Source organism: Nakamurella sp. (genome assembly GCF_048594475.1).
In the GTDB taxonomy this organism is placed as follows: Bacteria; Actinomycetota; Actinomycetes; order Mycobacteriales; family Nakamurellaceae; genus Nakamurella.
In genome coordinates this window covers 1-56,547 of the sequence record NZ_JBMDXT010000162.1, presented here as the reverse complement: position 1 = coordinate 56,547, position 56,547 = coordinate 1, and the positions used below count along the sequence as shown (strand labels likewise).

General features: G+C 72.5%; 53 protein-coding genes (1 of these 53 only partly in view). 28 read left to right on the top strand and 25 right to left on the bottom strand.

Translation table 11 applies throughout. The features are described 5' to 3' along the window. The 4 genes in view from ACOJUF_RS08260 to ACOJUF_RS08245 are tightly spaced (at most 13 nt apart) and all read right to left on the bottom strand, a layout consistent with a single transcriptional unit that may run on beyond the window. Nucleotides 1-579, bottom strand: partial view of a family 1 glycosylhydrolase gene (locus tag ACOJUF_RS08260; RefSeq protein ID WP_420121379.1) — the 5' end (the start) only. The gene continues 759 nt to the left of window position 1, outside the view; 579 of the gene's 1,338 nt are visible here — the first part of the coding sequence; its start codon is at nt 577-579; the stop codon falls past the left edge of the window. Further along, nucleotides 576-1,292, bottom strand: a complete 717-nt coding sequence (locus ACOJUF_RS08255; RefSeq protein WP_420121378.1) for a TetR family transcriptional regulator — start codon at nt 1,290-1,292, stop codon at nt 576-578. Before ACOJUF_RS08255 ends, ACOJUF_RS08260 begins: the two co-directional genes overlap by 4 nt. Nucleotides 1,293-1,305: 13 nt before the next feature. Continuing rightward, nucleotides 1,306-2,040, bottom strand: coding sequence for an ABC transporter permease (locus ACOJUF_RS08250; RefSeq protein ID WP_420121390.1), 735 nt, complete (start codon nt 2,038-2,040; stop codon nt 1,306-1,308). An 8-nt stretch (nt 2,041-2,048) separates the two neighbouring features. Then, a complete protein-coding gene (locus tag ACOJUF_RS08245; RefSeq protein WP_420121377.1) occupies nt 2,049-2,765 on the bottom strand; it encodes an ABC transporter ATP-binding protein in 717 nt (238 codons plus the stop codon). Nucleotides 2,766-2,918: 153 nt separating this feature from the next. Between ACOJUF_RS08245 and pta the strand changes: the two genes are divergently transcribed. The 3 genes from pta to ACOJUF_RS08230 are packed head-to-tail and all read left to right on the top strand — an operon-like array spanning nt 2,919 to nt 7,111. Continuing rightward, entirely contained in the window at nt 2,919-4,985 is a 2,067-nt protein-coding gene (pta, locus tag ACOJUF_RS08240; protein ID WP_420121376.1) for a phosphate acetyltransferase, read from the top strand. Then, nucleotides 4,985-6,184 (top strand): acetate kinase, encoded by a 1,200-nt coding sequence (locus tag ACOJUF_RS08235; protein ID WP_420121375.1) that lies wholly within the window; start codon nt 4,985-4,987, stop codon nt 6,182-6,184. The genes pta and ACOJUF_RS08235 overlap by 1 nt, the downstream gene beginning before the upstream one ends. Before the next feature lie 3 nt (nt 6,185-6,187). Next, nucleotides 6,188-7,111 (top strand): AEC family transporter, encoded by a 924-nt coding sequence (locus tag ACOJUF_RS08230; protein ID WP_420121374.1) that lies wholly within the window; start codon nt 6,188-6,190, stop codon nt 7,109-7,111. A gap of 244 nt (nt 7,112-7,355) precedes the next feature. On the opposite strand, the gene ACOJUF_RS08225 is transcribed toward ACOJUF_RS08230, so the two are convergent. Beyond that, entirely contained in the window at nt 7,356-8,429 is a 1,074-nt protein-coding gene (locus ACOJUF_RS08225) for an alpha/beta hydrolase (protein ID WP_420121373.1), read from the bottom strand. A 72-nt stretch (nt 8,430-8,501) separates the two neighbouring features. Here ACOJUF_RS08225 and ACOJUF_RS08220 point away from each other — a divergent pair, with 72 nt between their 5' ends. Beyond that, a complete protein-coding gene (locus ACOJUF_RS08220; RefSeq protein ID WP_420121372.1) occupies nt 8,502-8,954 on the top strand; it encodes a universal stress protein in 453 nt (150 codons plus the stop codon). Between the two features lie 108 nt (nt 8,955-9,062). On the opposite strand, the gene ligD is transcribed toward ACOJUF_RS08220, so the two are convergent. After that, on the bottom strand, nt 9,063-10,052 hold the full coding sequence (gene ligD, locus ACOJUF_RS08215) for a non-homologous end-joining DNA ligase (RefSeq protein WP_420121371.1): 990 nt from the start codon (nt 10,050-10,052) through the stop codon (nt 9,063-9,065). Between the two features lie 128 nt (nt 10,053-10,180). After that, nucleotides 10,181-10,849, bottom strand: coding sequence for an NAD(P)H-binding protein (locus tag ACOJUF_RS08210; RefSeq protein WP_420121370.1), 669 nt, complete (start codon nt 10,847-10,849; stop codon nt 10,181-10,183). A 39-nt stretch (nt 10,850-10,888) separates the two neighbouring features. Here ACOJUF_RS08210 and ACOJUF_RS08205 point away from each other — a divergent pair, with 39 nt between their 5' ends. Continuing rightward, nucleotides 10,889-11,365: a DUF3592 domain-containing protein gene (locus tag ACOJUF_RS08205; RefSeq protein WP_420121369.1), complete on the top strand. Its 477-nt coding sequence runs from the start codon at nt 10,889-10,891 to the stop codon at nt 11,363-11,365. Between the two features lie 29 nt (nt 11,366-11,394). Here ACOJUF_RS08205 and ACOJUF_RS08200 read toward each other — a convergent pair whose 3' ends face one another. The 3 genes from ACOJUF_RS08200 to ACOJUF_RS08190 are packed head-to-tail and all read right to left on the bottom strand — an operon-like array spanning nt 11,395 to nt 15,976. Next, nucleotides 11,395-12,075, bottom strand: coding sequence for a response regulator (locus ACOJUF_RS08200; RefSeq protein ID WP_420121368.1), 681 nt, complete (start codon nt 12,073-12,075; stop codon nt 11,395-11,397). Between the two features lie 8 nt (nt 12,076-12,083). Beyond that, nucleotides 12,084-13,298, bottom strand: a complete 1,215-nt coding sequence (locus ACOJUF_RS08195) for a sensor histidine kinase (RefSeq protein ID WP_420121367.1) — start codon at nt 13,296-13,298, stop codon at nt 12,084-12,086. Continuing rightward, nucleotides 13,298-15,976, bottom strand: coding sequence for a hypothetical protein (locus ACOJUF_RS08190; RefSeq protein ID WP_420121366.1), 2,679 nt, complete (start codon nt 15,974-15,976; stop codon nt 13,298-13,300). The genes ACOJUF_RS08195 and ACOJUF_RS08190 overlap by 1 nt, the downstream gene beginning before the upstream one ends. A gap of 648 nt (nt 15,977-16,624) precedes the next feature. On the opposite strand from ACOJUF_RS08190, the gene ACOJUF_RS08185 reads away from it, so the two are divergent. The 6 genes from ACOJUF_RS08185 to ACOJUF_RS08160 are packed head-to-tail and all read left to right on the top strand — an operon-like array spanning nt 16,625 to nt 20,742. Continuing rightward, nucleotides 16,625-17,290, top strand: a complete 666-nt coding sequence (locus tag ACOJUF_RS08185; protein ID WP_420121365.1) for a hypothetical protein — start codon at nt 16,625-16,627, stop codon at nt 17,288-17,290. A 36-nt stretch (nt 17,291-17,326) separates the two neighbouring features. Further along, complete coding sequence (locus ACOJUF_RS08180; protein WP_420121364.1) at nt 17,327-18,019, top strand: DJ-1/PfpI family protein; 693 nt, start codon at nt 17,327-17,329, stop codon at nt 18,017-18,019. Nucleotides 18,020-18,060: 41 nt separating this feature from the next. Beyond that, a complete protein-coding gene (locus ACOJUF_RS08175; protein ID WP_420121363.1) occupies nt 18,061-18,858 on the top strand; it encodes a cupin domain-containing protein in 798 nt (265 codons plus the stop codon). Beyond that, nucleotides 18,855-19,412, top strand: a complete 558-nt coding sequence (locus ACOJUF_RS08170; protein ID WP_420121362.1) for a type 1 glutamine amidotransferase domain-containing protein — start codon at nt 18,855-18,857, stop codon at nt 19,410-19,412. The genes ACOJUF_RS08175 and ACOJUF_RS08170 overlap by 4 nt, the downstream gene beginning before the upstream one ends. Further along, on the top strand, nt 19,409-20,170 hold the full coding sequence (locus tag ACOJUF_RS08165; RefSeq protein ID WP_420121361.1) for a hypothetical protein: 762 nt from the start codon (nt 19,409-19,411) through the stop codon (nt 20,168-20,170). Before ACOJUF_RS08170 ends, ACOJUF_RS08165 begins: the two co-directional genes overlap by 4 nt. Further along, complete coding sequence (locus tag ACOJUF_RS08160) at nt 20,167-20,742, top strand: type 1 glutamine amidotransferase domain-containing protein (RefSeq protein WP_420121360.1); 576 nt, start codon at nt 20,167-20,169, stop codon at nt 20,740-20,742. Before ACOJUF_RS08165 ends, ACOJUF_RS08160 begins: the two co-directional genes overlap by 4 nt. 12 nt (nt 20,743-20,754) lie before the next feature. On the opposite strand, the gene ACOJUF_RS08155 is transcribed toward ACOJUF_RS08160, so the two are convergent. Further along, nucleotides 20,755-21,681, bottom strand: coding sequence for a LysR family transcriptional regulator (locus ACOJUF_RS08155; RefSeq protein WP_420121359.1), 927 nt, complete (start codon nt 21,679-21,681; stop codon nt 20,755-20,757). A 219-nt stretch (nt 21,682-21,900) separates the two neighbouring features. On the opposite strand from ACOJUF_RS08155, the gene ACOJUF_RS08150 reads away from it, so the two are divergent. The 3 genes from ACOJUF_RS08150 to ACOJUF_RS08140 all read left to right on the top strand — a co-directional run bounded on the left by ACOJUF_RS08150 (nt 21,901) and on the right by ACOJUF_RS08140 (nt 25,139). Then, entirely contained in the window at nt 21,901-22,974 is a 1,074-nt protein-coding gene (locus ACOJUF_RS08150; protein WP_420121358.1) for a heme-binding protein, read from the top strand. 338 nt (nt 22,975-23,312) lie between these two features. Continuing rightward, nucleotides 23,313-24,287 (top strand): trypsin-like serine peptidase, encoded by a 975-nt coding sequence (locus tag ACOJUF_RS08145; RefSeq protein ID WP_420121357.1) that lies wholly within the window; start codon nt 23,313-23,315, stop codon nt 24,285-24,287. Nucleotides 24,288-24,560: 273 nt separating this feature from the next. Then, nucleotides 24,561-25,139, top strand: a complete 579-nt coding sequence (locus ACOJUF_RS08140) for a carboxypeptidase-like regulatory domain-containing protein (RefSeq protein WP_420121356.1) — start codon at nt 24,561-24,563, stop codon at nt 25,137-25,139. Nucleotides 25,140-25,185: 46 nt separating this feature from the next. Here the strand turns inward: ACOJUF_RS08140 and ACOJUF_RS08135 are convergent, their stop codons facing one another. From ACOJUF_RS08135 to kynA, 3 genes are read right to left on the bottom strand one after another with little or no spacing between them, the layout of a single operon-like run. Then, a complete protein-coding gene (locus ACOJUF_RS08135; protein ID WP_420121355.1) occupies nt 25,186-26,055 on the bottom strand; it encodes a PaaX family transcriptional regulator C-terminal domain-containing protein in 870 nt (289 codons plus the stop codon). Nucleotides 26,056-26,064: 9 nt separating this feature from the next. Further along, on the bottom strand, nt 26,065-27,288 hold the full coding sequence (gene kynU / locus ACOJUF_RS08130) for a kynureninase (protein ID WP_420121354.1): 1,224 nt from the start codon (nt 27,286-27,288) through the stop codon (nt 26,065-26,067). Then, nucleotides 27,285-28,154 (bottom strand): tryptophan 2,3-dioxygenase, encoded by an 870-nt coding sequence (gene kynA / locus ACOJUF_RS08125; RefSeq protein ID WP_420121353.1) that lies wholly within the window; start codon nt 28,152-28,154, stop codon nt 27,285-27,287. The genes kynU and kynA overlap by 4 nt, the downstream gene beginning before the upstream one ends. A 354-nt stretch (nt 28,155-28,508) precedes the next feature. Here kynA and ACOJUF_RS08120 point away from each other — a divergent pair, with 354 nt between their 5' ends. After that, entirely contained in the window at nt 28,509-28,952 is a 444-nt protein-coding gene (locus tag ACOJUF_RS08120) for a DoxX family protein (RefSeq protein WP_420121352.1), read from the top strand. Between the two features lie 45 nt (nt 28,953-28,997). Here ACOJUF_RS08120 and ACOJUF_RS08115 read toward each other — a convergent pair whose 3' ends face one another. Continuing rightward, nucleotides 28,998-29,489 (bottom strand): cupin domain-containing protein, encoded by a 492-nt coding sequence (locus tag ACOJUF_RS08115; protein ID WP_420121351.1) that lies wholly within the window; start codon nt 29,487-29,489, stop codon nt 28,998-29,000. Continuing rightward, a complete protein-coding gene (locus tag ACOJUF_RS08110; protein ID WP_420121350.1) occupies nt 29,486-30,844 on the bottom strand; it encodes a TrpB-like pyridoxal phosphate-dependent enzyme in 1,359 nt (452 codons plus the stop codon). The genes ACOJUF_RS08115 and ACOJUF_RS08110 overlap by 4 nt, the downstream gene beginning before the upstream one ends. Nucleotides 30,845-31,027: 183 nt before the next feature. Between ACOJUF_RS08110 and ACOJUF_RS08105 the strand changes: the two genes are divergently transcribed. Further along, nucleotides 31,028-31,462 carry a MaoC/PaaZ C-terminal domain-containing protein gene (locus tag ACOJUF_RS08105; protein ID WP_420121349.1) on the top strand — a complete coding sequence of 145 codons (435 nt, stop codon included), beginning with the start codon at nt 31,028-31,030 and terminating at the stop codon, nt 31,460-31,462. A 40-nt stretch (nt 31,463-31,502) separates the two neighbouring features. Here the strand turns inward: ACOJUF_RS08105 and ACOJUF_RS08100 are convergent, their stop codons facing one another. The 4 genes from ACOJUF_RS08100 to ACOJUF_RS08085 are packed head-to-tail and all read right to left on the bottom strand — an operon-like array spanning nt 31,503 to nt 35,825. Continuing rightward, complete coding sequence (locus tag ACOJUF_RS08100; protein ID WP_420121348.1) at nt 31,503-33,539, bottom strand: ATP-dependent helicase; 2,037 nt, start codon at nt 33,537-33,539, stop codon at nt 31,503-31,505. Nucleotides 33,540-33,595: 56 nt separating this feature from the next. Beyond that, nucleotides 33,596-34,498: a DNA-3-methyladenine glycosylase family protein gene (locus tag ACOJUF_RS08095; RefSeq protein ID WP_420121347.1), complete on the bottom strand. Its 903-nt coding sequence runs from the start codon at nt 34,496-34,498 to the stop codon at nt 33,596-33,598. 57 nt (nt 34,499-34,555) lie between these two features. Then, the gene (locus tag ACOJUF_RS08090) at nt 34,556-34,843 is read right to left on the bottom strand and encodes a hypothetical protein (RefSeq protein WP_420121346.1); all 288 of its coding nucleotides are present in this window, start codon (nt 34,841-34,843) and stop codon (nt 34,556-34,558) included. Between the two features lie 52 nt (nt 34,844-34,895). Beyond that, entirely contained in the window at nt 34,896-35,825 is a 930-nt protein-coding gene (locus ACOJUF_RS08085) for a neutral zinc metallopeptidase (protein ID WP_420121345.1), read from the bottom strand. 218 nt (nt 35,826-36,043) lie between these two features. Here ACOJUF_RS08085 and ACOJUF_RS08080 point away from each other — a divergent pair, with 218 nt between their 5' ends. After that, nucleotides 36,044-37,063 (top strand): nitronate monooxygenase, encoded by a 1,020-nt coding sequence (locus ACOJUF_RS08080; protein WP_420121344.1) that lies wholly within the window; start codon nt 36,044-36,046, stop codon nt 37,061-37,063. Nucleotides 37,064-37,149: 86 nt separating this feature from the next. Further along, nucleotides 37,150-37,443: a hypothetical protein gene (locus ACOJUF_RS08075; protein WP_420121343.1), complete on the top strand. Its 294-nt coding sequence runs from the start codon at nt 37,150-37,152 to the stop codon at nt 37,441-37,443. A 127-nt stretch (nt 37,444-37,570) separates the two neighbouring features. Here ACOJUF_RS08075 and lon read toward each other — a convergent pair whose 3' ends face one another. Next, a complete protein-coding gene (gene lon / locus ACOJUF_RS08070; protein ID WP_420121342.1) occupies nt 37,571-39,949 on the bottom strand; it encodes an endopeptidase La in 2,379 nt (792 codons plus the stop codon). A gap of 439 nt (nt 39,950-40,388) precedes the next feature. On the opposite strand from lon, the gene ACOJUF_RS08065 reads away from it, so the two are divergent. The 6 genes from ACOJUF_RS08065 (at nt 40,389) to ACOJUF_RS08040 (ending at nt 46,355) form a co-directional block, all read left to right on the top strand. Further along, nucleotides 40,389-41,879 (top strand): DHA2 family efflux MFS transporter permease subunit, encoded by a 1,491-nt coding sequence (locus ACOJUF_RS08065; protein WP_420121341.1) that lies wholly within the window; start codon nt 40,389-40,391, stop codon nt 41,877-41,879. Nucleotides 41,880-41,947: 68 nt separating this feature from the next. Beyond that, nucleotides 41,948-42,553 (top strand): sulfite oxidase-like oxidoreductase, encoded by a 606-nt coding sequence (locus tag ACOJUF_RS08060; RefSeq protein ID WP_420121340.1) that lies wholly within the window; start codon nt 41,948-41,950, stop codon nt 42,551-42,553. Between the two features lie 37 nt (nt 42,554-42,590). After that, nucleotides 42,591-43,316, top strand: coding sequence for an FAD-binding oxidoreductase (locus tag ACOJUF_RS08055; RefSeq protein WP_420121389.1), 726 nt, complete (start codon nt 42,591-42,593; stop codon nt 43,314-43,316). Between the two features lie 560 nt (nt 43,317-43,876). Next, the gene (locus tag ACOJUF_RS08050) at nt 43,877-44,374 is read left to right on the top strand and encodes a hypothetical protein (RefSeq protein ID WP_420121339.1); all 498 of its coding nucleotides are present in this window, start codon (nt 43,877-43,879) and stop codon (nt 44,372-44,374) included. Then, nucleotides 44,362-45,669 carry a sensor histidine kinase gene (locus tag ACOJUF_RS08045; RefSeq protein WP_420121338.1) on the top strand — a complete coding sequence of 436 codons (1,308 nt, stop codon included), beginning with the start codon at nt 44,362-44,364 and terminating at the stop codon, nt 45,667-45,669. The genes ACOJUF_RS08050 and ACOJUF_RS08045 overlap by 13 nt, the downstream gene beginning before the upstream one ends. Next, the gene (locus tag ACOJUF_RS08040) at nt 45,666-46,355 is read left to right on the top strand and encodes a response regulator transcription factor (protein ID WP_420121337.1); all 690 of its coding nucleotides are present in this window, start codon (nt 45,666-45,668) and stop codon (nt 46,353-46,355) included. The genes ACOJUF_RS08045 and ACOJUF_RS08040 overlap by 4 nt, the downstream gene beginning before the upstream one ends. Nucleotides 46,356-46,437: 82 nt before the next feature. Here the strand turns inward: ACOJUF_RS08040 and ACOJUF_RS08035 are convergent, their stop codons facing one another. Next, nucleotides 46,438-47,298, bottom strand: coding sequence for a hypothetical protein (locus ACOJUF_RS08035; protein ID WP_420121336.1), 861 nt, complete (start codon nt 47,296-47,298; stop codon nt 46,438-46,440). A gap of 331 nt (nt 47,299-47,629) precedes the next feature. Here ACOJUF_RS08035 and ACOJUF_RS08030 point away from each other — a divergent pair, with 331 nt between their 5' ends. Next, a complete protein-coding gene (locus ACOJUF_RS08030) occupies nt 47,630-49,234 on the top strand; it encodes a purine-cytosine permease family protein (protein ID WP_420121388.1) in 1,605 nt (534 codons plus the stop codon). A 236-nt stretch (nt 49,235-49,470) separates the two neighbouring features. After that, nucleotides 49,471-50,745 (top strand): saccharopine dehydrogenase family protein, encoded by a 1,275-nt coding sequence (locus tag ACOJUF_RS08025; protein ID WP_420121335.1) that lies wholly within the window; start codon nt 49,471-49,473, stop codon nt 50,743-50,745. Here ACOJUF_RS08025 and ACOJUF_RS08020 read toward each other — a convergent pair. After that, nucleotides 50,704-52,200, bottom strand: coding sequence for an MFS transporter (locus ACOJUF_RS08020; RefSeq protein WP_420121334.1), 1,497 nt, complete (start codon nt 52,198-52,200; stop codon nt 50,704-50,706). The two genes, ACOJUF_RS08025 and ACOJUF_RS08020, sit on opposite strands and share 42 nt — an antisense overlap. A 78-nt stretch (nt 52,201-52,278) precedes the next feature. Here ACOJUF_RS08020 and ACOJUF_RS08015 point away from each other — a divergent pair, with 78 nt between their 5' ends. Continuing rightward, a complete protein-coding gene (locus ACOJUF_RS08015; RefSeq protein WP_420121333.1) occupies nt 52,279-53,070 on the top strand; it encodes a TetR/AcrR family transcriptional regulator in 792 nt (263 codons plus the stop codon). Nucleotides 53,071-53,082: 12 nt separating this feature from the next. On the opposite strand, the gene ACOJUF_RS08010 is transcribed toward ACOJUF_RS08015, so the two are convergent. Beyond that, nucleotides 53,083-54,243: an ROK family protein gene (locus ACOJUF_RS08010; RefSeq protein ID WP_420121332.1), complete on the bottom strand. Its 1,161-nt coding sequence runs from the start codon at nt 54,241-54,243 to the stop codon at nt 53,083-53,085. A gap of 32 nt (nt 54,244-54,275) precedes the next feature. Next, on the bottom strand, nt 54,276-55,706 hold the full coding sequence (locus ACOJUF_RS08005; protein ID WP_420121331.1) for an FAD-dependent oxidoreductase: 1,431 nt from the start codon (nt 55,704-55,706) through the stop codon (nt 54,276-54,278). Nucleotides 55,707-55,827: 121 nt separating this feature from the next. On the opposite strand from ACOJUF_RS08005, the gene ACOJUF_RS08000 reads away from it, so the two are divergent. Next, complete coding sequence (locus tag ACOJUF_RS08000) at nt 55,828-56,523, top strand: hypothetical protein (protein ID WP_420121330.1); 696 nt, start codon at nt 55,828-55,830, stop codon at nt 56,521-56,523. The last annotated feature ends 24 nt before the right edge of the window (nt 56,524-56,547 follow it).

Genomic DNA, 56,547 nt, shown 5'->3' with positions numbered 1-56,547 from the left:
GCCCAGCAGCAGATGGTGGGTGACGGCGAAGGCGCCGCCGAGCAGGGTCAGACCGGGGGCATCGACCCCGACCGCGTGGCCCAGGGCCATGTGCGCGAACGGGTCGTCCAGCGTCGCCCACCCGTCGACCCGATCGGCCAGGCGGCCGGCGACCAGGGCCGCGTAGTCGCCGAACCGCTCCGCGGTGTCCCGCACCAGCCAGCCGCCGTCGAGCATCAGCTCCAGCGGCAGGTCCCAGCGGTAGAGCGCGACCCAGGGCCGGATGCCGCGGGCCAGCAGGCCGTCGACCCGGGCGTCGTAGGCATCCAGGCCGGCCGGAGCGGCCGGCCCGGACCCGCCCGGCTGGACCCGCGGCCAGGACACCGAGATCCGGTAGGCGTCCCCGCCCAGCGCGGCCTGCAGGGCGAGATCGGGGTCGGCGTGCCCGGGTCGGGCGGCCGGGTCGGGGACCGTGCCGTCGGCGATCCGGCCGGGCGCCGCGGCGAACGCGTCCCACACCGACCGGCCGCGGCCCGCCGAGCCCTCGACGTGCGGGGCGCCGGAGGCCACCCCGAGGAGCAGACCGCCGGGTCCGGTCATCCGGCGGCGTCCGCGGGGTCCGGGGCGCTGGCCGGGTCGGGCGCGACGTGCGGGGCGGCCGGCCGGCGGGGGCCGGGGGCCGGGTCCGGCGGGACGGGCAGCGGGCCGGTCAGGTACCGCTGGACGGTGCCGCCCACCGACGCGACCACCTGACCGGGCGGCAGGGCCGCCACGGGCTCCAGGGCGAGCAGGTAGCGGCCGACGATCAGGCCGACGACCTGCGTCATCACGAGCCCGATCCGGCGCTCGCGCTCGGCCTCGGGGATGCCGACGGCGGCGGCGAACGGGGCGGCGACCGAGGCGACGACGAACTGCCGGAGCAGCCGGGCCCGCCCCTCGTCGGCCAGTGCGGTGCGCAGCCAGCCGGCCAGGCCGGCGCCGGCCGGCGACTCCCAGACCGTCAGGATCATGGTGACCAGCCGCTCGCCGAGGCCGTCCGGACCGTCGGCACCGACCCGCTGCAGCAGGGCCGGCAGATCGATCGGCAACTCGATCGTGGCCATGAACAGGTCGTCCTTGGTCCCGAAGTAGTGGTGCACCAGGGCCGGGTCGACGCCGGCCCGGCCGGCGATCCGCCGGATCGACGAGCCGTCCAGACCGGACTCGGCGAAGGTCGCGCGGGCGGCGTCGAGAATCGCCCGCCGGGTGTCCGGGTTGCCGGGCCGGCGTCCGGTGCGGGCCGGGCGCCGGCGGGCGTCGGGTCCGGCGGTCATGCGTCTCCTCGGGTCAGACGGTCCGCCGGCGCAGGGTCGCCGCGGCCAGGACCAGACCCAGGATCACACACCCGCCGACGACGGCGAGGTCGGTCCAGAACGTCGACGTCGGCTCGGCGTTGCCGCCCACCTCCTGCAGCGCCTGCACCGCGTAGCTCAGCGGCATGACGTCGGACAGGGCCGAGAGCCAACCGGCCATCGCGTCCCGCGGCACGAACAGGCCGCACAGCAGGATCTGCGGGATCACGACCACCGGCAGCATCTGCACGGCCTGGAACTCGGTGCGGGCCAGGGCCGAGCAGGCCAGCCCGAGCCCGACCCCGAGCAGGGCGGTGAGCACGGCGATGAGCACCACCAGCCCGGCCGCGCCGGCGGTCGTCATCGCGTACAGCCAGTACGCGCAGGCCGCCGCGACCACGGCCTGCCCGGCGGCCGTCGCGCCGAAGGCGATGCCATAGCCGAACAGCAGGTCGCCCGGTCCGGTACGGGTCGTCATGAGGCGTTCCAGGGTGCCGCTGGTGCGCTCCCGGAGCATGGCGATGCTGGTGATCAGGAACATGATCACGAACGGGAAGATGCCGAGCATGATCAGCAGGATCTGCCCGACCTGGGGCGACCCGTCGTACATCGCGTAGACCAGGCCCATCAGCACGACCGGCACCGCGACCAGCAGCGCCAGGGTGCGCGGGTCGTGCCGGAGCTGGCGCAGGATGCGCACGGTCGTCGCGCCCAGGATGCGGGGATCGATCACGGCGGTCATCGCCCGGCCCCTTCCCGGATCAGCTGCAGGAACGCCCGGTCCATGTCGTCGGTGCCGGCCCGGTGCTTGATCGCGGCGGGGGTGTCGTCGGCCAGCAGCACCCCGTCGCGGATCAGCAGCAGCGCGTCGCAGCGGGTGGCCTCGTCCATCACGTGCGAGGAGACCAGCACGGTCGCCCCGGCCGCCGCCCGCTCGTGGAAGAAGCCCCACAGCTCCTCGCGCAGCACCGGGTCCTGCCCGACGGTCGGCTCGTCGAGGACCAGGACGGGCGGGTCGCCGACGATCGCGCAGGCCAGCGACGCCCGGGACCGTTGACCGCCGGACAGCGTGCCGACCAGCCGGCCGGCCGCCCCGGCCAGTCCGACCTGGTCGACCGCGGCCCGGGCCGCCGCGCCGCCGGCGCCGGCGATGGCGGCGAAGTAGCGCGCGTTCTCGATCACCGACAGGTCCTGGTACACCGACGGCGCCTGGCTGACGTAGCCGATCCGGCGGCGCAGCGAGGCGGACCCGGCCGGTTCGCCGAGCACGGTGACCGTGCCGGACCGCACGATCTGCACCCCGACGATCGCCCGGATCAGCGTGGTCTTGCCGGCCCCGGACGGTCCCAGCAGCCCGGTGATCCGCCCGGCCCCGGCCCGGCAGCTCAGGCCGTCCAGCACGGTCGCCCGACCCCGCCGCACGACCAGATCGGTCACCACGATGCCGTTCGCCACGGCTCCCACCTCCCGATATCTCAACGGAGGATGAATTCTCGTTCCGAGCTGACGGTAGACCCGGTGCGGACGGGATGTCAACGCCTGATGAATTCGGGTGTGACGCGCGTCGTTCGGCACGACCGCGTCCACCGGCCCGGATAGCCTCAGCACATGTCGCGCAGCCTGTACATCACCGCGCCGGAGGCGCATTCCGGGAAGTCGGCGGTGGCCCTGGGGCTGGTCGACCTGCTCAGCCGTCGGGTCGGCCGGGTCGGCGTCTTCCGGCCGATCATCGACTCGGAGGATGATCGCGACACGGTCGTGGACCTGCTGATCGCGCATCCCGGCGTGCGGCAGGACCACGCCGACGCCACCGGCGTCAGCTATGCGCAGTGGCACGCCGACCAGGACGCCGCGCTGTCGCGGATCGTCGACCGGTTCGGCGAGCTGAGCGCCGAGTACGACGCCGTGGTGGTGGTCGGCAGCGACTACACCGACGTCACCACCGGCAACGAGTGGGCCAGCAACGCGCGGATCGCGGCCAATCTCGGGTCGCCGGTGGTCATCGTCGTCAACGGGTCCGGGCGGACCCCCGCGGTGATCGCGGCGACCATCGAACTGGCCAGGTCGGAGCTGGTCACCTGGCACGCGCAACCGGTGGCGGCGATCGCCAACCGGGTCGACCCCGAAGCGATCGAGGCCGTCCGCGACCTGCTCGGCCGCGGCGGCCTGGTCTCCGGCGCGATCGCCGACGTCCCGCTGCTGGGCGCGCCGACCGTCGCCGACCTGCGCGACGCCTGCGGGGCGGTGCTGTGGCGCGGCGACGAGGAGCTGCTGGCCCGGGAGTCGATGGGCTTCCTGGTCGCCGCGATGACGCCGCCCAACGTGCTCAAGCGGCTGCGGCCGTTCACCACCGTCATCGTCCCGGGCGATCGCTCGGACATGCTGCCGGCGTTGATCCTGGCCCACCAGTCGGCGACGTTCCCCGAGCTGGCCTCGATGGTGCTGACCGGCGGGTACACCCCCGACTCGGCCATCACCCGGCTGATCGACGGCATCAAGCCGGACATGCCGATCCTGCTGGCCAACTCGGGCACGTTCGAGACGGCGACCGGGTTGGGCCGGGTCCGCGGCCGGCTGACCGCGGATTCGGCGATCAAGCTGGAGAAGGCGCTGCAGGCGTTCGCCGAGGGGGTCGACGCCGACGCGATCGTCGGCGCGCTGGACGTGGCCGATCCCAGCGTGGTCACCCCGATGATGTTCCAGTACCGGCTGATCGAGCGGGCCCGGGCCGACCGCCGGCACGTGGTGCTGCCCGAGGGCGAGGAGGAGCGCATCCTGCGGGCCGCGGCCATCCTGCTCCGGCTGGACGTGGCCGACCTGACCCTGCTCGGCGACGAGATGGCGATCAAGGCCAAGGCCGACACCCTGGGCCTGGACATCTCGGCCGCCCGGATCCTGTCGCCCACCGATCCGGAGCTGGTCGCTCGGTTCGCCGCCGAGTACGCCCGGCTGCGCGCGCACAAGGGCATCACGCTCGAGCTGGCGACCGACATCGTCAGCGACGTCTCCTATTTCGGCACGATGATGGTGCACCTGGGGATGGCCGACGGCATGGTCAGCGGCGCCGTGCACACCACCGCGCACACGATCCGGCCGTCGTTCGAGATCATCAAGACCGCGCCGGGCACCACCGTGGTCTCCAGCGTGTTCCTGATGTGCCTGGCCGACCGGGTGCTGGTCTACGGCGACTGCGCGGTCAACCCCGACCCGACCGCCCCGCAGCTGGCCGAGATCGCCGTCTCGTCGGCGCAGACGGCCGCCCAGTTCGGGGTCGATCCCCGGGTGGCGATGCTGTCGTACTCGACCGGCAGTTCCGGCTCGGGCGAGGACGTGGAGAAGGTGCGCGCGGCCACCGAGATCGTGCACCGGGAGCGGCCCGACCTGCTGGTGGAGGGACCGATCCAGTACGACGCGGCGGTCGACCCGGACGTCGCCGTCACCAAGCTGCCCGACTCCAAGGTCGCCGGCCGGGCGACCGTGCTGATCTTCCCGGACCTGAACACCGGCAACAACACCTACAAGGCCGTGCAGCGCAGCGCCGGGGCGGTCGCCATCGGCCCGGTCCTGCAGGGCCTGAACAAGCCGGTCAACGACCTGTCCCGCGGGGCGCTGGTCGCCGACATCGTCAACACCGTGGCCATCACGGCCATCCAGGCCCAGGGGGGCGCGTCCTGATGCGGTATCCGATCCTCGTGGTGAACTCCGGTTCCTCGTCGATGAAGTACCAGCTGATCGATCCCGACGAGGGCCAGGCGGTGACGGTCGGCCTGATCGAACGGATCGGCGTCGCCGGCGCCGAGCCGGGCCGGGCGACCCACCGGCAGGACGGCGAGGAGTTCGAGTTCACCGGCGAGATCGCCGACCACGCCGCCGCCATCGAGGTGATGAAGGACCTGTTCGACCGGGCGGGCCGGCCGATCGCGCGGTCCGGGCTGGCCGGCGTCGGCCACCGGGTGGTGCACGGCGGGTCGCGGTTCGGCGACCCGACACTGATCGACGCCGCGGTGCTCGCCGCGATCAAGGACCTGTCGGTGCTGGCGCCGCTGCACAATCCGGCGAACGCCATCGGCATCGAGCAGGCGATGCTGGCGTTCCCGGACGTGCCGCAGGTGGCGGTGTTCGACACCGCGTTCTTCCGGGACCTGCCGGCCGCGGCCGCGACCTACGCGATCGACCGCGCGGTGGCGCAGCGGTACCAGGTGCGGCGCTACGGCTTCCACGGCACGTCCCACCAGTACGTCGCCGGTCAGGTCGCGCAGGCGCTCGGCCGGGACCTGGCCGACCTGCGGCAGATCGTGCTGCACCTGGGCAACGGGGCGTCGGTGTCCGCGGTCGCCGGTGGCCGGGCGGTGGAGACGTCGATGGGCCTGACCCCGCTGGAGGGTCTGGTGATGGGCACCCGCAGCGGCGATCTCGACCCCGGCGTGGTGTTCCACCTGGCCCGGACCGGCGGGCTGTCGATCGACGAGATCGACAATCTGCTCAACCGGCGCTCCGGCATGCTCGGGCTGTCCGGCGTCTCCGACTTCCGTGATCTGGACGCCTTGATCGACGGCGGGGACGCCGACGCCGCCCTGGCCCTGGACGTCTACTGCCACCGGGTGCGCAAGTACATCGGCGCGTACCTGGCGGTGCTCGGCGGCGCCGACGTCGTCACCTTCACCGCCGGGGTCGGCGAGAACGCCGCCACCGTGCGGGCCCGGGTGCTGGCCGGGCTCGAGGGCCTCGGCCTGGTCCTGGATCCCGAGCGGAACGCGGTGCGATCGCCGCAGCCGCGGGTCATCTCGGCCGACGGGTCGCCCGTCACGGTGATGGTCGTCCCGACGAACGAGGAGCTGGCGATCGCCCGCGCGACCCTCGCGCTCGTCCGCTGACCGGTGCTGGCGGTCCTGCAGGGCCTGACGACGATCGGCCTCGTCGTCGGGGTGGGCTACGGGCTGGCCCGGACCACCCTGCTGCCGCCCGGCACCCCGACGGTGCTCTCCCGGCTGGTCTTCTTCGTCGCCACCCCGGCGTTGCTGCTGGAAACCCTGGCCGGGGCGTCGATCTCGGCGGTGCTGTCGGCCGGGCTGGCGGTCACCGCACTGACCACCACCGTGTCGTGGGCGATCTTCCTGCTGATCGCGCGGGTGTGGTGGCGCCGCGACGTCGGGTCGGTGGTCGTCGGGTCCCTGGCGGCGTCGTACGTCAACGCCGGCAATCTCGGCATCCCGCTGGCGGTCTACGTCTTCGGTGACGCCGCCCTGGTCGCGCCGGTCATGCTCTACCAGCTGACGGTGCTCGCGCCGATCGCGTTCGTGGTGCTGGACATGGTCGAGTCGGGACGCCGGCCGTCCTGGCGGCGGGTGCTGATCCAGCCGGTGCGCAACCCGGTGATCATCGCCTCGGTGATCGGCATCTCGCTGGCCGCGACCGGGGCGAGCATCCCGGCGCTGATCGACGCCCCGCTCAAGCTGATCGCCGGGATGGCCGTGCCGGGCGCGCTCATCGCGTTCGGCATCTCGCTGCGCGGGGCGCCCCTGCCGGGCCGGGGCGGCCGGGCCGCCGACCTGTCGGTGGTCGCGGTGCTCAAGCTGATGGTGATGCCGGTCGTCGCCTATGTGCTCGGGCGCTGGGTGTTCGGGATGAGCGGGGTGCCGCTGCTCGCCTCGACCATGTGCGCCGCGCTACCGACCGCGCAGAACGTCTTCGTCTACGCCGTCCGCTACCAGGCCGCGGTGCCGCTGGCCCGGGACGCCGTCGCCACCACGACCCTGTTCTGCATCCCGGTGCTGGTCGCCATCGCCGGCCTGCTGTCCTGACCGCCTGCTGTCCTGACCGCCTGCTGTCCTGGCCGCCCGTCTGTCCTGACCGCCGTCCGGCTCGCGTCCTGACCACCGGCTCGCCGCCCTGACCGCCGCCCGCCGCTCCTCCGGACCCGCCTGCTTCGCTGATCAAACCCGCACCAAAGCCGGACGAATCGGGCAACACGCGCGGAATTGATCAGCCTGGCACCGGGGTCCCCCGGCACGGCCGTGTGCCGGGTCGCCGGCCGGCCGGACGGCGTCAGCGGCCGTAGGCGTCGAGCCAGCGGGCCATCTCGGCGTAGACCGCCGCCCGCACCGGCGGGGTGGAGAGCAGCAGGTCGTGCATGCCGTCAGCGATCCGGACGCAGGTGACGTGCCGGCCGAGCATCGTCGACCAGCGGGCGATCGCGTCGGCGTTGAGCACGGCGTCGCCGCGCAGCAGCTCATCGGTCCACTGCTTGGCGCGGACGGTGCGGCTGCTGCTCATCGCCAGCAGCGGCATCGGCAGGCCCAGGCCGGCGTGGGCCCGGGCGATGGCCCGCTGGGCGGCCGAGAGCCATTGGGCCCGTACTACTCCGCCGGTGACGGGCTTCCACGCCGGGTTGAACTCCCACTCGCCGCGCTCGGTGGCGTGGATGCTGATCTGGTACTGGCTGCGGGTGGGCTGCTGGAGCACCAGCTGCGGCCGGTTGCGGGCCAGCACGGCGAACGGCCGCGGGGCCAGGGCCCGCAGCGCCCAGTTCGCCGGCACGTCCAGGAACGGGCTGTTCAGCACGACCGCCGTCACGGGGGACAGGTCGGTGCCCAGTTTCGGCGCGTCGTGCAGCCACAGCACGCCGATCAGCCCGCCGGTGGAATGGGCGTTGAGCACGACGCTCTCGTGGCCGTCGGCGACGATCGTGGCCAGCGCGGCGGTCAGCTCGGGGTAGTAGTCGGCGACGTCGGCCATGTCCGCGGGAGTCTGGTGGGCCAGCAGCGACCGGCCGTTCTTGCGCAGGTCGACGGCGTAGAAGTCGTCGCCGCGGGCGGCGTGGAAATCGGCCAGCTCCCGCTGGTGGAAGTAGTCGGAGAAACCGTGCAGGTACAGCACCGCGCTCGACGTGGGCCGGGCCGCCCGGCGCCGGACGAGCGTGGAGACGACCGGTCCTTCCCGGTCGTCGGGCAGCACGAGGGTCAGCGCCTCGTACGGCGCGCCGAAGATGTCCGGCTGCGGGTCGGTGAACACCGCCGGTCCGTCGCCCGGCGCCGCCGGGTCGGACTCCGGGCCGTTCACCGCCCGACGCGCCGGCGTCGCGTCGGACGCCCGGGGATCGGACACCGCAGGATCGGACACCGCAGGATCGGACACCGTGGAATCGGACACCGGGTCTGGCACCGGCCCAGGATAGTCAGCAGACTCGTCGACGTGAGCGGGACCGAGCAGTTCGAGCGGGGGACCGACGGACCCCGGGTGATCGTCGTCGCGGTCGACGGATCGACGACGTCCCTGCGGGCCGCCGCGTACGCGGCCGGGCTGGCCCGGCGTCAGGCCGCGGAGCTGGTCGCGGTGGTGGTGATCGCGGGGTCCTCGCTGGTCGGCCTGGCTCCGGCGGCGATGCCGGCGTTCGACCAGGCCGAGCGTCAGGTCGCCGACGAGCTGCGGGCCCAGTTCGTGGAGGCGACCGCCCGGGCCGGTGTGCGGGCCCGGTTCATCGAGACCACGGGTGACCCGTTCACCGAGATCTCGCGGATCTGCGAGAAGGTCCTCGCGGATGCGGTCGTCGTCGGGGCCTCGACCTCCGCCGGGCACCGCATCGTCGGCTCCGTCGGCGTCCGGCTGGTCCGGGCCGGCAAGTGGCCCGTCACCGTCGTGCCCTGACCGCGCGGATCATCTACCCCGGCGCGGCTCAACTCGTCGACTTCCGTCCCACCCGTCCCATCTGGCGTGATTTGATCCGCGCAGGTGTCCACACGCCGGCCGGCCGGGTCAGCGGCCGTCGAGGTCGACGGCGTCCGGTTCGCCCGGATCGGCGGCACCCTGCCGTTCGTCGCGGTCGGCCCACTCCAGCAGCGGGGTGATGTCGAACGGCGCGCCGTCGATGCCGGCGTGCAGGTCGCCGAGCTCGGCGTACCGCGCCGGCACGGTGGCGATGGTGAAGTCGTCGGGCAGCACGTCGTCGATCTCGTCCCAGCGGACCGGGGTCGAGACGGTCCCGCGGGGCGTCCCGCGCACCGAGTACGCGCTGGCGATGGTGTGGTCGCGGGCGTTCTGGTTGTAGTCGACGAAGAGCATCGCCGGGTCCCGATCCTTGCGCCACCAGGCGGTGGTGACGTCGGCCGGGGCGCGGCGCTCGACCTCGCGGGCGAAGGCCAGCGCCGCCCGCCGCACGTCGGCGAAACCCCAGAGTGGCGGGATGCGGACGTAGATGTGCAGGCCCCGGCCGCCGGACGTCTTGGGCCAGCCGACCGCGCCGAGCTCGTCCAGCACCTCGTGGGCGACGCCGGCGACCCGCCGGACCCGGCCGAAGTCGCAGTCGGGCATCGGGTCCAGGTCGATCCGCCACTCGTCGGGCTTCTCCGTGTCGGCCCGCCGCGAGTTCCACGGGTGGAACTCGACGGTGGACATCTGCACCGCCCAGACCACGCTGCCCAGCTCGGTGACGCACAGCTCGTCGGCGGTCCGCCGGTACCGGGGGAAGAAGACCTTCACCGTCTGCACCCAGTCGGGTGCGCCGCGGGGAAGCCGCTTCTGGTGCACCTTCTCGCCGGCCAGACCCTCGGGGAACCGGTGCATCATGCACGGCCGTTCGCGCAGGGCGTTGACGATGCCGTCGCCGACCGACAGGTAGTAGTGCGCCAGGTCGAGCTTGGTCGCGCCGGTCTCGGGGAAGTAGACGCGCAGCGGGTTGGTGACGCGCACGGTGCGCTCGCCGACCGTCAGCTCGATCGGGTCGCCGGTGTCGCTGGAGCGGGCCATCCGGTCACGCTACCCACCGTCGTCCGGCCACGCCGGAACCGCGCTCGCGCGGACGAAGTGACGCCGGTTGGGACGGGTGGGGCGGACGTCGACGAGTTGAGCCGCGCCGGGGACGTTGATCCGCGCGGTCAGCCGGGCAGGACGGCGGCCACGGCCTCGGGAATCGGGGTGTCGCCGCCGATCAGCTCCAGGGTCAGCCCGGCGGTGCGGGGCTCGTCGAGCAACGCCAGCAGCACCGCGGCGACGTCCTCCCGCGGCACCTCGCCCCGGCCGGTCTTCTCGGCCAGCCGCACCTCGCCGGTGCCGGACGCCATGGTCAGGGCGCCGGGGCGCAGGATCGTCCAGTCCAGGTCGCGGGCGCGCAGATCGTCGTCGGCGGCCTTCTTCGCGTCCAGGTAGGCGGCGAAGACCTCGTCCGCCCCCGCCGGCAGGCCGGCGGCACCGGTGTCCGCGCCCATCGACGAGACCATGACGTAGCGCCGCACCCCGGCCAGCTCGCAGGCCTGGGCCAGCAGCACGGCGGCGCCCCGGTCGACGGTGTCCTTGCGGTCGGCCCCGCTGCCCGGACCGGCGCCGGCGGCGAACACCACCGCGTCCGCGCCGGCCAGCACGGTCGCCAGATCCTGCGCCGAGCCGGCCTCCAGATCGAAGATCACCGGATGGGCGCCGAGGGCGACGACGTCGGCCTCCTGCTCCGCGGAGCGGACCAACGCGATCGCGTGTTCCTCCCGCTCGCCGAGCAGCCTGGCCAGCCGCAACCCGATCTTGCCGTGTCCACCCGCGATGACGACCCGCATGCCGCCCACCGTACGCACATTTGCTGACATCATCGTCGGGTGCCCGACTGGCTGAGCCTCCTCCTGGCGGCGGTACCCATCCTGCTCGCCGCGTCGTTCGCCACCCGCCAGGTCCGGTACTCCACACGGTCGCGGTCGATCCCGCAGGTGCCCTCCGGGTGGCTGCCGGCCAGCGGCGTCGTGGTCGACGAGCAGTCCTACGGCCGCCGGGCGAAGGCCAAAGACGGCACGATGCAGCGGATCCGCCGGCCCGTCATCACCTACCGGACGGTCGACGGGCGCGAGGTCACCTTCACCTCGCGGATCCGGGCGGCCGGCACCCCGCGGGTCGGCACCCTGGTCGACGTCTACCACGACCCGCAGAACCCCACCCTGGCGTGCATCGCGCCGCACTCGCTGGCGAACGTCGCCCCGGCGCTCCGCGGGGCCGACCGCACGGTGATCGTGGCGATCTGGGCGGTCGCCGCCTTCGTCATCGTCATCATCGGGGTGGTCGTGCTGCAGGCCCGGGCCTAGCCGATCGGGCGGGGTCGTCGACCGTCGGGTTACCCGCCATAGCGGGGCGGGGGATCACCGGGTCGGACCAGTCCGTGCTGATAGGCGGTTGCGACCGCCTGCGCGCGATCGTGGACGGCCAGTTTCATCAGGATTCGTCCGACATGTGTCTTGACGGTCGTCATCTCGACGGTGAGACGTTCGACGAGATCGTCGTTTGTCAGCCCGTGGGCCATGAGAATGAGCACCTGACGCTCTCTCGCAGTGAGCTGGGCGAGTGCGTCCGACGGCGCCAGGTTCGTGTCCGGGCGGGAACGGAACTCGGAGATCAACCGCCGGGCGACGGACGGATCGAGCCACCCGTCGCCGGCGGCGACCGCACGGACGGCGCGAATGAGCTCGTCCGGCTCGGCGTCCTTGAGCAGAAACCCGGATGCCCCGGCGCGGAGCGCGGCGTAGACGGCGTCGTCGGCGTTGTAGGTCGTCAGGATGATCACCTTGACGAGGTGGTCGACATCGTCGGGCTCCTGGACAAGATGCCTCGTGGCGGTGACCCCGTCGGTCCCGGGCATCCGGACGTCCATGAGGACGACGTCGGGCTGATGCTCGGCGGCCATGGCGATCGCCTCGGCTCCGTCCCGGGCCTCGGCGACGACCTGGATGTCAGGCTGGGCGTTCAACAGCATCGCCAGGCCGGTGCGGATCAGCGCGTGATCGTCGACCACCAGCACGCGCACCGTCACGGCTGGCTGCCTCCCGCCGTCGTCACCGGCGTGGCCGTCGGCGGGATCGGAAGGGTCGCGGTCACGGCGAAGCCCCCGTCCGGGCCCGGCCCGGCGTCGAGCCGACCATTGCTCGCCCGGACTCGTTCCCGCAATCCGTTCAGACCGTTCCCCGTCGACAACGAGGCGTCGGAGTCGGGTTGCCCGCCGGTGTCGGCGATCGTCAGGACGAGAACGCTGTCGCTCCAGAACATCTGCACGGTCACCCGGTTGCCATGCCCGCCGTGCTTGCGGGCGTTGACCAGACCTTCCTTAACGATCCGGAAGACGGTGCGCTCGAAACTGTCGGGCACGGGCGGTTGGCGGCCACTGACCTGCAGGCGTACCCGCAGCCCATCCCGCTCGGCGTCGTCGATCACCGTGGTCAGATCGGCGAGTCCGGCGGCCTCACTCGCGACCGGCGCGAGCGTTCCATCGGTCAGCACACCGAGCAGACGTCGCAACTCGCCGATGGAATCACGACCCACCTTCGCGATCAGCTCGAGGGAATTGGCGACCGCGGCGGGGTCGCCTCCGAGGACCGCGCGGGCGCCGTCGGCCTGCCGCACCATGACGGTGACGGAGTGCGAGATGATGTCGTGGAGTTCCAGGGCGATCTGCCGGCGTTCCTCCACCCGGGCCTGTTCGGCTTCGCGTTGTCGAGCCAGTTCGAGAGCCGCCACCGCGGATCGGCTTGCGTAGACCCATCGGCCGAGCAGCCACGGCGCGAGATTGAGCAGGCCGACGAGCACGCCGACGCTGACGGCGATGGTCCACGCCTGCATCTCGGGGTTCTGATCGAGCTCCGCGCTGACCGCGATCACACCTCCGGTCGGGACGGCGAGCGCGGGTGCCAGCAGTGATGTCCGCAAGTCCGTCCTGCTCGACATGGTGTAGGTGGCGACCAGGAGGGCGAGCACCGGCCTCAGCTCCGGGACGACCAGCGCCGCGGACACCGTGAAGAACCAGACGACGAAGAAGACCCGCACGGGTGCGATCGTCCGCCACGCGAGCGGTGCGAAGACCCCGATGCTCAGCAGAAGCGCCGGGACGCCGCCCTGGCTGACCACGGTGATCGACGAGAACACCAGCGTATCCACCACGAACAGGACGGTCGCCAGCCCGATGTCGCTCCACGGCGGCGGCCGACCGACTGACCGCAGCCGTGACGGGGCGCCCGGGTGCCTGGTCATCATGCGTCCGGGGGGCGGTCCGGGCCGGACTCACCGCTGGCGTACGGGTCGGGCGGCCCCTCGTGACAGATGTTGAGAAACCAGCACCACTTCCAGGCCGCCTTGTGCCAGATGTAGGACTCGCTGCGCACCTCCTGGGCCGGGGCGGACCCGTCGTCATTGCCGTCCCAGGGTGCTGCGTGGCCCGCGGCGGCGACCACGCGCAACGGGCCGGCGTCGAGATCGTCATCCGCAGATGGGATTTCCAGGCCGGCCCGGGTCAGGACGCCTCGCACACCGTCCGCCGTCCGTCCCACATCGGAGCGAAGGACCCCGAGATCGACCTTCGCGGCCGACCCGCCGCCGGTCAGGACCCGGTCCAGATAGGCGACGGCCACCGGGCCGGGTCCCCCGTCACCGGAGGTGGTCCGACCGCTGTCGCCGACGGCGCCGAAGACGTCGATCTGCCGCACAGTGACCGTCTCGGTGCTGCCCTCGTCGGTCGAGACGACGGCCTGGGCGCGGACCACCGGATCGCCGGCGAATGTGGTGGCGTCGACCACCAGAAGGCTCCCCGGGCGACCGCTGGACATCTTGACGTCCTGCGACACGAGAACGCCCGGTACCGGACGCTTGCGCTGGCGGGTCTCCTCGGTGACCTGCACCGTCAGGTCCAGGTAGGCCGTGTCGGTTCTCCGCGCGGCCGTTCGCTTCGCGGCCATCCGTCTCGTGTGCTCGGCGGTGTGCGGGTCGAACGTCGCCAGCGACGTCGGCTCGGTGGCGACTCTCAGCCATCGGGCCGCCTCGCCGCCCCGATCGTGGCGAAGTGCGTTCAGCCCCACCACGCGGGCGGCGGCGGCCCGCAGCCCGTCCGGGCGACCGCCCCGATCGTCACGATCGCGTCGCTCGACGAGCATCTGCAGCGTCTCGGTCGCCGCCAGCAGACAGTCCGCGCCGCCGAGCGCGAAGCTGGCGCCCACGTCATTGCGCAGGACGAGGTCGGCATCGCGTTCGCGGGCCCGGGTGTCCGGGGGGTCGATGGTGATGGCGAGTTCCGGACCCTGAACCACCGTCAGGCTCGGTCGCCCCTCGACGCTCGGATCAACGTCGAACAATGTCAGCAAGGGCGTGATCAGGTATTCCCCCGGCTCCGCCAGCGGGAAGCCGGCCGAGCCGAACGTCAGATTCACGTTGTTGTGCAGGGACTCCCGCGGTTGGAGCACGATCTCCTGGGAGCCGGTGACGCTGAAACAGCGGCGCATGAACGGCACGAAGAGGTCACCGTCCGAAGCGGCACCCCGTCCCGGCGCCGCGCGCCGTCGGATGACGATGTCGAGCAGGCCCGCCTTCGTGTCGAGCGCATACCGGGGCATGCGGCGAGCTGATCCACCCTTGTTCCGCAGTGAGACCTGGAGGAAGACGGGGTCCAGATAGTTGAACCGGGTGCCGGTGACCGGTGGAGTCAGCCACAGGTGAAGACCTGGATCGGGATGGACCGGTAGATCGGCCGACCCCCCATCGGCGGTGATCCAGTAGCGGGCCGATCCGAATGGAGCACCACCCGGGATGACCTCGAAGCGAGGTCCGTGGCGCAGAAACTCGAGCTCGTCGTCGTCGAACGTCCGTCTCCGGGGAGCGTTCGGACCGGGATCCTCCGACAGTGGGTCGCGCCGATCCCGCCAGTACTGGTCGGCGTGCCGCCCACCCCGATAGACCCAGTCGTAGTTCATGAACGACAGGGAGTCCGCCCGCCCCACGTCGCGGGTGAAGCGGTGGGTGAGATTGAGGCAGTGTCCGAGTTCGTGCACCGCCGTGGCCAGGATTCGCGTCGGTGAATCCTTCTTGTCCGGGCAACTGTCGTGGACCGCTTCGACGAATACCGCGGCGCCCTGTCGAGGCAGATCATCGGCGAAATCGAACATCATGCCCAGCAGGCCGTCCCGGCTGCTCTTGGACAGCAGCAGCAGGTGCAGTTCCCACACCGGCGATGTCAGTGGGGATTGGGCCGCGGCTCGCAGCTGATTGTTCAGGGCGGTGAAGACGTCCGACGCCGACCATGCCCCGCCGGGGGGACTGTCGATGACGGTGCGCCGACCGACCTCGTGGATGTCCAGACCCGCTTGATGCAAAACCTTCTCGAGAGCTGACTTGGCGTCGTGCAGTTCATCGGTGAAATACCTCTCCACGCCCGACTCGTACTCGACCTCCAGCCCGACGTCGCGCAGTGCCGTGCTCACCCGGGCGGCTCTGAGGGTCACCGAATACCCGGAGACAAGCCCGGCCAGGCCCCGTCCGAGAGTGAAGGTCACGTCGACAAGCCCGTGGTCGACGATGTCGACGCGGACCTTCCCGGACGACAGCGCGCCCCGTCCGTCGGCGAAGACGGCTTCCCGTTCAGGCTGCGGCCACGCCTCCTCGGGAGCGTCGCTTTCGATGTCCTGGGTGCCGCCCGGCCGAGCAGGGGCCGCGTCCGGCGATCGAGCGAGCATCGACAGCTCGATCAGGCTCGACCCGTCACGGACCTGAAGGTCGGCGCTGACCGTCGGACGTCGGCCGGCGCCGATCCGCAGCTGGACGAACCAGCGTCCGTTGTCGGCCAGGTACCGGCCCGTGACCCATTCACCGCGGTCGTCCGGCTGATTGGCCTTCGGGACGCAGTTCATCGCATTGCTCATCATGAACCCCCAATCGGACACCAAGGATTAATCGTCGCACAAGGCTCATTGGATTCGCAGGGCGATCCACGCTCGTCGATCGGACCAATACTCGCGAGGTCGGGCCGCGAGCGCGTCGTCCGCAGGAAGGACCTGTCCGTCGTGCTCCGGTAGGACGGCGGGCGCACGGCGCGCCGTTGGAGCTGGGAATCGATGCGGAACGAACTGTGTGATCGGTGAGGACCACCGATCGCGCGGCGAGGGTGATGCGCTCCGTCCTCCCGGGGTCGGACGGAAGGGATCATCCGGACAAATGATGACCTCGACCGGATGGTTCGACACGATCGAGTGAGCCGACCGGCTGCGTCGGGTTCTTACTGGAGGCACGCGATGGACAGCTGAGCCACCACCGGTGATGACCGCCCGGGCCGGCCCCGGAAACATTCGGGCTGCTCTCTGAGCGCACCCGGCCGGGCCGTTTCCCGTCCGAGCGGAAATCGGCCCGCTCGAGCATCTGCTTTTCGGTACGACCAGCACCTCCGGGCTACGCCGGCCCGGAACTCGGTACCGCCCCCGGAATGGGCGGAATCCAATTTCCCGCTGACCCCGGGGCCCCGACGGACACGCCGTCCGGCCGGGCTCCCCGTCCCGCACCCATGCACCAGCCACCTCGACGGCCCCTGGAGGAATCACATGGTCGCCACCGTTTCCGTCATCAACCGGACCACCGACCCGTACGACAAGAGCATCGTCGCGGCCCCGTTCAGCGAAAGCTCGACCGAGCCAACGAGTCCGACATGGGCCGTCGTGCTCATCGCGGGCGCTTTCGTCGCTGCCTGCGTGTTCGTCGCGTCGGAGTTCCTGCCGCACACCACCTTTCCACCCGCCACCACTCCGGCCCTCGTCGAGGGACTGACCATTTTCGCTGTCTTCTTCGTCGGCGCTCAGGCCCTGGAGCGGCTCCTCGAGCCGGTCGCCCTGTTCCTCGGGATCGGGGACGAGGAAAGGAGCGCGGCACTCACGACGATGCAGGCTGCCCGCATGGCCGCCGCCGACCCGTCGATCGGCGAGGCGGAGGTCGCCGAGGCGGTCAAGTCCGCTGCCGGGGCCAAGGCCAAGGACGCCCGTCGAACCGCCGAGAAGACCATCCTCTTCTGGGGTCTGGCCACCGGCCTGGCCGCGCTGGCGAGCGGTTCGTTCGGCTTCTACCTGCTGTCCACCGTCGGGATCCCGGTTCCGTACTTCTGGATGGAGGTCCTGGGGACGGCCTTGATCATCGGTGCGGGCACCAAGCCGCTTCACGACCTGATCACTCTCATCGAGAAGCGGAAGGAAGCGGCGGACCAGGCCGCTGCCTGACCCTCGGACGAGGTCCGGGCGTTCATCCGAACCAGAATGCGATCAGGAAGGCAACTGCTGATGATGACAACGCTTGTCGTCGCGACGTCGTGCTCGATCGTCGGCGACGACCACGACCTCGACGGGTCCACCGGCGTCTCTGCGACCCAACTCGGCATGGTGCACCGATCACTCGTCGAAGCCGGGCTGGAGATGACGCTGGCGTCGCCGTCGGGCGGCCCCGTCCCGGTGCATTCCGGGAGCTTGTCGGAGGAATGGTCGGGTGCCCGCGACATCGCTGCCACCGGCGTCGGGCTCCCCGACCTCGATCGCGACTTCGAGGCGTACGTCCTCCTGGGCGGTGCCGGGGTTCTGGTCGACCTTCGTACCGACGAGCGGCTCGTGCGAATGCTCGACCGGGCCCTGTCCGCCGGCCGAACGGTCGTCGCCATCGACCAAGGCGCCGCCGCATTGGCACAGGTCGTCGGACCCGACGGCATTCCGCGGATCGCCGGTCTGCGAATGACCGGGCGCAGCTCCGCGGAGGATCGAGCCCTCGGCCACCACTGCATCGGGATCGATTCCACGGAGCATCGTCTCAGGGCAGCGGGCGCTCACTACAGTGCCGGGCCGAACTGGCTCTCGCACGTGATGTCCGACGCCGGGGTCATCACGGCGCAGAACACGGCTTCCGTGCCACACGCCATGTCCCTGCTCATCGACACCCGAGAGCGGTTGGCGGCCGCCTGAACCGGAGCTCGTTGCAAACCCGACGCTCACGAAGGAACGACATGGGATCGACCCGGTATTCGCGCTCACCGCGCGACCTCGATACTCTGCAAACGTCTCTGCGGACCGCATCGACGGCCCTGCGGGCCGAGCAGGTGGACCTACCGGACCACCGCTACCTCAACGACTTGATCCCGAAGCCGTGGGGCCACGAGTTCCGGGTGTATTCTGACGACCTCTACGACGTCTGGAAGCTGCGCCTTGATCCGGGCGAGGCAACCTCGACCCATTGCCATCCGCGCAAACTGACCGCATTGCTCTGCCTGGCCGGCTCGGCCCACCTCGGGACGCTGCAGGGTGCGCAGACGGTGTCGGCCGGAGACCTCGTGATTCTCGAGCCGGGTGTCTTCCACGGCACGCGGAACGCCGGGGACGGGGCCCTGGACCTGATCGAGGTGGAAGTGCCCAGGAACAAACTCGATCTCGTCCGATCGCACGACCGCTACGGTCGCACCGGAACTCAGTACGAGACCGAACGCCTCGCCTCCATTCCGGAGCTGCAGGCGTCCGCGCTCATTCCGGGCGGGCGTCTGCGCAAGAACGCATCGCTGGACGGTTTCGAGTTCACCATCAGAGCCGGCCTCGACCTGGTCAGCCGTCCCTGCCTCGAGCTGGCGTTCGCCGTGTCGCTCGACATCGCCACCGCACTGAACCACACGGTCGTGGTCCTGCCGGGGTGGCTCGTGCCCACCGCGGCCGAGCACGACGGCCTGTATCTCACCATCACCCGCTCCCGTGCCGACCAGGCGCCGGGACACCGGGACCTGTCCACCTCATCTGCCATCGGAGGCAACCCATGACTCGATCGGTCATCATCACCGGCCCGGGTTTCCAGGACCACGACGTGGTCTACACCTACTACCGTCTGCGCGAGGCGCACCATCACGTGGACGTGGCCACCAAAGCCGCGGGCGCCGTGGCCGGCAAGTACGGGGTCCCGCTGCCCATGGACAAGACGGCGGCGCCACTGATCTCGTTCGACGACCTCGATCCGGCGACGTACGACCTGGTCGTCCTCACCGGGGGACACGAGGCCCCGGACCGCGTTCGCCAGGACCGAACCGTCCTGGCCTTCGTGCGGGCGATGGCTGAGCAGGGCAAGATCGTCGCCGGCCTGTGCCACGGTCCGTGGATCATGATCTCGGCCGGGGTGATGAAGGGCCGCCGGGCGTGCGCCTACCCGGGCTTGCGCGACGACATGGTGAATTCCGGAGCGCTGGTCGAGGACGCCGAGGTGGTGGTGGACGGGAACATCATCACGTGCTCCTACTACGGTCACGTCGGCACGTTCATGCGGGCAGTCCTGCACGAAACGGAACGCGTCGCGACGGCCCCCCGCAGAATCGCATCGTGATGGCGCCGGTGACCAGGGATGCCGTTCTGGCCCTCGACTTCGACGGCGTGATCTGCGACAGCCGGCGGGAGTGCGCGACCGTGAGCTGGGCGGGCCAGCACGGGTGGTCCCCGCTCGATTTCGACGCGTCGACCTTCCGGTCGATCCCCGAGCCGTTCCGCCGCCGATTCCGGGAGCTTCGAGGCTACGCCCGCAGCCTCGGGCACTTTCTCGTCGCCGTCCGATCCTCCGGGACCATCACCAGCCGGCGGGATTTCGACGCGGTCTACCGGACGATCCCGGAACGCGAGATCGCCGGCTTCATCGGCCGCGTCACCGACTATCGAGGACAGATCAGGCGGAATCGACCGGAGTCGTGGCTCGCCCTGCACCAGGTGTACCGCGGTGTTCGACCTCTTGTCGAAACCGTCGCCCGGAGCGGCTACATCGTGACCGCCCGCGATGTCAGGTCGGTGGTGGACCTGATCGGATCATTCGACGTCGAGATTGACCCCGACCGCGTCTTCGGCGACCGGACCGAAAAGCTGGGCGCTTTGGCCGCCATCGCCACCCGTGAAGAGGTCGAACGCGATCGCGTCCACCTCGTGGACGACAGCCTGGACAACGTGTTCGACGCGCGGGGGGCCGGCTACGGATCCTCCTGGGCGGGCTGGGGATATTCAACGACGGAGCATCGGATCCAGGCCCGGACGATGGGCGTGACACCGCTGTCGATCGAGCAGGCCGCCCGCCGGCTGGACCTCGGGAGCCGGACATGACCGGACGCAGGGCCAGGCGCGTGGCATTCCTCATGACCGACGGATTCGACGAGACGGAGTTCGGCGTCCCCTACGACCGTCTCCGGCGCGCCGGGCACGAGCCGGTGATCGTCGGCCCGGTCGCGGACTCGTCGATCGTCGGCAAGCATGGAGCCGACGTCGTACCGGTGGCGCTCGGCGCCGCCCAGGCCACGGTGGCGGATTTCGACGCGGTGGTGATCCCGGGCGGTCACTCGCCGGACCGCCTCCGCATCGATCGCGGGGTCATGGCATTCCTTCGCGCGATGATCGCCGCGGATCGTCCGGTGGCGGCGATCTGCCACGGTCCGTGGCTGCTCGTCGAAGCCGACGCCGTTCGCGGCCGCCGCCTCACCGGATGGGCGTCAGTTCGGACCGATGTCCGCAACGCGGGCGGGGTGTGGGTCGATGCGCCGGTGGTCAGGGACGGACCCATCGTGACGAGCCGTCGGCCGGATGACTCGGACGTGTTCGCCGACGCGATCCTCGCCGTTCTCGACGACCGGGCGGACGATCCGGACGCCCGTTCCCGAGGCAGTCTGCCGCTGAGCTGAGCGCGGCGAGGCTCAGTCGGTCGCCGTTCCCCACGTGCGCCCTGCCTGGGTCAGGAACGAATGAACAACCGCGGTGTGCGCCTGAACCATCGCCCGGCCGGACGCCGCCAACGACAGCGTGTTGATCGGAGCCAACGCCGGCGACATCAGCCGCGCGACCTCCCCGCGCTCGACCGCCGGCCGACCGAGATAGGCTGGCACAACTGCGATTCCGGCGTCGGCTGACACGGCGGTCAGGACGCCCCGCAAGTCCGGCACGACCATCGCCGGGCGTCCGGTGGGACGCGATCCGAACACCAGGTTCCAATAGCGTCGGATCAACGGCATGTGCTCGCCGTAGGCGATCAGCGGCTCCGCGGTGAGTTCCTCGTCCGAGGGATTGCTCGCCAGCCGGGGCGCCAATCTCGCCGCCCTCGGCGGTGCCCCGATCAAGATCAACTCCTCGTCGCACAGCGGCGTCAGCGTGACCCCCCGCCGTCGCACCGGTACCGTCAGGATCGCCAGGTCGATATGCCCGGCGATCAGCGACTCCACCAGATCCTCTGGCAGGCCGAGGGTGAAGCGCACACTCAGACCCCGCGCCACCAATGGCGCAAGGGCAGGCACGACATACGCCGTCGAGAACTCTGCGGGCCCGCCTATCGCGATCGCATGCCCGGCCACCGGGTCCCGGTCAGGCGGCGGCGCCGAGATCAGACGGTCGAGCGCGTCGACGTGCGGCGTGGCCTCACCAGCGATCATCTCCGCAAAGGGAGTGGCCGTCACACCGCGCGGTTGGCGGACGAAAAGCACTCGACCGAGTTGTTTCTCGAGCGCTCTCACATGTGCGGTCACCGCCGGCTGGGACATCCCCAGCCGGACCGCCGCGGCCGTCATGCTCCCCGTCCGGTGGACCTCGACCAGGGTCCTGACGAGGTCCAGATCGATCGAGTGGTCCATCAGAATCCTGATCGCAAGGCTGGTCGGACTTTATTGGACATTATAGCGAAAAGCCGACATCTTTGGAGAGTCCCGACTAGCCAAAGGACGAATCTCGATGAGGCAACCGGGAGCGTCGCCGGCATTCATCACCTCGACCAACCATGATCGAGCCGCTTGGACGAGCCGCCGAGCGATTCCCGGTCGGGACGAGATCCCTTATCCGTCAAGGAGTCGATCATGCTGACCGCCAGCCTCGCACGTCAACTCGAGCTCCGCGGCCGGACCATCGGTCCCGCCGTCACCGGGGACAGGGACCTTGGCCCGTTCAAGGAGCTTCCGGGCGTCTGGGCGAACCTTCCCGGGCTGCCGGGCCGCGGATGGAACATGATCGCCTTGCCGGTCGCCTTGCCGGTCGCCGTGCCCGAGGCCGGTCCGGGCGCCGACCCATCGACAGGTTCACGGCCGGGGTTCCGGCTGCTGCTGAACCAGTTCAACGAGGAGCTGAAGTTCAATCTCGTCGACAAGGCCGTGCCCAACCGCGGCGTCCGTGGAACCTCGCCGAGCACCGTCAACAGCGATCAGGTCGTCGTCACTCTCGACTACGAGCAGTCGATCTCGCAGATCGCCGCTGAAGACTTCCCGGACAGCGGCCTGGCCGGCGGCCCGGGACTGGCGATCCACCATGAACCCGGCCTGTTCCTCAACATGTCCGATCCCAATGGCGAGGGTGGTCCCGACATCGCGCGACTGGCCACGATTCCGCACGGGGACGCCGCTCTGGGCCTGGGGACGGCGTCCACCGTTGACGGCGCGGCCACCATCCCGTTCATCAATGCACTGCCCATGGGCGTGGACCAGAGTCCCACCAACCCGTACCTCGCCCCTTACCGGCACTTCCACGACAATCCGTTCAAAGGTCTGTTCGACCCCACGGACCCGACCGCACTCCTGAAGGACGCCATCCAAGGGCGCACCATCATTCGAACGACCGTCCTGGAGTTCGACACCACGCTGCCGGCCGCCGGCATCCAGAACATTCCGTTCATCGTGAAGCAGGCCAACGCATCCGAGATGAAGGCGACCTTCTTCATCCATGAGCTTGCCGAGCGGGACGAGCACGGAGGCCCGACGTTCCTGTTGCAGTACGCCCAGGTCGTCCAACTCGACTTCTTCCCGCGGTTCGACGGTGGACCGGGTCGCATCAAGTGGCCGCACGTCAGCATCAACACCATGGCGAAGGTCGCCGACGTTCCGGACATGCAGTACGCCACCTTGCCGAGCGACGACTCGGCCGGGACGAGCCAGGCATAGGGAATTCCGGTCCCGGGCCTGCGCCCTTCGGCCCGGCGCATCGGTGAGACGACCTGCCCCGAACCGGCCTGCGCCCAGGGCGCGACGGACGACCGGCGCAGGCCGACGAGTGAGGGGTGGCCGGTCGATGACCGGCACTGAACTGATGGATCGGACACCAGATGACGAAGTCTCACCGCCCCGTGGTGGCGTCCCGTGGGCCGCCGCGCCCCTTCGCGGGACAGGCGCAGCCCGGTGAACGTCACCGCCGGGCCGGGCTCGGTGCCCCGGACCGGCGCACCGCCAGGTCCGATGATCTCCCAATCTGTGCAGAAACCTACTATCGGAGTTGACGAGCGATGAAGCGATTGCGCACGATCACCGCGGCGGCCACCGCCGCGATCACCGTCTGTGCCGCCTTGGTCATGACGGTGAGCCCGGCATCGGCCGGCTCGAAGCCGAAGCCGAGCAACGACCCGAACACGGCCGTCGCGAGTGACGGCTCCACCTCGACCGCACCCGAATTCAGCACCAATCTCCGTGGCGTCAACTCCTTCGCCGGTACGGGAGTGACCGTGAAGGGCACGGAGAGTGCTCCGCCGGCCGAAAGCGGCACCACCGTCGAGCATGCCGAGAATGGCCAGGAATCCGTCATCGGGGCGGACAACCGGGTGCAGATCACGGCCACGACGAGCTTTCCGTACCGGGCGATCGTCCATATCACCCGGGACGGAAACGGTTGGTGCACGGGCTGGATGATCAATTCCAACACCGTCGCCACCGCCGGTCACTGCGTGGCGCCGGGCGGCACCGGTGCCTTCTACGGCGGGACATTCCGGGTGTACCCCGGACGGAACGGCGCATCGATTCCTTACGGTTCCTGCACCGCGAGGCGTCTGCACAGCGTCAGCGGGTGGGTCAGCAGTGGTGACGAGCGCTACGATTACGGTGCTCTCAAGCTGAACTGCACCGTCGGCAACTCGACCGGCTGGTTCGGCTTCTGGTGGCAGTCGGCCTCGCTGACCGGCCTGCCGACGACGATTTCCGGCTACCCCGGTGACAAGGCATTCGGCACCCTGTGGCGTTCGACCGATCAGGTCCGGGTCACGCAGGATCGGCAGATCTTCTACCAGAACGACACCATCGGTGGGATGAGTGGATCGCCGGTGTACCAGAACCGGGCGGCCGGATCGTCGTTCTGCGTCGGCCAATGCTCGATGGCCATCCACGCCTATGGCGTCCACGGGAGCTCGCCGCACAGTACCAACAATCACGGCACGCGCATCACCGAGCCGGTGTTCAACAACCTCATCAGCTGGCGCAACGCCGCCTGAACGGATGGGGGAGTCAGGACGGACGGAGGCCGGCCCCGGGGGGCGCAGGCCTCCGTCCGCTGTGCTGTGGTCGCCCACGGAGCGCGATGTCGGTTCAGGGAGGCGTCGACCTCCCGCGGGATTCGGACCGTGCGGACCCTTGATGCCCACCCGGGTGACCGGCGATCCAAGCGGAGTCCGTCCCCGGTTCGTGCAACCGTCAATCGGTCGTCAACCGTCCTGAGGTCAAAAGGTCCGGGTTCTGCAGAAAGGATGATGATGCGAAGAAATCGAATGGTTCTGTGGATCGGGCTGGGCGTCATGACCGGTGTCCTGGCGAGCGGATGCGCGCAGACCGTGAGCCCCGGGGCCGGTGGGGACACCCGGCAGTCGACCGCACGTGGCGCCGCGTCGAGCGGGGCGACCGGGTCGAGCGACGGGGAGGGACGCGATCCGGTGGGACAGCCGCCCGGCTCGGCGTCCGGCATCGGCTCCTCCGGTGATCGCGCGGCATCGAGTGCCGCCGCGGGAAGCGTGCGGCCGACGGGCGGTGAGGACGCTCCGGTGTCGACTGATGGCGCGGTCGGTGCGTTGGGAACGGCGCAGGCTCGGAGTGTGGACGGCGCAGTCACCGACCAGGACGGGCGCCCGGTGACGGGAGCGTTGGTCACTCCCACGTCGCTCGATACCCCATCGACGGCGATACCCGAAGTCGCCGTGTTCACCGACGACCAGGGGCGCTACAGCTGGGTCCTGCCGATGGGGCGATACCGCCTGACCGTCACCGCCAACGGGTATCAGCAGAGATCGGTCGAGATCTCAGTGCCGGAGACCGGTTCGGCGACGGCCGACCTCCAGCTCCCGAGGGAATGACCGACGGCGATCTCGCCCTACCCCGGTGGCGTGACCGGGCCCGCTGTCACCGAGAACGACCGGGCCGCAGTGCGGCCGTGTGCGACCGGCCGGGGGCACCGATGACGGACCGGACGAACACCAGACCGCGGTCGGCCCACCGGTCGTGCAGGCCCGAGAACGTCGTCCAGGCGTCGGCCGCGGGCCAGCCGGCGGGCAGCAGCGCGGCCGGCAGCCCGGGGTCGATCCGCGGGAAGACCCGCCAGGCGTCGATGACCCGCAGGTACGTCGCGAACGCGGCCTCGTCGGTCAGGTCGGTCTGTGCGAGGTCGTCCCGGTGCGCGGCCAGGAACCCGTCGTAGGCGGCGCGCAGGGCCGGCAGGTCCCACCACTGCCCGACGTCGACCGGGCTCAGGTGGCGGGCCTCGAACCAGGTGACGTAGCGGTCCAGACCGGCGGCGGTCAGGGTGGCCCGGGTCGGGTCGGCCAGCGGCCGTGGTGCCGCCCAGACCCCGGCGGCGACCGTGCCGAACCCCAGCCAGCTCAGTTCGCTGCGCAGCCGGTGCCGCTGGGCCCGTTCGGATTCGGGTACCGAGAAGACGGCCAGCACCCAGCCGTCGTCCTCCCGGGCCACGGGCCGGTGGAAGATCCGCCGGTCGCCGCTGCGCAGGTCGGCCAGCCCGGCCTCGGTCAGCCGGTACCCGGCCCGCCCGCCGACCCGGGCCGGCGTCAGGAAGCCGCGGGCCTTGAGCCGGCTGAGCGCCTGCCGGGTGGCCGCATCACCGAGGCCGACCCCGGCCAGGCACCGGATCAGGTCGGCGACGGCGATCTCGCCGCCGATCTGCCGCAGGTACGACCCGGCGAACGACACGATCAGCGACCCCGGGCTGCCCTGCCGGTCGGGCGGCAGGACGGCCGAGCCGGTCGGTCCGGTCACGCCGGCGGCTCAGGCCAGCCGGCGGATGACGTCGAGCGCGTCCCACACCTCGGTGAACGAGGTGGGCAGCGGCGACAGGCCGATCCGGATGCCCTGCGGCGCGCGGAAGTCGATGAGCACGCCGGCGTCGATCAGCCGGGCCGACAGCTCCCGGGCGTCGGCCCGGGCGATGGTGACGTGCCCGCCCCGACGCTCCGGGTCGGCCGGGCTGGCGATCGAGAAGCCTAGCGGGACAAGGTGTTCGTGGGCGTAGGCCAGGGTGAACTCGGTCAGCGCGACGGCCTTGGCCCGGATCGCGCCGATGCCGGCCTCGGCGATGACCGCCGCACCCTCGCGGACGGCCAGCAGGCCGAGCAGCGGGGGCGTGCCGGACAGCATCGCCCGGATGCCGACCGCCGGCTCGTACCCCTGCTCCATCTCGAACGAGTCGCGCCGGCCCAGCCAGCCCCAGATCGGCTGGTCGAGCTCGTGGTGATGGGTGCGGTTGGCGTACAGCAGCGCCGGGGCGCCCGGACCGGCCCCGACGAACTTGTAGGTGCAGCCCACCGCGAAGTCGACATCCCAGGCGTCGAGCTCGATCTCGGTCGATCCGACGGAGTGGCACAGGTCCCAGACGACCAGCGCGCCGGCCTGGTGAGCGATCCGGGTGATCGCCGGGACGTCGGCGAGATAGGCCGATTGGTAAGCGATCTGGCTCAACGTGACCACCGCGGTCTGGTCGTCGACCACCGCGGCGACGTCGTCGGCGGTGACGCCGCCCTCGATCGGCGGGTCGAGCCAGACCAGGTCGAGGTCCAGATCCCGGGCCAGCGATTCGGCGACGTAGCGGTTCGTCGGGAAGTTGTGCCGGTCCAGGACGACCTTCCGGCGGCCGGGGCGCAGGTTCAGCGCGGCCCGCATCGCCTTGTAGAAGTTGACCGTAGTCGAGTCGGCGATGACCGTCGTGCCCGGGGCCGCGCCGAGGGCGGCCGCGGCGAGCTCGTCGCCGACCTTCTCCGGCAGGTCCATCCAGCCCTCGGACCAGCCGCGGATCAGCCGGCCGGCCCACTGCTGCTCGGTGAACGATTGCCAGCTGTGGGCGATCGCCGCCAGCGGCCGGCCGAGGGAGTTGCCGTCGAGATAGGCGACCACGTCGTCGGTCATCGGCAGGTACCGGTCGCGGAAGGCGGCCAGCGGGTCGGCGGCGTCCAGGGCCTGGGCGGCGGCGCGGGTGGAGGCGGCGATCTGGGTCACGGCAGGTCCTTGACGTCGTCGGTGCCGATCTCGGTACGAACGGCGAACAGCTCGGGGAAGAAGGTGAGGGACAGGGCCCGGTTCAGGAAGGCGACCCCGGACGAGCCGCCGGTGCCGCGCTTGTAGCCGATGATGCGCTCGACGGTCTTGAGGTGCCGGAACCGCCAGGTCTGGAAGGTGTCCTCGATGTCGACGAGCTCCTCGCAGGTCTCGTAGACGTCCCACTGCGGCTCGGGGTCGGCGTAGACGGCGGTGAAGATCCGCACCAGCTCGTCGTCGCGGGTGTGCGGCGCGGTCACGTCCCGCTCCAGCAGGCGGGCCGGGATCGGGTAGCCCCGGCGGGCCAGGTAGGCCAGGAACTCGTCGTAGAGGCTGGGCGCGTGCAGGTCGCGGTCGAGCTGCGCGGCCGTCTCCGGATCGTGCCGGAACACCGCGACCATGGCCGGGTTCTTGTTGCCCAGCAGGAACTCCAGCGTGCGGTACTGCGCCGACTGGAAGCCGGAGGACTTGCCCAGGACGCCGCGGAACTGGGCGTACTCGGACGGGGTGAGCGTGGCCAGCACGGCCCACTGCTCGATCATCTGCCGCTGCACGTGCTTGACCCGGGCCAGCCGCTTGAGCGCGGGGCCGAGCTCGTCCTGCCGCAGCAGGACGATCGCGGACCGGATCTCGTGGATGACCAGCTTGATCCACAGTTCGGTGACGTGGTGCACGACGATGAACAGCATCTCGTCGTGATGGTCGGACACCGGCTGCTGGGCGTGCAGCAGCTCGTCCAGGTGCAGGTAGCTGCCGTAGTTCAGGCCCGCCAGGTCGCGTTCGATGCCGTCCTCGAGCGGGCGGATGTTCTGCTGCGCCGTCGTCATGTGCTCGCCTCCTGATCCTGACCGTATCGCGCCTGCGTGACGAACGTCAAGAGAACGCTAGGTTCAGGATAGGCCCCCGCACGGACGAAGTCGTCGACTCCAGTCCCACGGGGCACACACGGGGCTTGTTGATCCGCGCAGGGCTTGTTGATCCGCGCGGGCGGGGTGAGCCGGGGTGGGCGGAGCGAGGAGGTGGGGGAGGGGCGGGGATGGGTGACGCTGGGTGCGACAAGAGTCACTGAATGCGGTCGGACGGTTGCGGTCAGGTGGGCGCGTCGCGCAGAATCGATGAACGTTCAAGTATTCACTGCGTCGACCAACGGCGGTCGCGTCCGACCTTCAAGGAGCTCTCGAATGGCCACCTCGACCACGTCCGCCCCCGTCGTGACCTCGGCCCGCGGCGCCGCCGGCACCGCGGCCGGCCTGCTGGTGCTGCGCGTCGTCACCGGCGTGATCATGATCGTGCACGGCTGGCAGAAGTTCTTCGTCGACGGGATCGACGGCGTCAGCGCGTTCTTCGCTGCCATGGGCATCCCGGCGGCCGGGTTCGGCGCGGCCGCGGTGGCGACGATCGAACTCGCCGGCGGTCTGCTGCTGATCGCCGGGCTCGGTACCCGTGTCGTCGGTGCCCTTTTCGCCGCGGCCATGATTGGCGCCATCGTGTTCGTGCACGGCGCCAACGGTTTCCTGGCCACCGGCGGCGGCTACGAGTTCGTCCTGCTGCTGGCCGGCGTCGGGGTGACCCTGGCCCTGACCGGCGGCGGCCGCTACGCGGTCGACGCCCTGATCAAGCGCTGATCCCACGGCGCCGGCCCGGGCATCGGGCTGGCCGGCCGGCGGGGCTCACCCGGGCGGTTCGTCCCGGGTGAGCTCGGCGATGGGGGCGGCCGCGGCCGGGGCGAGCGCGGTCAGCTCGGCCCGGTCGCCCAGCGCGAAGTCGTGCCAGTCGAAGCCGGGGGAGACCACGGTCGACACCAGGCTCCACGCGCCCACGGTGGACGAGCCCTGCCACCAGCCCGCCGGGACGTGCACCTGCGGGTGCTGACCGGCGACGACGTCGGCGCCGGCCAGCACCTCGTGATGGGTCCCGTCCGGCTCGATCAGCAGCATGCGCAGCGGCGCCCCGCCGTGGTGGAAGTACACCTCGTCGCTGTGCAGCCGGTGCAGCGCCGAGAAGTCCGCGCCGATGAGCATGAAGAGGATGGCGGTGGCCCCGCTGCCGGTGAAGGATCGGCGGAACAGCCCGCCCTCCAAAGGCAGCGGCTCCAGGCCCAGCGCGGCGGCGACGGCGCGCCCCTCCGCGGCGGCGTCCGGGACGGCCACCGGTCCACTCACGTCAGCACGGGGACGGACGCCAGCGCGGCCGCCAGATCGCCGTCCGAGAGCCCGGAGTCGACCATCCGGTCGGTCAGGTAGGCGTCGTAGGCGGCCAGGTCGAGCAGGCCGTGCCCGCACAGGGCGGTGACGATGACCTTCTCCTCCCCGGACTCCTTGCAGGCCAGCGCCTCCCGGATGGTGGCGGCCAGGGCGTGGGTCGGCTCGGGGGCCGGCACGATGCCCTCGGTCCGGGCGAAGCGGATCGCCGCGGCGAAGCACTCCGTCTGCTCGATGGAGATCGCCTCCATCAGCCCGAGCTCATAGATGTGCGAGATCAGCGGCGCCATCCCGTGGTACCGCAGGCCGCCGGCATGGATCGGATCCGGGACGAAATCGTGGCCCAGGGTGTGCATCTTCATCAGCGGGGTGAGCCCGGCGGTGTCGCCGAAGTCGTAGCGGTACTCGCCCCGGGTGAGCGACGGGCAGGACGCCGGCTCGACCGCGCGGATCACCGGGTTCTGCCGCCCGGCCAGCTTCTCCCGGATGAACGGGAAGGCCAGCCCGCCGAAGTTGGAGCCGCCGCCGGTGCAGCCGATGACCAGGTCGGCCCCGCTCTCGCCGGCCTTGGCCAGCTGCAGCAGCGCCTCCTCGCCGATCACCGTCTGGTGCAGCAGCACGTGGTTGAGCACGGACCCGAGCGCGTACTTCGTATCGGACGCCCCCGCAGCGACCTCCACGGCCTCGGAAATGGCGATGCCCAGCGATCCCGGATGCCCCTCCGGGAAGGCCCGGCCGGCGCTCGTCAGCGGCGAGGGCGAACGGTGCACGGTGCCGCCGAACGTCTCGATGACGGTCCGCCGGTACGGCTTGGCGTCGTAGGACGCGCCGACCTGCCAGACCTCGCACTCGACGTCGAACAGCGAGCAGGCGAACGCCAGCGCGGTGCCCCACTGGCCCGCCCCGGTCTCGGTGGTCAGCTTCTTCACGCCGGCCTTGGCGTTGTAGTACACCTGCGGCACGGCGGTGTTCGGCTTGTGCGAGCCGGCCGGCGAGACGCCCTCGTACTTGTAGTAGATGCGGGCGGGGGTGCCCAGCGCCTGCTCCAGCCGGTGCGCCCGGAACAGCGGCGACGGCCGCCAGAGCCGGTAGACGTCCTGCACCTCGTCCGGGATCGGGATGTACCGCTCGGCCGAGACCTCCTGCAGGATCAGGTCCGTCGGGAACAGCGGGGCCAGGTCGGCCGGGCCGACCGGCTCGTGCGTGCCCGGGTGCAGCGGCAGCGGGGGCGGTGCGGGCAGGTCGGGGACGATGTTGTACCAGCTGGTGGGCATTTCTGATTCGTCGAGCAGGTACTTGTGCTGCCGGATGGCCATGCGTGCCGCCTTCGCCGTTGAACGCTCTGCTGGAAGGACTGTGAGGCTACCCGCGCGCCGTTGCGCCATTCGGGGACGCCCGGGCGAACCGGCCGGGGGGCGAGCGGTCGCCGGCGGGGGAACCGGGACTCGGTATCGTCGGCCCGTCCGGCCATCCCGGGCCGGCCGGAGACGGGTGGGTCGATGCTGTACGCCGAGGATCTGACCGAGGGTGACGAGTTCGACCTGGGGACCTACCGGGTCGGTCTGGACGAGATCCTCGAGTTCGCCCGGCAGTGGGATCCGCAGGTCTTCCACATCGACGAGGCCGCCGCCGCGGAGGGCTTCTTCGGCGAGGTCATCGCCAGCGGTGTGCACACGATCGCGATCTACCAGCGGTTGGCGGTGCTCGGCGCCTACCGGCATTGGGCCGTGATCGCCGGCCGGCGGGTCGCCGCCGAGCTGCCCGCGCCGCTGACCCCGGGCCTGACGGTGGCCGGAACGCTGTGGATCGACCGGATCACCACGACCCGGCCGGACCGGTCGATGATCCTGACCCGCGGACGGCTCGCCGGTCCGGACGGGGTTCCCGTCCTGCAGACCACCGTCGAGGCCTACGTGCGGCGCCGCGGCACCTGATCCAGGAGGGGCCTGATCCCGGCGCCGCCGGCCGGACCGGTCAGGCCCACAGGTCGGCCAGGTCCGGCAGCGCCACCCTGGTGGCGGCGTTCCGCCCGGCCGGACCGGCGCCGGCGGCCGGCCGCGGCGGGGTCAGATCGACCACCTCGACGGTGGCCAGCGCGTCCGCGTCGAGGAAGCGGCTGATCGGCGCCAGCGAGTGCCGGTCGTCGCGGGCGTGCCGGTGGTGCGGCATGCGCAGGGGCGCGTACAGGTGCAGCTCGTCGGCCGCCCGGGTCACCGCGACGTAGAACAGGCGGGCCTCCTCCTCGATCCCGTCCGCCTTGGCCAGCGCCATGTCGGACGGGAACGACCCGTCGACCAGGTGCAGGACGTGCACCACCGGCCACTCCAGCCCTTTGGCCGAGTGCACCGTGGACAGCACCAGGTAGTCGTCGTCCTGGCTCGGCGGGCCGGCCAGATCACTGGTCGAGGCGGGCGGATCCAGGGTCAGCTCGGCGACGAACGCGGCCAGGTCGGGGGACTGGTCGGCCGCCCCGACCAGCCGTTCCAGGTCGCCCAGCCGGGCCGACCAGTCGCGGTACCGCGCGGTGACCAGCGGGCGAAGCACCTCCAGGCACCCGGCGGCGCGGTCGCCGATCCGGCCGGCGGCGCGGGCCTGCGCCAGCCGGCTCAGCGAGCCGGCCAGGGCGACCCGGCCGATCGCCGGCGCGGCGGCCACCGCCTCGGCCTGGCGGTCCTCGTCCACCGGACGGTCGGGGTCGGCGAGCACCGCCAGCAGGGCGCGGGCCCGGGCCGGGCCGATGCCGTCGTGCAGCCGCAGCAGGCGGTACCAGGCGACCTCGTCGAGCGGGTTGTCCAGCAGCCGCACGGTCGCCACGAAGTCCTTGACGTGCGCGGACTCCAGGAATTTCAGGCCGCCGTACTTGACGAACGGCACCCCACGGGCGGTCAGCTCGACCTCCAGCAGGTCGCTGTGGGCGGCCGCCCGCATCAGCACCGCCTGGTCGCGCAACCGGCGCCCGGACTGATGGTCGGCGAGCACGGTGTCCACGATCGTGCGGGCCTCGGCCGGCGCGTCGTGGCAGCGGACCAGCCGGGCCGGCCGGCCGGCGGTGCGGTCCGAGTGCAGCCGGATCCGGTGGGCCGAGCCGGCCGGGTCGGGCCGCACGACGTTGGCCAGGTCCAGCAGCGGCTGGTGGGAGCGGAAGTTGCGTTCGAGCCGCACCACGGTGACGTCCGGCAGGTCCTGGACGAGCGAGCGCAGGTGGGCGTGGTCGGAGCCGCGGAAACCGTAGATGGCCTGGGCGTCGTCGCCGACCACGGTCAGGCCGGAGCCGTCCGGTCGCAGCGCGCGCACGATGTCGACCTGCGTCGCGTTGACGTCCTGATACTCGTCGACCAGGACGTGGTCCCACCGGCCGGCGATCTGCGGGCCGACGACCGGATCGGCCAGCAGGGTCCGCCAGGCCAGCAGCAGGTCGTCGAAGTCGAGCAGCCCGCGCTCGCGTTTGCGGCCGACGTACGCCCGGAACAGCTCCATCACGGCATCGGTGTGCGGCCGCACCCAGCCGAACTCGGTCGCGATCAGGGCCCGGGCCGGAACCCCGGTGTTGACCGCGCGGGAGTAGATGTCGACCAGGGTGCCGGCCCGGGGGAACCGCCGGTCGGTGCCGTCCAGGCCGTGGTCGTGCCGCAGCAGGTCCATCACGTCCGTCGCGTCGGCCCGGTCGAGGACGCTGACCACCGGCGGCAGGCCGAGCGCGTCGGTGTGCCGGCCGACGACGGCGTGCGCGACCGCGTGGAAGGTGCCGCCCTGCAGCCGTTGCCCGGCGTCCGGGCGGGTGCACAGGGCCGCGGCCCGGGCCACCATCTCGTCGGCGGCCCGCCGGGTGAACGTCAGCAGCAGGACCCGCTCGGCCGGGACGCCCCGGTCGAGCAGGGCGGCCACCCGCGCGGTGAGCGTGCGGGTCTTGCCGGTCCCGGCGCCGGCCAGGATGACCAGCGGGCCGTCGCCGTGCACCACCGCCGCCAGCTGGGCGTCGTCCAGCCCGGCGTCCCACCCCGACTCGAACATGCGTGCGAGACTATCCGGTCGGGCCGCGCCGGCCGGGGCCGACGCACCGGCGGACGTCACCCGGCCCGCCGTCGGGCGCCGACCACCCCGATCCGCGACGAGGCCGCACGGATCAGCACGGACGTCCACGTGCGGTAGGGCCGCCAGGGTTCCGCGATGGACTCGAACTGCGCGCGGGTGACCGGGCCGTCGACGCGGTAATGCAGGCCGATCAGCTCCAGCAGCATGGGCTCGTCGGCCGGGAGGACGTCGGTGAAGCCCACCGCCCGGATGGTGATGAGCGAGGCGTAGAACGGGCCGATCCCCTTGAGCCGCCGCATGTCGTCGTCGCAGGCCTCGGGCCCGATGTGGCGCAGCCGGTCGGCGTCCAGCGTCCCGCGTAGCGCCGCCCGGGCGATCGAGTGCATCCGTTCGATCTTCTCGGTGGTCAGGCCGGGGAACTCGGCCACCCGGAGCAGCTGCTCGGGCGTGGGCAGGGCCGCCACCCGGCGACCGGCCAGGTCGAAGACCCGGCCGTGCCGTTCGGACAGCTCGGTGCGCACCCGGGCCATCTGGTGGGCCGGCCGCCGCGCGGACAGCACGGACCAGACGGCCGCCTCGTACGGGGAGTAGAACAGCGGTGGCAGCAGGCCCGGCGCCGCCTCCTGGAGCCGTCCGATCACAGGGTCGCGGAGGCCGACGTCGGTGAATCCGCTGCCGTCCTGATCGAGCGAGAGCACCCGGGCGACCTGGGCCCGCACCCTGTCCGCCCGGTCCGCGCCGACCCCGTCGACCGTGCCGTGCACGGTGCCCGCCGCGTCCTGGCGCAGCTCGACCCCGACCTGCTCGCCGTCGCCGTCGAGGCAGAACGCCAGCCGCATCACCCCGTCGAAGGTGTCCGCCGGGCGGCCACCGAAGCCGAACTCGGCGGACTCCCGCAGGGAGTAGATGGTGGACGGGCGGATCGTGAATGTCGTCATGCCGGGCATCCTGCCGGCGGGGTCCGACAGCCCCGATCGGCGCTCGGGGTGCGGTCCTCAGGAGGTGAACAGCGTGGTCAGGAAGGCCACGTAGCCCAGGCCGGCGACCCCGCACAGCACCGACGACGCCCGGCTCCACCGCTGCCGCACGGCCGCGACGGCCAGGCCGGCGGCCAGCAGCAGCCAGACCGCGGCGTGGCCGTACTCGAGCACCGGCCCCCGCCACCCGTCGGCGGTCGAGTCGGCACCGTCGCCCAGCACCAGGAAGACGACCGCGATCATCGTGGCGGCCACGGCGGCGAGCGCGAAGCCGACCCGGGTGCGGCTGGGGGCGAGGTCGTTCATCCCGGCAGTATGCCGCCGGCGTCCGCGGCCCCTGCGGTGCGGTGCGGCCCGCTCACGATCCGGGATCGGCCAGGCAGGTGGCCGGGTCGCCGGCCGCGAACCCGCGCTGGAACGACGCGTCGCGCTGCTCGGGCGTGCCGTGGCCGGCCGGATCGCCGCCGAACGCGGAGGCGACGCGCCGCATCTCGTCCGGCGCACCGGCCGGCAGGGTCAGGTAGCCGTCCCGGACCGCGCGGCCCAGGGCGGCCCCGCCCAGGCAGTCCGCCTGCAGCTCGTAGCGGCGGCTGCCGTCGAACAGCGCGCCCGCCACCCCGTCGTGCACGAGCCGGGCCTGCACGGCATGGCCGGTCTCGTGCGCGATGACCATGTCGACCATCGTCCGGCCCAGGTCCAGGTGCCGGTGGAAGAACTGCAGGTCCCAGGCCAGGAAGCCGGTGCCGGAGGTCGTGTTGCCGCAGAAGAACGCGTTGCCGACGTAGTTCTTGCCGTCCCCGCAGTCGGCGACCGATCCGGTGTCCGAGTCGTAGAAGCCGTCGCCGCCCCACAGCTCGGGGGGTGACCACGGGCCGGCGGACGCCCAGGACGAGGCGCCGGCCGCGAACGACTCGGACCAGAAGCGGTCGGTCGCGCCGGTCGCCGCGCCGGCCGCGGCGCGGATCTCGTCGTCGGTGGCGTCGGCCCAGTTCGCGGGCGCCGGGTCGGGCGCAGGACCGGGGTCGGTGGCGGGCTCGGGGACGGCCGGGGAGCCGGCCGGGGTGGGCTGCGCCACCGGGGTCGCCACCGGGGTCGCCACCGGGGTCTCCGCCGGCCCGGACGGGTCGACGGTCGCGGTGGACGGCGAGGTGACCGCCGCCGGGGCCATCGCGGCGGCGCCGGCGGCGGGCACCACGGGCGACGCGGTGCCGCCGGTCACCGATGCGCACGCGGTCGTGAGCATCGTCAGGACCGCCACGAGGGCACCGGCGGCCGGACCGCGTCTCATCCGCATGCTCCCCCCGGATCTCCGTCTCGATCACCGTGCGTACCCAGGACGCCTCGAAGGTGGCTCGACCTCCCAGGTTAGGCCGATCGTGCGCCACGATCGGGCGATTGCGAGTACACAGGGTGATGAGTGGCCCAGGGTGCTCAGGCGCGGACGCCGCGTCACCGGCGGGCCGGGCGCGGCGCGGAGCCGGGTCGTCGGGGTGGTTGGATCGGCCGGTGATCCGGATCGGAGACCTGGCGCTGGACCTGCCGGTGCTCGCGGCCCCGATGGCCGGTGGCCCGACGACTCCCGATCTGGTCGTGGCCGCCGCCGGGGCCGGTGGCCTCGGCTTCCTGGCCGGCGGGTACCGCACCCCGGCGCAGTTGGCCGAGCAGATCCGGACCGTCCGTGCCGGCACGGCGGCCTTCGGGGTGAATCTCTTTGCGCCACACCCGGTGCGGGTCGACCCAGCGGCCTACGCCGGGTACGCGCGCGACCTCGCCCCGGTCGCCGGCCGGTTCGGCGTGACCCTGCCGGCCCGGCCGGTCGAGGACGACGACGGCTGGCCGGACAAGATCGCGCTGCTGTGCTCGGAGCCGGTTCCCCTGGTCGGCGTCACCTTCGGGCTGCCGCCGGCCGGCGCCGTCCGCGACCTGCACCGCGCCGGCAGTGCGGTGGCGCAGACCGTGACGACGCCGGCGGAGGCCCGCCTGGCCCAGGACGCGGGCGTCGACCTGCTCGTCGTCCAGGGCGCCGGCGCCGGTGGCCACTCGGCGGTGTTCGACCCGGTGCCGGCCGCTGCGCCCCCGCACACCCTGGTCGACACCGTCCGCGCGGTGCGGGCGGCGACCCGCCTGCCGCTGGTCGCCGCCGGGGGGCTGGCCACGGCGGCGGACGTCGCCGCGGTCCGGCGGGCCGGGGCGACCGCGGTTGCCGTCGGCACGGCCCTGCTGCTGGCCGACGAGGCCGGGACCTCGGAGGGGCACCGCCGGGCCATCGCCGAGCACTCCGGTCCGACCCGGGTCACCCGTGCCTTCACCGGCCGGCCCGCGCGGGCGCTGGTCAACGAGTTCGTGACCCGCTTCGAGGCGTCGGCGCCGCTGGGCTACCCGGCGGTCCATCACCTGACCGGGCCGCTACGCCGGGCGGCGGCGGCCGCCGGCGATCGGGAGTGGGTGCATCTGTGGGCCGGCGCAGGCCACCGGTCCGCCCGGTCCGGTCCGACCGCCGAGATCCTGGCCCGGCTCGCCGTCTGAGCCCGCGCCCGCCGGGTACTTCAGGCAGCGACCGGCGATGGGGCGGGCCGGTTCGCCCGCCCGGCCGGGAACGGGAAGGACGTGCCATGAGCGATTCGCAGCGAGTGCCGGACGGCTCCGCCGGCGCCCGGGAACGGGCCGGCGCCACCGAGGACTACGGCGGCGTGCCGATCAGCGAGCAGGAACTGGCCGAGGTCTGGACCACCGGCGACGGGGACTCCGACCCGGCGCCGGATGCGGCATCGGCATCGGCATCGGATCCGGATTCGGCGTCCGATCCGGATTCGGGATCGGCATCGGACGGCGCCGACGCGGCCGGGGCGGGCCCGACCCGACCGGAGGTGCCGGCGGACGACCCGGCGCCGGCCGAGCCGTCCTGATCCGAGGTCCGCAAGCGGCCACCGGCACAGAGCGGGCCGGGGGCGGGCCCGGACGGCGAACCGCGGCCCGGCCGGGGAGATGAATCCCCGGGCCGGACCGCCGTCCGCGTTCGTCGGCGGGCGCCGGTCAGGCCGCCCGGGTCACCTCGGACCCGGTCGTCCCGGCCGCCGGCTCCAGCGCCTGGGCGAGGATCTGCCGCACGTCACCGACCGGCACGACCGTCAGGCTCGCCAGGATCTCGGCGGGCACGTCGTCGAGGTCGGGCTCGTTGCGCAGCGGGATGAACACGGTGCTCACCCCGGCCCGTTGGGCGGCGAGCAGCTTCTGCTTCACCCCGCCGATCGGTAGCACCTTGCCGTTGAGCGTGACCTCGCCGGTCATCGCGACATCCGAGCGAACCGGCCGGCCGGTGGCCAGTGACGTCAGCGCGGTCACCATGGTGACGCCCGCCGACGGGCCGTCCTTCGGGACCGCACCGGCCGGCACGTGCAGGTGGATGGTCCGGTTCAGTGCGCCGGGCGCGATGCCGACCTCCTCCGGGTGGGACCGGATGAAGGACAGGGCGATGTGCGCCGACTCCTTCATCACGTCGCCCAACTGCCCGGTCAGGGTCAGGCTCGAGCCCTTGCCCGGCTCGGTTCCGTCCGCCACCGGCTCGGCGGACGCCTCGATGAACAGCACGTCGCCCCCCATCCCGGTGACCGCCAGTCCGGTCGCCACGCCCGGCACCGAGGTGCGCTCGGCGGTCTCCGAGGTGAACCGGGGCCGGCCGATCAGCCCGCGAAGGTCGGCCTCGTCGACCGTCACCGGCGCCTGCGCCGTGCCGGCCGAGAGCTGCGTGGCCACCTTGCGGAACACCTTGGCGATCAACCGCTCCAGCTGCCGGACCCCGGCCTCCCGGGTGTAGTCGGCGGCCAGCTTGCGCAGGGCCGCGTCGGACACCGTGACCTCGGACGGGGCGAGCGCGGCCCGCTCCAGCTGCCGGGGCAGCAGGTGCGTGCGGGCGATCGCCACCTTGTCGTCCTCGGTGTAGCCGTCCATCGTGATCAGCTCCATCCGGTCCAGCAGCGCGGACGGGATGGTCTCCAGCACGTTGGCGGTGGCCAGGAACAGCACGTCGGACAGGTCGAGATCCAGGTCCAGGTAGTGGTCGCGGAACGTGTGGTTCTGCGCCGGATCCAGCACCTCGAGCAGTGCGGCCGCCGGGTCCCCCCGGTAGTCGCTGCCGACCTTGTCGATCTCGTCCAGCAGCATCACCGGGTTCATCGACCCGGCCTCGGTGACGGCCCGGACGATCCGGCCGGGCAGCGCGCCGACGTAGGTGCGCCGGTGGCCACGGATCTCGGCCTCGTCCCGCACGCCGCCCAGGGCGACCCGGACGAACGTCCGCCCGAGGGCCCGGGCCACCGACTCGCCCAATGACGTCTTACCGACGCCGGGCGGCCCGACCAGCACCAGCACCGCACCGGAACCGCGACCTCCCACCACCTGCAGGCCGCGTTCGGCCCGCCGGCTGCGGACCGCCAGGTACTCGGTGATCCGGTCCTTCACGTCGTCCAGGCCGTGGTGGTCTGCATCGAGCACGGCGCGGGCCGCCGTCACATCGGTCTTGTCCTCGGTCCGGCTCTGCCAGGGCAGCTCCAGCACGGTGTCCAGCCAGGTGCGGATCCAGCCGGACTCGGGGCTCTGGTCGCTGGCCCGCTCCAGCCGGCCGACCTCGCGCAGCGCCGACTCCCGGACCTTCTCCGGGAGGTCGGCCTGCTCCACGCGACCGCGGTAGTCCTCGGCCCCTTCGGGCTCACCCTCGCCGAGCTCCTTGCGGATCGCCGCGAGCTGCTGCCGCAGCAGGAATTCGCGCTGGGACTTCTCCATGCCCTCGCGGACGTCGTCCCGAATCTTCTCGGCCACGTCCATCTCGTTCAGGTGCGCCCGCGTCCACTCGATGAGCAGCTCGAGACGGGCGATGACGTCCGGAGTCTCGAGGATCTGCCGCTTCTGCTCGGCGGTCAGGTAGGGCGCCCAGCCGGCGGCGTCGGCCAGCTCCGACGGGTCGGTCATCTTCTCGACGGTGTCGATGACCTGCCAGGCGTCGCGCTTCTGCAGGTTGGCGATCACCAGCGACTTGTATTCGGCGGCCAGCTCCTTGGCCCGGTCGGTGACCTCGGAGTTACCGACCAGCTCGGCTTCCACCCACAGGGCGGCGCCCGGCCCGGACACGCCGGTCCCGATGCGGGCCCGCTGCCCGGCGCGCAGCACCGCCGCCGGAGCGCCGCCGGCCAGCCGGCCGACCTGCTCGATGGTGGCGACGACGCCGAAGGTGGCGTAGCGGTCGGCCAACCGGGGCGCCAGCAGCAGCTCGGCCTTCTCGCCGGATTCCTGGGCGGCGGCCTGGGCCGCGTCCAGGGCGGCCTGCGCCGGCTCGTCCAGCTCGATCGGCACCACCATGCCGGGCAGTACGACGACGTCGGACAGGGACAGCACCGGCAGGCGACGGATATCGGTCATGGAAACACCCTTCAAGAGTTGAGTCTGAAGCACTCAAGGCTCTTGCGCGTGGGTTTGTTCCGCCGCTGGTCCGCGGTTCGCCCCCGGCGAAATCGGCCCGGCAAGTCGGCCCGGCGACATCGGCCCGGCAAGTCGGCCCGGCAAATTGGCCCGGCACGTCGGCCGGGCATTGATCGGTCGGGCCGCTCGGCCGGGCGTGATCGTCGCGGACGCCGTCCGTGGCGTCGCCGGTCTCGCGCTTCGGCGCTCCCGCGCGGACGAACCCGGCGACGCGCGCCCCGCCCGTCACATGGTGAGGCGTTTGATCCGCGCCGCCGACGATGATCCGTGCGGGGCCGGGCGGCGCACACTGGGGCCGTCGGCCGGTCGGGCCGGCCGATCGGGGAGCGGAGGGCCGGCCGTGGCGGGTCAGGACACCGGGAGCCGGGCGGACCCGCCCGTGGCGCTGGTCTACGCGTCGGCCCGGGGCAAGTGGGTGCTGACCGCGACGGTGCTGGGCAGCGGGCTGGCCATGCTCGACGGGACGGTGGTCAACGTCGCGCTGCCCCGGATCGGCGAGGATCTGGGCGGCGGGCTGACCGCGCTGCAGTGGACGCTCAACGCCTACACGCTGACCCTGTCCGGGCTGCTGCTGCTCGGCGGCTCGCTGGGTGACCGGATGGGCCGGCGGCGCGTCTACATCGCCGGCGTCCTGTGGTTCACCCTGGCCTCGGTCGGGTGCGCGGTCGCCCCGACGACCGGCGCGCTGATCGCCATGCGCGCCCTGCAGGGCGCCGGGGCCGCGCTGCTGACGCCGGGGTCGCTGGCGATCCTCCAGGCCTCGTTCCGCCGCGAGGACCGGTCCACCGCCGTGGGCGCCTGGTCCGGGCTGGGCGGGGTGGCCACCGCCCTCGGTCCCATCGTCGGCGGGGTGCTGGTGGGTCTGGCGCCGTGGGGCTGGCGGCTGGTCTTCCTGATCAACGTTCCGATCGCCGTGGTGGTGATCGTGCTGGCGCGCCGGTTCGTCCCGGAGTCGCGCGACGAGCAGGCGACCGGCCGGCTGGACGTGCCCGGCGCGGTGCTGGCGTCGGTCGGGCTGGGTGGCCTGGTGTACGGCCTGACCGAGGGACCGGCCACCGGCTGGCCGGCGGTCACCGTCGCGATCACCGTGGCGGGAGCCCTCCTGCTGGGCGTGTTCGTGCTGGTCGAGAGCCGGACCGCGGAGCCGCTGCTGCCGCTCGGGCTGTTCCGGTCCCGGCAGTTCACGGCGGCCAATCTGGTCACGTTCGCGGTCTACGCCGCGCTGGCCGGCGCCCTGTTCCTGCTGCCCGTGCAGCTGCAGCTGGTCGCCGGGTTCAGCCCGGTCGCGGCCGGCGCGGCGAGCCTGCCCATCACCGTGGTGATGCTGCTGCTGTCGGCCCGGATGGGCCGGCTGTCGGCCCGGATCGGACCCCGGCTGCCGATGACGGTCGGCCCGCTGGTCGCCGCGCTGGCCATGGTCTGGCTGTCCCGGGTGGACGCCGGAGCCACCTACCTGGGCGCGGTCGTCGGACCGATGCTGCTGTTCGGTCTCGGCCTGTCCATCACCGTGGCCCCCCTGACCTCCACCGTGCTGGCCGCCGCGCCGGACCACCAGGCCGGCGTCGCGTCGGCGATCAACAACGACGTGGCCCGGGTCGCCGGCCTGATCGCGGTCGCGGTGCTGCCCGCCCTGGCCGGCCTGAGCCCGGCCGCGTACGGCGACCCCGCGTCGATCTCGGCCGGGTTCCACCGGGCGGTGCTGATCGCCGGGGCGGTCTGCGCGGCCGGCGGACTGCTCGCGCTGCTCACCATCCGCAACCCGGCCCCGGTGGCGACCGGCGAGGCCGCCGAGGAACCGCACGAGCACGAGGACCCGGCGCTGCGCTGCGCCGCCTGCCCGGTCCTGACGCCGCACATCAAGCCGCGCTGATCACCGCCTGCCGGGGCGCCGGCGGCGTCGGGGATGATGGACGCGCCGAGCAAGCTCCAGGAGGTGCGTTGGCCGGAATCACCCGTGGCTTCACCGGCCGGCGGCAGCGCGATCCGCGCCTGCCCCCGGGCCAGTACGACGTCGGCGCCGATTGGCCGGTGCTGACCGCCGAGGTCACCCCGCGCATCGAGCCCGAGCGCTGGACGATCACCGTCGACGGGCTGGTCGACACCCCCACCACGTGGACCTGGGCGCAGGCCCACGAGCTGCCCGCCTCCCGGTACGAGGGCGACATCCACTGCGTGACGACCTGGTCGAAGCTGGCCACCAGCTTCGACGGGGTCAGCGTCGACACGCTGCTGGCGGCCGCCGGACCCAGGCCGGACGCGCAGTTCGTGCTGGCCACCTCGTCGACCGGGTACACCACGAACCTGCCGCTGGCCGACGTCACCGGCGGCAAGGCCTGGGTGGTCTGGACCCACGAGGGCCGGCCGCTGCCCCGCGATCACGGCGGTCCGGTCCGGCTGCTGGTGCCGCACCTGTACTTCTGGAAGTCGGCCAAGTGGATCTCCCGGATCACCCTGCTGGACCACGATCAGCAGGGCTTCTGGGAACGGAACGGCTACCACGACCGCGGCGACCCCTGGCTGGAACAGCGGTACCAGGGTGACTGAGACCGGTTCGGCGGCCGGGGAGCCGGCCGGCTCGGCGATGGCTCCGGGTGGGGTGGTGCCGGCGTTCGCGCCCGCGCCCACCGGACGGTGGACCACGGCCACCGTCCGCGAGGTGATGCACCCGACGCCGCACGCGGTGATCCTCCGGCTCGACGTACGGGACCGCATCGATCACCTGCCCGGCCAGCACTACGTCGTGCGCCTGCGCGCACCCGACGGGTACACCGCGCAACGCTCGTACTCGGTGGCATCCCCGCCGTCCGATCCGTTGGTCGAGCTGTGGATCGAGCGCATTCCCGACGGCGAGGTCTCGCCCTTCCTGGCGGACGAGGTCGCGCCGGGCGACGAACTGGAGGTCCGCGGGCCCATCGGCGGCTGGTTCGTCTGGGATGGCGCGATGCCCGCGATCGGGGTCGCCGGCGGCAGCGGCGCGGTCCCGCTGATCGCGATGCTGCGGCACGCGCAGGCGCTGGGCCGGCCGGGGTTGCTGCAACTGGCCGTGTCCGCCCGCACGCTGGCCGACCTGCCGTTCCCGGACGAGCTCGCGGCGGCCGGCGCCCTCATCGCGCTCAGCCGGGAGCCGCACGGCGACCGTCCGGCCGGCCGGTTGACCGTGGACGAGCTGCGCCCGCTGGCCACCTGCCACGAGACCACCTTCGTCTGCGGGTCGGCCGGTTTTGCCGAGTTCGCCAGCCAGTTGCTTGTGGAGTTGGGCTGCCCGTCGCCCGACGTCCGGGTCGAACGGTTCGGTCCGACCGGCTGACGGTCCGACGAGCTGACGGTCCGACCGCCGGCCGGTGTCCCGCGCTCGGGACCGCCTGCTCGGCGCGCTCGGGACCGCCTGCTCGTCACCCGCTTTCCGCAGGCTGACGCCCTGGGCGCTCTCGCCCGGCGGATCCGGGCGGCCCGCCGCCGACCCGGGGGCCGGGTCGGGTGACGGCCGTTCTGCCACCCGCCGTTCTGCCACCGCCCGGTCTCGGGGCGGCCGCTGTCCCCGCGGGGATCCGGCACGTCTCCCGGCCAGGGGCCGTGGGCGCCGGCCGCGGCCCGGATCGGCTCGCGCCGGGGCCGGCCACCCGTTCGGCGTATGACCTCAGGCATACCCGCCCGGTGCGGCTGTGTCCCCGGTACCCCGTCGCAAGTCCCCGCGCAGCCTGATGTGTCCCGACCGTCCCGCCGACCACACTGGCCCCGCAGTGCCAGCAGGGTCGGTGCGTCGCCCCGGGCAGCGGTCATCAACGCCAGTCGCGGGCGAGGGGTGCGCGATTGGGGTGGTCGCGTCGTGACGGGGAGGGGTGAACGCCTGATGGTGGGAGGTCAGAATTGTCGAACCACGGTGCAGCGCCGCGCGGCTGGCTGCTCTCGGCCGCGGCGGATGCCCGCTGGCCCGGTGTGCTGCTGCACCGGGACGCGTTCGTCGCCCACGTCGAGCCGGGCCGGTTGCTGGAACCGCCGGGCGACCTCGTGGTCGTCGTCGACGGCGCGGCGTGGCCGGTCGCGGAAATCCTGCTGATCGAGGAACGGATCGCGGAGCCCGCCGACCGGTCGGTGCCGCCGGCCGGGCAGGTCGCCATGGTCCGGCTGGCCGAGCCGGTCCCGTCCGCCGTGTCGGTCGTCGTTCCGCGGGCCGCCCTCGAGCGGGCCTGGCGCGAGGGTCGGTCCATGTGGTCGACCCTGCGGGAGCTGGGCGTGCACGCCGGGGGTGAACCGGCACCGATCCCGTCGCCGGCGACCGGACCCGACCGACCGGCCGCCATTCCGGTGAAGGTCGTGACGGCCGATCCCTTCGATTGGTGCACTATCTTCTGGTGGCTGTGCTGACCGGGTCGGGCGAGGGGCCGGCCGCGACCCGACCGGGTCGCTGGGGAATCACGCACCGTATCGACCTGATCGTGCTCCCGCTGGTCTTCCTCGCCGACGTCCTGGTGTTCTCCCGCCTCCTGCGCGTCGACGGGGTCGACGTCGCCGACCGGATCGCCATCCTGGTGTACGCGGCGGCCGGCATCGCCCTGCTGGCGCTGCGCTGGCGGCAGCCGGTTCCGGTGTTCGTCGCCGCCGTGGTGCTGTCCGTGCCGCCGCTGCTGGCCACCGAGTACTACTTCCCGTACTTGGTCCCGATGGTGGCGTTGGCGGCGGTCGCCCAGCTGCGCCCGCCGCGGGTCTCGCTCTGGTGCCTGGTGGCCGCGGCGGTGCCCGTCGCGCTGCTGATCGGCGGCGCCGTGGTCCATGCGTCGGCATCCGGCCGGTTGACCTCGGCGGTCGGCGCGACCGTCTTCTACGGGTCCGGAGCCGTCCTGGCCTGGACGTTCGGCTGGTGGACCGGCCGGCACCAGCGTCGGCTGGACGAGATCGAGGCCGCGCACCAGCACGAGGTCGCCGAGCAGCGGCAGATCGCCGACCAGGCGGTCTCGGTCGAGCGACTGCGCATCGCGCGGGAGCTGCACGACATCGTCGCCCACTCGGTGACGATCATGGTCCTGCACGCCGCCGGCGCCCAGCGCGTCGTGCGGTCCGATCCGGATCGCGCCGTCGAATCGCTCTCGCTCATCGAGGACTCCGGCCAGCGGGCGATGGGGGAGCTGCGCCGCCTGCTCGCGCTGCTGCGCGAGTCCGACGCGGTGGCCAGCAGCGGGGCGACCACGCCCGGGCTGGCCCAGGTGGATCCGATGCTCGCCGCGGTGCGGTCGTCCGGGGTCACCGCGACGCTGGAGATCACCGGCGAGCCGCACCGCCTGGACGCCAGCGTCGACCTGGCCGCCTACCGGCTGATCCAGGAGGCGCTGACCAACGTGACCAAGCATCTCGGGTCCGGCGCCCGGGTCGCCGTGACGATCGAGTGGGAGCCGGAGAAGGTCACGGTCGCCGTCGAGGACGACGGCATTGGGGTCCGATCGGCCGCCGGCGGACCTCAGCCGCCCGCGGAGATGGGCGGGCACGGGCTGGCCGGCCTGCGCGAACGGGTGGCCATCGCCGGCGGTGACTTCTCCGCCGGGCCGACCGGCGCCGGCGGCTTCCGGGTCGCCGCCCGGCTGCCGGCGGGCACCGGGCCGTCCGGCGCGCCCCTGGGGCCGGTCACCGGCATCCTCGGAGGGACGGTCGAGGGGGCCGGCCGGTGATCACCGTGTTCGTGGTCGACGACGAGCCCATCGTCCGGTCCGGGATCGCGCTGCTGCTGGCCGGGGAATGTGACATCGAGGTGATCGCCGATCTGGACGGCGGTCCCGAGGTGGTCGACCTGGTGCGCCGGCGCCGGCCCGACGTCGTGATCGCCGACGTGCGGATGCCGCGGATGGACGGCGTCGAACTCACCCGCCGCATCCTGGGCGACGTGCACCGGACGGGCAATCCGCCCAAGGTGCTGGTGCTCACCACGTTCCACGTCGACGAGGCCGTGTACGCGGCGCTGCGCGCCGGCGCGCGCGGGTTCGTGCTCAAGGACGCCGCGCCCACCGAACTGGTGGCGGCGGTCCGCGCGGTCGCCGGCGGGGAGGCCTGGCTCGATCCGGCCGTCGCCCGGCAACTGATCGACGAGTTCGCCTCGCACCCGCCGTCGGAGTTGCCCGGACCGGAGGAGGTCCGCGTGCTGACCCCGCGCGAACGCGAGGTGCTCGTGCTCATCGCGCACGGGCTGTCCAACGCCGAGATCGCCGACCATCTGGTCGTCGGCGAAGGCACCACCAAGACCCACGTCGGGCGGATCTTCGCCAAACTCGGGCTCCGGGACCGGGCCCAGGCGGTGGCCGTGGCCTACAAGAGCGGATTGCTCCGGCCCGACGATCCGATTCCCGCCCGCCGCGGCTGACCCCGCCCGGCCCGGGACCGGCCTTGGTCCCGCGGCTGGGTTGGTTCGGCGTCGGTGCGCCTCGGGTCGGCCCGGCCCCGGCTCAGGCGGCCGGGGCGGGACGGGCCGGCTCCACGGGCGGTGCGGGCAGCGGCTCGGCGAACCGGGCGAGGGCGATCGCGCCGCTGACCGCGATGAGGAACCCGGCCGTGGCGACGAGGGCGTAGCCGCTGCGCACCTCGTCGCCGAGGAACAGCAGGCCGATCACCGACGGGACCACGGTGCTGGTGGTGTAGGAGACCGCGGCCACGACCGTCGCCCGGCCGCGTTGCAGGGCCAGCGCGAACAGCGCGGTGCCGACGACGCCGTTCGCCACGATCGCCCAGATCGCCGGGTCGATCAGCACCTGCCACAGCGGCGACGGCACGTCCAGGCTGCGGGCCGAGACCGCCACGCAGCTGAACGACAGGCCCGCACCCAGGGCCAGCACGACGGCCGCCGCGGTGCGCGGCAGCCGGGTCGCCGCCCGCCCGAGACCGGCCAGCGGGAGCGCCGTCGCGAGCAGCAGCCAGTACCAGACGGGGTCCAGCGGGGGCACGTCGTGCGGCTCCGACGACAGGCCGAGCAGGCTCAGGCCGCCCAGCGACCCACCCAGCGCCACCCACCCGGCCCGGTCCAGCGGGCGGCCGATCAGGGCGAAGATCACCGCCGTGACCGCCACGCTGGACGCGACCACCGCCTGGACCAGGTAGAGCGGCAGGACCTGCAGGGCCAGCACGGTGAACGCGAAGCCCAGCAGGTCGACGCCCAGGCCGGCGAAATAGACCGGCTCGCGCAGCAGGGCACCGACGTCACCGGGGTGCCGGGTGCGGCGGGCGGCCCGGCGGACCCCCAGGGCCTCGATCGCCGAACCCGCGCCCGAGCCGACCGCGGCCAGCACGGCGAGCGTCAGACCGACCAGCATGCGCGGCAGTGTCGCACGCGCCCCGGGCCGGGGGCCGCGCACGGCCGGCCCCGGGCACGGTGCGGCGTCCGCCGCGGGATGTTTACGTAGCGAAATCTCACCGTCACGCTGCGCGCCTACCGTTCTCCCGTCGAGCGCCCGGCCATCGGGCCGCGCTCCCCCGGCCATCGGAGCCCACGCCAACGTCGACGTCTCCCGCCTGATCGGTCGGCCCCACCGACCGCCGGGAGGCTCCCAGGTGACCGACATCGAACGCAAGCCGTTGCCCGTGGACTCGGCCGAGCCGGACGCTCCGCCGGCCGTCCCGCCTACCCATGAGGACTTCCATGGGATGGACGCGGCCAAGGAGACCCTGGAGGATTACACCCTCCGGTTCGCCCCGCGGTCCTACCGCCGATGGGGAACCGGCGTGGTCGCGACCTCGGCGCTGGGCGGCATCGCCTACCTCGCCGATTTCGCCATCGGCGCCAACATCGGCATCGCCCACGGCACCGTCAACGCGCTGTGGGGCATCCTGATCGCCGCCGTCATCATCTTCGTGACCGGCTTCCCGCTGGCGTACTACGCGGCCCGGTACAACATCGACCTGGACCTGATCACCCGCGGGTCGGGCTTCGGCTACTACGGCTCGGTGCTGACGAACGTCATCTTCGCGACGTTCACGTTCATCTTCTTCGCGCTCGAGGGCTCGATCATGGCCCAGGGCCTCCAGCTGGGGTTGGGCATCCCGCTGTGGCTGGGCTACCTGATCTCCACCCTGATGGTGATCCCGCTGGTCATCTACGGCATGAAGGCGCTGGCCAAGCTGCAGGTCTGGACGACACCGCTGTGGCTGGTGCTGATGGTGATCCCGATGGCCTACCTGGTCATCAGCCATCCGGATTCGATCTCGACGTTCTTCGCGTTCAAGGGGGCCGACGGCAACCAGGGCACCAGCTTCGCGGCGATGATGCTGGCCGCCGGCGTCTGCCTGTCGCTGATGGCCCAGATCGCCGAGCAGATCGACTACCTGCGGTTCATGCCGCCGCGGACCGAGGCCAACCGCAAGCGCTGGTGGCGCGCCGTCGTGCTGGCCGGCCCGGGCTGGGTGCTCTTCGGGGCGATCAAGCAGATCGTCGGCCTGTTCGTGACGGTCTACATCATCGCCAACCTGACCCCGGCGGAGGCGGCGACGGCGAACGAGCCGGTCCACCAGTTCCTCACCGTCTACAAGGAGATGATGCCGCCCTGGCTGGCGATGAGCCTGGCGGTGATCCTGGTGGTGATCAGCCAGATCAAGATCAACGTCACCAACGCCTACTCGGGCTCGCTGGCGTGGACGAACTCGTTCACCCGGGTCACCAAGCGCTACCCCGGCCGGATGGTCTTCGTGATCTTCAACCTGGCCGTCGCGCTGCTGCTGATGGAGCTGAACATGTTCAGCTTCCTCAACACGATCCTGGGCTTCTACGCCAACTGCGCCATCGTCTGGGTCACCACGGTGGCCACCGACATCGTCGTCAACAAGCACCTGCTGAAGATCTCGCCGACCGTGCCGGAGTTCCGCCGCGGCATGCTCGACGCGGTCAACCCGGTCGGGTTCGGGTCGGTCGTCATCGCCGGCGGGCTGTCCATCGTGGTCTTCTTCGGCGGCTTCGGGTCGGCCATCCAGCCCTATTCACCGCTGGTCGCGGTCGGCCTGGCCATCGTGCTGACCCCGCTGCTGGCGGTGGTCACCAAGGGCAAGTACTACCTGCGGCGCACCGACGACGGCATCGCCCTGCCGATGTTCGACGCCGACGGCAACCCGTCCGCCGAGCGGCTGACCTGCCACGTCTGCCGGATCGACTACGAGCGACCGGACATGGTCCGGTGCGAGACCCACGACGCCTACATCTGCTCGCTCGACCTGTCCACGGACAAGGTCGGCGACCACGTCCTGCCCGCCCAGGCCTGAACCGGCGGGCCGCTTCCGGCCCACCCCCGACGACCTCCGGACCGCCCGCCCGCGGCGCGCCGGAGGTCGTCGTCGTGTCGGCCCCCGGTCCGCGCCGAGGGCCGGTCCGGGGTGACCGTCGGCATCCGCGGCCGGGTCCCGCCGGGTAGCTGCTCGCGGATGGGTACTTCACGTCGGCGGACGGTCCGGCCCGGACCGGCCGGCGACGCAGCAGGAGGCAGCGGGAGGCAATGGGGATGGCCGAGCAGGACATGACCGAGCGGGGTGGCCCCGAGCGGGGTGCGGCTGAGCGGGAATTCGATGTCGTCCTGTTCGGAGCGAGCGGCTTCGTCGGGCGGCTGGTGGCCGAGCAACTGGCGCGGTCGGCGGACCCCGGGGTGCGGATCGCGCTGGCCGGCCGGACCCGGGCGCGGGTCGAGGCGGTGCGCGACGGGCTCGGGACGGACTGGCCGGTCCGGACGGCGGACAGCGCGGACGAGGCGTCGGTGCGGGCGTTGGCCGGCTCCGCCGCCGTGGTCGTCAGCACCGTGGGCCCGTACCTGCGGTACGGCCTGCCGCTGGTCCGGGCGTGCGCCGATGCCGGCACGGACTACGCCGACCTGACCGGCGAGGTGCTGTTCGTCCGCCGGAGCATGGCCGCCGCGCACGAACGGGCGGTCGCCACCGGCGCGCGGATCGTGCACTCCTGCGGGTTCGACTCGGTGCCCAGCGACCTGGCCGTGCTGCTGCTGGCCGACCGGGCCGCCGCCGACGGGGCCGGCGACCTGACCGACGTGGACCTGCTCGTCCGGTCGGCCAAGGGTGGGTTCAGCGGCGGCACCATCGACTCGCTGCGCCAGCAGCTCCGGGAGGTCCGCGACCACCCCGAGCTGCGCCGGGTGGTGGCCGACCCGTACGCGCTGAGCCCGGACCGGGCGGCCGAACCCGACCTCGGCCGGCAATCGGACGCCGGTCCGCCGGCGCGGCTGGCCGACGGGACGTGGGTGGCGCCGTTCGTCATGGCCCCGTACAACACCCGGATCGTGCGGCGCAGCAACGCCCTGCTGGACCACCGCTACGGCCCCGCCCTGCGCTACCGGGAGTTCGTGGCCGCCGGCCGGTCCTGGTGGTCGCCGGCCTTGGCGACCGCGGTGACGGCGGGGCAGGCCCTCGTCGGCGCCGTGGTCGGCCAGCCGTGGCTGTCCCCGGTCGTCGACCGGCTGCTGCCGGCCCCCGGCGAGGGCCCGAGCGAACAGGCGCGCCGCGATGGCCACTTCCGGCTGGAGGTGCGGGCGGCCACCACGTCCGGTGCCCGCTACCGGGCGGTGGTCGCGGCGCCGGGCGATCCCGGTTACGCCGCGACCTCGGTCATGCTCGCGCAGAGCGCCCTGGAACTCGCCGCCACCCGGTCCACCGACGGCCGGCCCGCCGCCGGCCGGGGCGGGGTGCTGACCCCGGCCGTCGCACTCGGGGAGAACCTGGCCGGGCGGCTACGCGACCGCGGCTTCACCCTCGACGTCACGCCCGGCTGACCCGCCGGGGTCGCGGCGGTCCAGGGTGGCCGCGCCGGCCAGGGCCACGGCGCCGACGAGGACGGTGAGCGCCAGGAACGCGATCCGCTCACCCCGGTAGAAGGAGTCGATCAGCTCGGGGCTCCAGGCGCCGAGCGGCAGCACGGTGACGACCAGGGCGGCGATCAGGGTGCCGACCAGGGCGGTGCCGATGCTGCTGCCGACCTCCTGCGCGGTGTCGTTGAGCGCGGCGCCGAGCGACGTCCGGTTCTCCGGCATCGCGTCGACCAGGCCGACGGCGCAGATCGTCATGACCGTCCGCAGCCCGAACGTCATCACCACGATGCCGGCGGCGATCGCCAGGTACCCGTGGTCGACGGCCCAAGCCAGCCCGGCCAGCCCGACGGTCAGCGCGCCGGCGCCGACCAGACACGCGACCCGGCTGCCGTAGCGGGTGACCAGACGCTCGGTCAGCGGGTTGGCCGCGAGCATCGTGACGATGAAGGGCAGGTTGGCCAGGCCGGCCACCACCGGGCTCCACCCGTAGGCGAACTGGAAGTGCAGGACCAGGCTGAACATCACCCCGGCCATCGCGATCGAGGTGCCGAGCTGGGCCACGGTCGCCCCGCGGACGATGGGCAGCCGCAGCAGCCGCAGGTCGAGCATGGGATGGGCGGCGCGCCGCTCGCGGACCACGAAACCGATCGCGGCGGCCAGGGCGCCCGCGGCGACGAGCAGGGTCGGCCCGGCGAGCCACCCGTGCTCGACGCCGCTGGTCAGCGCGTAACAGCCGAGCCCGATCGCCAGGATGGTCAGGGCGGCGCCGGGCAGGTCGAGCGCATCGGAGGTCAGGTCGTCGGGCCGGTCCGCGGCCACGCCCAGGCGGACCCCGACGACGGCGAGCAGGGCGATCGGCGCGTTGATCAGCAGCAGCCACTGCCAGCTCACGTGGGCCAGCGCGGTGCCTCCGAGCACCGGCCCGAGGATGAAGCCGCTCATCCCGACGACGATCATCACGGTCATCGCCCGCCGGCGCAGCGCCTGGTCCTCGAACAGCCGGAACACCAGCGAGTTCGTGATCGGGGCCATGGCGGCCGCGGCGATCCCGAGCGCGGCGCGCAGGGCGATCAGCTCGCCGGTGGTCGTCACGGCCAGAACCGCCAGGCTCAGCAGGCCGAAGGCGGTCAGCCCGACGAGCAGGACGCGGCGGCGACCGAACCGGTCGGCGACCGATCCGGCGGTCAGCAGCAGGCCACCGAAGGTGAGCGAGTAGGCGCCGGTGATCCATTGCAGCGAGGTGGTGGTGCCCTGCAGGTCCCGGCCGATGGTGGGCAGGGCGATGGTCAGCAGGGTGTTGTCGACCATCTCGACGAAGAAGGCCAGGCAGAGCGCGGCCAACGGGATCCAGGCGGCCCGCAGCGACGGGTACGTGCGGGCCGTCCCGGTCTCGCCGGCCGGCGGGGCGGATGCGGTCATGGGAACCTCTCAGATCGAACGACGTTCGATGACCGAACATCGTTCGAACTATAGAACCGCGTTCGATACGATGCAAGGGTGATCCAGCAGCCGCAGCGCCGCCTCGCGTCCGGACCGGGCCGCCGGCGTGCCTCGCACTCGATGGAGGCGGTGCTGGCGGAAGCGGTCCGCCTGCTCGACGAGGCGGGGGAACAGGCGCTGACCTTCCGCGCGCTCGCGGCCCGGTTGGGCGGCGGCGTCGGCAGCATCTACTGGTACGTGCAGAACAAGGAGGAGCTGCTGGACCGCGCGGCCGACCACGTCCTGGAGCCGGTCCTGGACGGGACCGAACGGTTCGTGCACGAGGACGACCCGATCGACGCGATCCGGGGCATCGCGCTCGCGCTGTTCGCCGCGGCCGTCGAGCGGCCCTGGCTCGCCGCCTATTTCCTGCGCAACACCGGCTTCCAGCCGAACTCGCTGCGCCTGTTCGAGCGGGTGGGCGGACAGGTGCTCCGGCTGCGGCTGACCCCGCGGCAGTCCTTCGACGCGGCGTCCGCCGTGATCGGATTCGTCATCGGGCTGGCCGCCGACATGGCCCAGGGGCCACCCGAGGAGGTCGCCGTCGGCGGGCTGACCCGGGAGCAGTACATGGACGTCGTGGTCGACCGCTGGCGGGACCTCGACGCGGCCGAGTTCCCCTTCCTGCACACGATCCTGGACGTCTTCCGGGTGCACGACGACGTCGAGCAGTTCCGCGCCGGCCTCGATCTGCTGCTCGACGGCCTGCGCCGGCAGGCCGAGCGGGCGCACGCGGACCGGGAGGGGACCGACCGGGCGACCAGCGACCGGGCGACCACCGGACGGGCGCGGGTGACCGGCGCCGGCTGAGCCCGGCCCGGGTCAGCCCTCGAGGCGCACGGCCCGGTCCAGCTGCTGCCGCAGCGCGATCACCGCGGCCCCGCGGGCCCATTCGGTGAACGCGAACGGCGCGACCTCGATCGGGACGTCGGCCAGAGTCCAGTGCTGGGTCCGGTGGGCGAACTCGCGGACCCGCGGCAACCGGGCCGCGGCCAGCGGGACCCCCTCGCCGGACAGGATCACCTTCGCCGGTGCGGTCACGCTGGCGATCATCCCGATGAGGGTGCCGAGGGCCTCGGCGGCCTCGGTCACGACCCGGTCGGCGACGGCCTCGCCGGCGGCCGCCAGCTCCAGCACCTCGGCATAGCCGACCGGACGCCCGAGGGTCGTCGACACCTGCCGGGTGATGGAGGAGGAGGCCAGGTACGAGCGGGCGCAGCCGCGGTGCCCCCGCTCGCACAGCGGGCCGCCGGCGGTGATCGGCAGATGGCCGATCTGCCCGCTGCCGCCGTTCACCCCGTCCACCAGCCGGTCGTTGACCACCACCCCGCAGCCGACCCCGGCCCCGATCGTCACCAGGACGAAGTCGGCGCAACCGGCGGCCGCACCGAACCAGTGCTCGGCGGCGGTGAGGGCCCGGACGTCGTTCTCCACGACGACCGGCAGCCCGGTCGCCTCCTCGAGCATCGCCACCACCGGCACCTCGGTCCAGCCCAGGAACGGGGAGGTGTGCACGTCCATCGACCGGGGGGACACCGGCCCGGCCAGGCTCACGCCGATCGCCGCGATCGCCGGGTCGGCCGCGGTGGCGGCGGCCACCTGCGCGGCGACCGCCCCGATGACCGCGTCCGGCGCGGTGTCGTCGATGGGGACGAGCTGCTGGGTCAGCACCCTGGCCCGCAGGTCGGTGGTGACCAGGTCGAACTGGTCGGCGGACAGCTTGATGCCGACGAGGTGGGCGAGATCGACGTTGACGTCCATCGGCTGGGACGGCCGGCCCATCCGCTGGGCGATGGTGACCTCGGATTCGGTGACCGTGCCGGACTCGACGAAGGCCCTGATCATCCGGGTGAGGCTGGCCGGGGACAGGCCGGACCGGCGGGCCAGCGCGGCCCTGGACTGCGGGCCGTGCACGAGCAGGTCGACCAGGATCGCCCGGGTGGCCTCGGACAGGGCCGGAAACGCCACGCCGACTTTCTGCATGGATGAAATGATATGGGTCGGCGACCCGGGGATCACGGCAGGTCGGCGTCGAACGGGGTGCCGGCCAGCTCGTGCACGTCGAACGCGGACAGCCGGTCGCGGAGCACCGGCAGGTCCTCGCGGAACAGCGACCGCACGATGGCCCGGGCCGCCCGAGCCCCGGCCACGTCGACGCCCGGGATGTCGCTGCCGATCGGACCGTGGCTGACCAGGGAGCCGGCGTTGAGCAGGTGCACCCGGCCCACCTCCGGGGGCGCGTCGGAGCCGGCCGGCCGCAGCTCGAAGCCGGGACCGAGCACCGGGTAGGCCGCGAGTGTCGGCCGCCACGACGCCACCGGGAGGTCGGACCGCCGGTCGGCCCAGCGCCGGACGTGCGGGGCGAGGTCGGCCAGCTCGGGCACCCGATCGAGGTCCACCCGGTAGCCGGTGCCCAGCACCAGGAAGTCGCACTCGACGACGCGCGGGTCGGTGCCGCCCAGGTCGAGCCGCACCCGGTCGCCGCTTCGGGTGGCGGCGTGGACGGGGGTGCCCAGGTGCACGTGCAGGTTCGGCCGGCGCAGGGCCCGGTGCACCGTCTCGTGGGGCACGGGCGCCGGTCGATCGGTCAGGTAGACCGCCAGCTGCCACTGCTGTGCCGGCGGCAGATCGGCCCACCCGTGCACGAAGCCCGGCCCGGTGATCGCGCGGAACTTGTTGACCTGCGGCAGCACCGGCCGACGGATGTAGAGGTCGGCCCGCGCGGCGCCGTGTTCCAGCACGGTGGCGGCCGCGTCCCAGGCCGACGCGCCGCCACCGAGCACGGCGACCCGGCGGCCGGCCAGCGCGGCGGGGTCGATCGGGTCGGCGGTATGCGCGGCCAGCTCGGGCCACAGGCCGGGATCCACCTCGTCGGGGATCTGCCGCCCGCCCGCGCCCGCCCGGCCGGTGGCCAGCACGACCCGCCGGGCCGGCACCGGCCGGTCGTCGACGGTCAGCCGGAGCAGCCCGCCGTCGGGACGGACGGCGCTCACCCGGGCGCCGTGCTCCACCGGCAGGGCCAGCACCCGTTGCAGCCAGCCGAGGTAGTCCTGCCAGTCCTGGTTGGCGATCTTGCCGAGTTCCGCCCAGGCGCGGTCGCCGTGGCCGGCGGTGTACCAGGCCCGGAAGGTCAGCGACGGCAGGCCGAACGACGGTCCGGGCAGGGTCTTGGGGGAGCGCAGCGTCTCCATCCGGGCGGTGGTGGTCCAGGGACCCTCGCGGCCGGGGGCGCTCGCGTCCAGCAGGCGGATGTTCCGGACCCCGGCCTGCAGCAGCGACCCGGCCACCGCGATGCCGTTCATCCCGGCGCCGACCACGGCCACGTCGAGCACCGGCTCGCCGGCCCGGTGCACCGCCGCCGGCCAGGCCGCGGCCGGCAGGCCGAGGGTGTCCAGGTCGGCCGCCACCCGGCGTTCGAGCGCGGCGAGTCCGGCGGGCGACGACACGGGCTCATTCGTACCCGAGCCCGTCGCCCGGCCGGGCCGCGGGGCCGGGCGGCTCTGATCACGCTGTGAGATCGAGTCCCGATGCTGGACGGGCAGCCGCCGATCGCCCGAGGAGCCGACCATGAAAGTCAAGGTGCCCACCTGGATCCCGGCGCCTCCGCAGGCGGCCGAGGCCGCTCCGGCCGACCCGGCCGGAACCGAGGCGGAGCGCGGCCCGGCCGGCAACACCCGGTTGACCGCTGCCACCGGCATGGTGCTGCTCGTGCTGCTGGCCGTCGAGGGCGTGACGATCCTGAGCGTGCGGCAGATGCTCACCCTGCACGTCGTCGTCGGTGCGCTGCTGCTCGGCCCGGTCCTGCTGAAGTCGGGCAGCACGCTCTACCGCTTCGGCCGGTACTACACCGGGGCCGAGCCGTACCGGCGCAAGGGCCCGCCGCCGCGCCCGCTGCGGCTGATCGGACCGCTGGTCATCCTGTCCACCCTGGCCCTGCTCGGCACCGGGGTCGCGCTGGTGCTGACCGGCCCGACCGGGTCGGGCCTGCTGCTCACCGCCCACCAGGCCAGCTTCTGGGTCTGGTTCGGCCTGATGACGGTGCACGTCGTCGGGCACGTCTGGGAGGCCGCCGTGGTCTCCTGGCGGGAAGTGCGGGCGTGGGGGACCGGCCGGGACGCGCGGGGCCGCCGCTGGCGGCTGGTCGCCGTCGGGCTGGCCCTGATGGTGGGGGTCGGCGCGGCCACCGCGCTGGTGCCCTCCGCCGCCCCCTGGGTCGATCGTCCCGAGCACCATGCCGCGCCGGCCGCCGTCGCCCGGCCCTGACCGCCGGCGGTGTCCGGTCCGCCG

Coding starts and splice junctions, on each gene's coding strand:
- ACOJUF_RS08120 (WP_420121352.1), top strand. CDS start 28,509: ATGGCCACCTCGACCACGTCCGCCCCCGTCGTGACCTCGGCCCGCGGC.
- ACOJUF_RS08030 (WP_420121388.1), top strand. CDS start 47,630: ATGGACGCGGCCAAGGAGACCCTGGAGGATTACACCCTCCGGTTCGCC.
- ACOJUF_RS08145 (WP_420121357.1), top strand. CDS start 23,313: ATGAAGCGATTGCGCACGATCACCGCGGCGGCCACCGCCGCGATCACC.
- ACOJUF_RS08035 (WP_420121336.1), bottom strand. CDS start 47,298: ATGCTGGTCGGTCTGACGCTCGCCGTGCTGGCCGCGGTCGGCTCGGGC.
- ACOJUF_RS08160 (WP_420121360.1), top strand. CDS start 20,167: ATGACCGGACGCAGGGCCAGGCGCGTGGCATTCCTCATGACCGACGGA.
- ACOJUF_RS08105 (WP_420121349.1), top strand. CDS start 31,028: ATGCTGTACGCCGAGGATCTGACCGAGGGTGACGAGTTCGACCTGGGG.
- ACOJUF_RS08170 (WP_420121362.1), top strand. CDS start 18,855: ATGACTCGATCGGTCATCATCACCGGCCCGGGTTTCCAGGACCACGAC.
- ACOJUF_RS08000 (WP_420121330.1), top strand. CDS start 55,828: ATGAAAGTCAAGGTGCCCACCTGGATCCCGGCGCCTCCGCAGGCGGCC.
- lon (WP_420121342.1), bottom strand. CDS start 39,949: ATGACCGATATCCGTCGCCTGCCGGTGCTGTCCCTGTCCGACGTCGTC.
- ACOJUF_RS08095 (WP_420121347.1), bottom strand. CDS start 34,498: ATGACGACATTCACGATCCGCCCGTCCACCATCTACTCCCTGCGGGAG.
- ACOJUF_RS08255 (WP_420121378.1), bottom strand. CDS start 1,292: ATGACCGCCGGACCCGACGCCCGCCGGCGCCCGGCCCGCACCGGACGC.
- ACOJUF_RS08010 (WP_420121332.1), bottom strand. CDS start 54,243: ATGCAGAAAGTCGGCGTGGCGTTTCCGGCCCTGTCCGAGGCCACCCGG.
- ACOJUF_RS08175 (WP_420121363.1), top strand. CDS start 18,061: ATGGGATCGACCCGGTATTCGCGCTCACCGCGCGACCTCGATACTCTG.
- ACOJUF_RS08085 (WP_420121345.1), bottom strand. CDS start 35,825: ATGAGACGCGGTCCGGCCGCCGGTGCCCTCGTGGCGGTCCTGACGATG.
- ACOJUF_RS08055 (WP_420121389.1), top strand. CDS start 42,591: ATGGCTCCGGGTGGGGTGGTGCCGGCGTTCGCGCCCGCGCCCACCGGA.
- ACOJUF_RS08235 (WP_420121375.1), top strand. CDS start 4,985: ATGCGGTATCCGATCCTCGTGGTGAACTCCGGTTCCTCGTCGATGAAG.
- ACOJUF_RS08180 (WP_420121364.1), top strand. CDS start 17,327: ATGCGATCAGGAAGGCAACTGCTGATGATGACAACGCTTGTCGTCGCG.
- ligD (WP_420121371.1), bottom strand. CDS start 10,052: ATGGCCCGCTCCAGCGACACCGGCGACCCGATCGAGCTGACGGTCGGC.
- ACOJUF_RS08110 (WP_420121350.1), bottom strand. CDS start 30,844: ATGGCCATCCGGCAGCACAAGTACCTGCTCGACGAATCAGAAATGCCC.
- ACOJUF_RS08090 (WP_420121346.1), bottom strand. CDS start 34,843: ATGAACGACCTCGCCCCCAGCCGCACCCGGGTCGGCTTCGCGCTCGCC.
- ACOJUF_RS08100 (WP_420121348.1), bottom strand. CDS start 33,539: ATGTTCGAGTCGGGGTGGGACGCCGGGCTGGACGACGCCCAGCTGGCG.
- ACOJUF_RS08140 (WP_420121356.1), top strand. CDS start 24,561: ATGGTTCTGTGGATCGGGCTGGGCGTCATGACCGGTGTCCTGGCGAGC.
- ACOJUF_RS08155 (WP_420121359.1), bottom strand. CDS start 21,681: ATGGACCACTCGATCGATCTGGACCTCGTCAGGACCCTGGTCGAGGTC.
- ACOJUF_RS08195 (WP_420121367.1), bottom strand. CDS start 13,298: ATGACCAGGCACCCGGGCGCCCCGTCACGGCTGCGGTCAGTCGGTCGG.
- kynA (WP_420121353.1), bottom strand. CDS start 28,154: ATGACGACGGCGCAGCAGAACATCCGCCCGCTCGAGGACGGCATCGAA.
- ACOJUF_RS08150 (WP_420121358.1), top strand. CDS start 21,901: ATGCTGACCGCCAGCCTCGCACGTCAACTCGAGCTCCGCGGCCGGACC.
- ACOJUF_RS08020 (WP_420121334.1), bottom strand. CDS start 52,200: ATGACCGCATCCGCCCCGCCGGCCGGCGAGACCGGGACGGCCCGCACG.
- pta (WP_420121376.1), top strand. CDS start 2,919: ATGTCGCGCAGCCTGTACATCACCGCGCCGGAGGCGCATTCCGGGAAG.
- ACOJUF_RS08210 (WP_420121370.1), bottom strand. CDS start 10,849: ATGCGGGTCGTCATCGCGGGTGGACACGGCAAGATCGGGTTGCGGCTG.
- ACOJUF_RS08075 (WP_420121343.1), top strand. CDS start 37,150: ATGAGCGATTCGCAGCGAGTGCCGGACGGCTCCGCCGGCGCCCGGGAA.
- ACOJUF_RS08185 (WP_420121365.1), top strand. CDS start 16,625: ATGGTCGCCACCGTTTCCGTCATCAACCGGACCACCGACCCGTACGAC.
- ACOJUF_RS08025 (WP_420121335.1), top strand. CDS start 49,471: ATGGCCGAGCAGGACATGACCGAGCGGGGTGGCCCCGAGCGGGGTGCG.